Origin of the sequence: Bhargavaea beijingensis, from assembly GCF_900101985.1 — a bacterium.
Taxonomy (GTDB): domain Bacteria; phylum Bacillota; class Bacilli; order Bacillales_A; family Planococcaceae; genus Bhargavaea; species Bhargavaea beijingensis.
On the sequence record NZ_FNAR01000004.1, the window covers coordinates 115,344 to 173,014 of the forward strand.

Sequence of the window (57,671 nt, forward strand, 5' to 3'; positions counted from 1 at the left end):
TGCCGGCTACCGCATCGCCTTCCGCCCTGACCAGCCGGTGCTTGTTCTGCCAGCCGCCATCTTCGTATTTGTAAAGTGGCGCTGAAGAAATTTCCTTCAGCTGGCTGTTGTCCATTGCATACTTCAGCATAAGCGCCGTGTCGTAAGCCGTGGACAGGTGCCGGTCGTCATGGAGCCCGGAAGGATTGGTGAACTCCGTGTTGTCGAGTCCCGCCAGCTGAGCTTTTTCGTTCATCATGTCGACAAATCCCTCGACAGAACCCCCTGCATCCTCGGCTAGGGCCGTCGCCGCATCATTGCCGGATCGCAGCATCAGACCGTAAAGCAGCTTTTCAGCAGGAACTTCTTCCCCGGTACGCAAATAGATGGATGACCCTTCCTGGTTCGAAGCGTTTTCGGAAACCGTGACTGTGCCTTCTTTGCCGGCGGCATCGATGTAGGTGAGCGCCGTCCAGATCTTTGTCAGGCTCGCGATCGGCAGACGGGCGTCCTCATTCGCCCCTTTCAGGAGCCTGCCGCTTTCCGCATCGATTACGGCATAAGCCTGTGCGGCAGAAGCGGCAGACGGAAACACACAGACAAACAGGAAAACCGCCAGCATCGCGGATATCCGCTTTCTCAAAATCCACCGCCTTCCGTCAGATTAATCGTTAGTTTCTTCATCAAATACTTCTGTGAAGTTGGACATGAACAGGTCCATTTCTTCATCTGCCGTATCTTCGCCTGCGTCATTCAGAGGAGGGAGGTCGTTCAGGCTTGCGAGACCGAAATGATCGAGGAACGTGTCTGTCGTTCCGTACAGGATCGCACGCCCCGTTCCTTCGGCACGTCCTGCCTCCTTCACCAGCCCCCTCGACACGAGCGTCTGGATGGGCCTCTCCGACTTCACGCCCCTGATCTCTTCCACTTCGACGCGCGTGATCGGCTGGCGGTAGGCGATGATTGCGAGCACCTCAAGCGATGCCTGCGTCAGTGCCTGTGTGGTCGGGTTTTCAAGAAGAAGGCGGACCGCATCCGCATGCTCCTGCTTGGTCGCCAGCCGGAACGTGCCGGCCAGTTCCATGACACGGAGACCTCTGCCCTCCGGCCTGCACGCTTCTGCGATCTGAGCAATCGCGCGCTCGACGGCCTCTTGATCCGTGCCCGTCAGCCCGGCCAGCTGTTTTACCGTCAGACCATCATCGCCCGCTACGAACAGCAGGCTTTCAATCTGTCCGGCAAGATGATTACCATTTTCCAAAACTACAAAACTTCCTTCCTGAGGACGACGGTCAGGTCGTCAAAATTCCTTTCTTGCTCAACGGTGATCCGCTGCTGCTTCATCAGTTCCAGCAACGACAGGAAAGTTACCACCAATTCCGCCCGTTCGCCAGTTTCAAAGAGGTCGGAAAACATGGCTCTTCCGCCGGATTTCCCGAGTCGTCCGACTACATTTTCCATTGTCTCTGCAATCGAGATTTCCTGGCGGGTGACTCTTGTCCTGAGCGGTGCCTTCAGTTTTTTCCGCTCCATCATTTTTCGGAAAGCCGCAATCATGTCGTGGACATTCAGGCCTTCGTCTGGAAGGGCTGCCGCCAAACCGGATGCTGCGGGTTCCGCCGGAGACCTTGTAAAGCTTTTTCCCCGTTCCTCTCCGTATTCTTTCAGCGTTGCCGCTGCTTCCTTGTACCGCCGGTATTCGATAAGCCGCTCCACGAGCTCGTCCCGGGGATCGGGACCGTCTTCCGGCAAGTCGTCGATATCCGGTGTTTCCTCCTCATGGACCGGCAAAAGCATTTTGCTTTTGATGGCAAGGAGAGTGGCGGCCATGACAAGGTACTCGCTCATTTCGTTTAGTTCGAGTACCTTCATCGTGTGGATGTGATCGATATATTGGCGGGTGAGTTCCGCCATCGGGATGTCGTAGATATCGATTTCCATCCGGTTGATTAAGTGCAATAATAGGTCGAGAGGGCCTTCGAAGGCCTCCAACTTCACCAAATAAGACATGGATTCACCTGCAGTCGATTCGTTGCGGAAAGGAGGATGATTTTTGTGGATCCGCTCCGTCATCCGCTTTTCATCAAGTTTATTGCGTACTTCAATGAGAATCAAGATTATTTTGAGTGCCACGAAGTGCTTGAGGATTATTGGAACCTCGTTGCGCCGAGGGATCGCGCACATCCGCTGGTCGGCTATATCCAGTCAGCTGTCGCGCTTTACCACTGGAGACGCGGTAATTTCCGCGGTGCCGCCAAACTTTTTCCGAAGGCGGAGCGTCTTCTCAGGCTGACGTTTGAAGACGGTTCCCCCTTCTCGGATGGCGTGGACTTGCCCGCCTTTCTGCGGAATATCCGGAAAGCGGCGGATGCCGTGGAGGACGGACTGCCTTTTGTAGCGTTTCCCATCAGGGTGACCGACTCCGCAATCCGTGATGCCGTATCGGAACTGGTCCAAAATGGAGCGATTCCGGACCTTACCGGGGCCCGTCTCATTCATAAACATATGCTCCGGGACAGGGGCCATATTCTGTCCGGGAATGAAAAAAGGAGGAGCAGTCGTCATTGACGGTCTGCTCCTCCTTCGATGATTTCCTGGCACTTCTCAAGAAACGGGCGTGTGGCTTCTGTCGGGACGATGGTTTTGCCCGGCATGATCGCCGCCAGTTTCGCCACCATCTCTTTTCCGACACCTTCGCCCCGGTGGGACGGGTTGACAGACAGATGGCAGACAGTGACACGGTCCCCGTCTAGTTCGACGCCGACCAGGCCGATAAAGTCCTCCCCGGTCTTCCAGAGATAAAGCTGGCTCTGATCGTCTGTCTCGTATCGGGTGATTGTCTCCTTCAGTTTCTTCACATCTTTTTCGCCGGGCATGAAGGACAAGAGGCCCATCGCGATTTTTTCGAGTGACTTTTTATAGCGCAGTAACATGGTCGGCTCCCTCTCTTCCGTATTCTCCGCTCGCTGTCAGCTTGCCGGAGGCCCGAAATTCGGGGCTATGTATATCCAGTATACAGCCCCCCAGGCCAACGCCATGAGTATGATGGCGATGAACAGGATGATGTTCCTCTTCCTCAACGCACCTCTTCCTTTCCGATACCGGCCGCCTCGAGCTCCAGACGGATCAGATCATCATACGTCTCACGGCGGATGGCCGCACGGTGGCTCCCGCCTTCGACGAATACAACGGCCGGGCGCGGCATCCGGTTATAATTGCTCGCCATGGCATAGCCGTAGGCACCCGTGCAGAAAACTGCGATCAGGTCGCCCGGCTCCACATCCGGAAGATAGGCCTGATCGATCAGCTTGTCGCCGGATTCGCAGCATTTGCCGGCAATCGTATAGGCAGAGGTATGCGGCTCGTCCATTCGGAGTGCCGCGGCGGATGAGTAGGCCGCGCCATACAGTGCGGGACGGATATTGTCGCTCATCCCACCGTCAACAGACAGGTAGGTACGGACATCGGGAACTTCCTTTTCAGATCCTGCGGTATAAAGTGTCGTGCCTGCTTCTCCGACGAGGGAGCGGCCCGGCTCGATCCAGAGTTCAGGCACCGGATAGTCAGACTCCGCTGCGGCTTCCTTCACCGTCCGGATCATGGCGCGGACATACTCCTCCGGTTCAAGAGGGTGGTCTTCTTCCGTATAACGGATACCGAAACCGCCCCCCAGATTCAGGACAGGGCAAATGTACCCGTGCCGCCCCTTCCATTCGGCGACTTTCCTCATGAGCGAGCCGGCAGCAAGGTTGAATGCCGCCGTATCGAAAATCTGGGAGCCGATATGGCAGTGCAGGCCGAGAATCCGCACCCGTCCTGCGCCTGAGAGTAGCCGGAACGCCTCGTCAGCCTGCCCATTGTTCAAGTCAAAGCCGAACTTGGAATCTTCCTGGCCGGTGGTGATAAAATCATGCGTATGTGCTTCAATGCCGGGTGTGACACGGATCAACACATCCATCGGCAACGACAGCTCTTCGGAAATCCGCGTGATCATGCCGATTTCATGGAAATTGTCCACCACGATGCAGCCGACGCCTTCCCGGAATGCCATGCGGATTTCTTCTTCGCTCTTGTTGTTTCCGTGGAAATGGATCCGGTCTGCAGGGTAGCCGGAGCGGATGGCGGTATACAACTCTCCTCCGGAGACGACGTCGAGCGACAGTCCTTCGTCCCTGACGATCCGGAACATCGCGATGCTGGAGAATGCCTTGCTCGCATACGCAACCTGGCCGCTGACCCCTTCTTCCTCGAAGGCTTTCAGGAACGAACGGGCGCGGTCCCGGACGAGCGCGATATCATAGACAATCAGCGGGGTACCGTAGACGCGTGCAAGCTCTTCCGCGTCCACCCCGCCGATTTCAAGATGTCCATTGCTGCTGATCTTCTGTGTTCCGTATAGATGCACGGTGCCTCATCCTTCCGGCTTAGTCTATTAAAACTTTACCATGAAGGGGGCGAACGTGCAATCTGGCTTTAACTGCGCTGCCTTCTGGGAGAATCCGTGATATAAGGCCTCAGTTCGCTTCCGATCATCGGATACCTGATCACTACACGGGAAAGTGCCTTCGGGAAAAACGGCGCGACCGGCCAAAGATACGGTACGCCCATCGGCTTGATGGAACAGAGATACCAGAAAAGGATTGCTCCACCCGCGAAAAAGCCGGCCGGACCTGCCAGAGCCGTCAGGATGAGTAGCACTGTCCGGAAAATTTTGGCCGAGATGCTCAGCTCATAAGAAGGGATGGCGAAAGTCACGACCGCGGTAAGTGCGACATACAGGATCACTTCCGCGGTGAACAGTCCGACATCGACCGCCATCTGCCCGAGAATCACCGCTGCAATCAGGCCGAGCGCCGTTGACAGAGGGGTCGGGGTATGAATGGCGGCGAGACGCATGAATTCCACCCCGACGTCGGCTGCGATAATCTGAAAAAGCAGCGGGATTTCACCATGTTCTTTCGGCCCGATAAAATCCAGCGCTTTCGGAACAAACTCCGGATACTTGACGAGCAAATACCAGAACGGGAGAAGAAACACGGCCATCAGCATACCGGAAAAGCGGATGGCGCGGACACCGGTTCCGATAAGCGGTGCCTGCCTGAATTCCTCCGCATGCTGAAGATGGTGGAAAATGGTGACCGGGATGAGCAGCACAGAAGGAGATGTATCGACGACAATCGCGATGTGACCTTCCAGCAGGTGGGCCGCAGCAATGTCCGGCCGCTCCGTGAAGCGCACAAACGGCACGGGATGGAACTTCTGCTTGAATAGCAGTTCTTCCAGCTGCTTGTCCGACATCGTCAGCCCGTCGTGATCGATTTCAGCAAGCCGGTTTCTTAGCATGTCCAGATGCTTCTCGCTTGCGACCCCCTTCAGGTAACCGATCGCGATGTCCGTCCGGCCCCGTTCCGTCACCCGCTGGATTTCAAATCTCAGCTGCGGATCCCGCAGCCGCCTCCTGATCAGAGCTGTATTCAGGACAATGTTTTCCGTAAAGCCGTCCCTTGACCCCCGTATGACTTTTTCATTGTCCGGTTCTTCCGGCTGCCTTCCCGGATATTCCCTGACGTCAGCCTGGAAAACAGAGCCGTCCTCCATCACGAATATAAGCTGGCCACTCAGGATGGAGTCGATCATGGTGTTTTTGTCTTTGCACGGTTCCATTGAATGAAACGGGAAGTAGGTCAGGAAATTCTCCCGGGTGATTTTCTCTTCGAGCTCATCCCAGATGTCTGTCATCTGCAGCGATGTCAGGAGCTGCACGGTGACGTCCGAATTGATCAGGCCGTTCATGTAAACGATCGTGGCCGGTTCCTGGCGGATGTGGATGTCCAGCATGACAAAATCATAGGACTCTCCTTTGCCGAATAATCCGCCGAGCTCCTTTTTTGCCTCTTCTCTGTTGTCATATAGCCGTTCGATCGTCAACCTTCTCCCTTCGTCTCCACCGGCTCCTTTGCAAGATCCGGCCTCATGTATGCCTTCATCTTGGCAAGGATCTTCTTCTCGAGCCGGGACACCTGAACCTGCGAAATGCCGAGTCTTTCGGCAATGTCGCTTTGTGTGCAGTCCATGTAGAACCTCATGACGATGATGGTCCTGTCCCTCGGATCGAGCCTTGAAATGATGTCTTTCAGCGGGATATGCTCGAACCCCTTTTCGGATCGTTCATCCCGGACCTGGTCCATCAGGGTGACCGAATCTCCCTCTCCCTCATACAGCTGTTCCTGAAGGGAGGCCGGATCTTTCATCGCATCCATGGCAACAATGACATCGGAAATCGGCACATCCAGTATGGCCGAGATTTCGGAAATCGTCGGTGAACGCTCGTGATCTTTGAGGAAATCGTCGGTCGCATGCCGGATCTTGAAGTTCAGCTCCCTGATCGACCGGCTCACTTTCACCATTCCGTCATCCCGGAGAAAACGCTGAATTTCCCCGATGATCATCGGAACGGCATACGTGGAGAACTTCACTTCAAAGCTCAAGTCGAACTTGTCGACCGCCTTGAGAAGGCCAATACAGCCGATCTGGTACAGGTCATCGAGCTCAACGCCCCTTGAGGAAAAGCGCTGCACAATGGACCAGACAAGCCTAGTATTGCCTTCGACCATGACCCGCCTGGCTTCGGCGTCACCCGACTGGGCTTCCCGGATCAGTTCCCTCATCGTTTCCTGTGTCAATAGTGGCGGTTTGCGCTGCTCCACATGCTCCTGCATCCGTCATCCCACCGAAGAGCAGGTTTCCTGCACGGGAGAGAATTTCTTCTTGAATGTTACGGTTGTCCCGCCGCCTTGGCGTGAATCGACCGATAGGCTATCCGTGAAGCTCTCCATGATCGTGAATCCCATACCGGACCGCTCCCGTTCCGGCTTTGATGTGTACATCGGCTGCATCGCCTCTTCCACATTTTCAATTCCGCCGCCTTCGTCACTGATGATGACTGTGACTTCCCGGCCGTTCAGCGTTGCATGCACGGTGACCACGCCGGAGCGATCTTCATCGTATCCATGAATGATTGCATTCGTTACCGCTTCGGAGATGACTGTCTTGTATTCCGAAATTTCCTCAAGGGTCGGGTCGAGTGCTGCCACAAAGAAGGTGAGTGTCATGCGGGCAAGCGCTTCATTCTCACTGATTGCGGCAAACGATAATTTCATTTCATTTTCCATGCAGGATCCCTCCCAGCCGTTTTATCGCATCTTCTTCCGTGCCTTCCATCAGATGACTGCCCAGGCCGGACAGCTCGAACATCTTTTTCATGGTCGGGGACGGATTCAGGATAACCGTTCCGCCTTCGACTGCACCAAGGTCTCTCATCCTTCCCAGGATCAGCCCGATTCCCGCGCTGTCCATAAACTGCAGGCTGCCGAGATTCCAGATGACTGCGTTGGCTTTTCCTCCAAAGATGAGCCGGCTTACTTCCCGTTTGATGCTGTCCGCCGTGTGGTGATCCAATTCTCCTGCAGGGCGGACAATCACGATTCCGCCAGTTGTCAATTTAATCTGATTCATATGGATGCCCCCTTTCGGCTCGTAATTCAACGGCCGCTTTCCGGATTCCTTGTACTCGACGAAAGTAGTGGAAATCCGGCAAATTTCGGCCATGACGGCCTTCGCCGTCCAAGCCTGCCCTGAATGGGCACGGAATATACATGGAAATTACAGTTACCGGATTGGGGCATGGAAGCCGGCAGGTTGCAAAGAGCAGGGTGGTTTCTTGACACTCAGGGATGGTTTCTTAAAACTCACAAAAAAACACTCCGGAAGATGGAGTGTTTTTCATAGAATGCTTCAGATTACAAAAAGGACCCGGAGAAGGATGTCTTCCGGATCCGTTGTTCAAGATGAATTAACTATAAAACACTTATTTACCGGATGTCGCCGTGGATGAGCGGTGGTGCTCCGATTTTTTCGGGGCCAACAGTGATGTGCTCGCGGAGCATGGCGAGTGCGGTGTCAGTGCCTTTGCCATTTGTATGGACCTCGGCAAGCGGTTCTCCTTTTGAAACTTGGTCGCCGACTTTCTTTTTCAGGACGATGCCGACGCCCAGATCGATCTGCTCGTCCTTGGTCGAGCGCCCAGCTCCGAGGTGCATGGCGGCAAGGCCGATGTCATCTGCGCCGATGGACTGAACGTAGCCGTCCGATTCGGCCTTGAATTCGATGATTTCCGAGGCCGACGGAAGTTTTTCCGGGTCGTCGACGATTTCCGGATTGCCGCCCTGGGCTTCAACGAACTTGCGGAACAGTGCAAGTGCTGATCCATCATAGATCACGTTTCGGATCATGCCTTCCGCTTCTTCGATGCTGCCGGCTTTTCCTCCTGCGACGACCATCCGGCTGCCGAGCTCGATGCAGAGCCGTGTGAGGTCTTCCGGGCCTTCGCCTCTTAGTGTCTCAATCGCTTCTTTCACCTCAAGAGCATTGCCGATTGCATAGCCGAGCGGCTGGCTCATGTCGGAAATGACCGCCATCGTCCTGCGTCCGACGGCATTGCCGATGCCGACCATGGCCTCTGCAAGTTGCCGGGCTTCTTCTTCCGTCTTCATGAAAGCGCCTTCGCCGGTCTTCACATCAAGAACGATGGCATCTGCTCCTGCAGCAATCTTCTTGCTCATGATGGAACTTGCGATCAGCGGGATGCTATCGACGGTCGCTGTCACGTCACGCAGGGCGTACAGCTTTTTGTCAGCCGGGGTGAGGTTCCCGCTTTGGCCGATGACCGCAAGCTTCAGATTGTTCACCTGGTCGGCAAACTGTTTTTCCGTCAGCTCGATATGGAATCCGCCGATCGCCTCCAGCTTATCTAGCGTTCCCCCCGTGTGGCCGAGGCCTCGGCCGCTCATCTTGGCGACCGGCACGCCGCACGCCGCGACGATCGGTCCGAGAATCAGTGTCGTCGTGTCACCGACTCCGCCTGTGGAGTGCTTGTCTACGAGGGTGCCTTCGATGCCGGACAGGTCGATCCGGTCTCCCGAGTCGACCATGGCTTCGGTCAGCATCGCTTGTTCTTCCTTTTCCATCCCTTCGAAGTAGATGGCCATCAGAAGCGCGCTTGCCTGGTAATCCGGGACGGAATCATCCGTAATTCCATTGATGAAGAACCGGATTTCCTCTTCAGTCAGCCTGCCTCCATCCCGCTTTTTCGTGATGATGTCTACCATTCTCATGTCCATCAACCTACTTTCATTTTAAAAATGGAAGATAGCTTTCACCGAACTCCGGCATGCTGACGCCAAAATTATCCGCGATGGTGGCACCGACGGAAGCAAAGGTCTTCTGAAGCGGAAGTTCGCCGCCTTCTGTAAACCTCGGTGAAGCCATGATGACCGGGACGTACTCACGGGTGTGATCGGTCCCCGGCGCCGTCGGATCGTTGCCGTGGTCTGCCGTAATGATCAGCAGATCATCTTCCCTGAGAGCATTCATGATCTCAGGCATACGCGCGTCAAACTCGGCAAGGGCGTTGCCGTAGCCTTCCGGGTCGCGGCGGTGGCCGAAGAGCGCATCAAAGTCAACAAGATTTGTGAACGAGAGCCCCTTGAAATCCCGGTTCATCACTTCAAGCAGCTTGTCGACGCCGTCCATATTGGAAGAGGTGCGGACCGCATCCGTTACGCCTTCCCCGTTAAAGATATCGGAAATTTTCCCGACCGCAATCACGTCATGGCCGCTGTCTTCCAGTTCGTTCATGACGGTGCGTCCAAACGGTTTGAGCGCATAATCATGGCGGTTGGTTGTGCGTGTGAAGTTACCCGGCTCTCCGATGAATGGGCGGGCGATGACCCGGCCGACCAGATACTCCGGCTTCAGCGTGATCTCTCTTGCAATCTCGCAGATTTCGTAAAGCTCCTCTATCGGGATGACCCCTTCGTGCGCGGCAATCTGCAGTACCGGGTCGGCCGATGTATAGACGATCAGGTCGCCCGATTCCATATGGAGCGGTCCGAGCTCATCAATGATGACGGTTCCGCTGGCAGGCTTATTGCCGATCACCCGTCGTCCTGTCCGCTCCTCAAGTTCGCGGATCAGGCCATCAGGAAACCCCTCCGGATAAACCTTGAACGGTTTGTCGATGTTCAGGCCCATGATTTCCCAATGCCCTGTCATCGTATCCTTGCCGACTGAGGCTTCCTGCATGCGCCCATAATAGCCGGACGGTTTTTCTGCTGCCTCAAGCCCCTTTAGCGGGCGGATGTTGGCGAGGCCGAGCCCTGCCATGTTCGGCATGTTGATTCCGCCTGTCGCTTCTGCGATATGGCCGAGTGTGTCCGCTCCTTCATCACCGAAATCGGCAGCATCCGGAGCTTCGCCGATGCCGACCGAGTCGAGAACAATCAGATGGATTCGATTAAATGGTTGCGCTGTCATTGTCGCAAAACCTCCTTGGCACTTCTTATACCCATTACAGAATTACTGTACCACAAATCAGAGGTCTGACGTCACGTTTTGCCCGTTTTACGCACGGGGATGAAACTTGCTGTAGACATCCTTAAGCCGGGTCTTGCTGACATGGGTGTATATCTGTGTTGTCGAGATGTCGGCATGTCCGAGCATTTCCTGGATCGCACGAAGGTCCGCGCCATTCTCCACAAGATGCGTGGCAAATGAATGCCGCAGAGTGTGCGGAGTGAGCTCTTTCGTGATACCCGCTTTTTTCGCATGCTGATTCAACAGCTTCCAGACTCCCTGGCGTGTCAGGCGTCCGCCCCGTGAATTGACGAACAGCGCATCCTGTGACCGGTCCCCCTTCAGCATCAGTGGCCTTGCCTGCTCCACATATGCCGTGACCGCGTCGATCGCATTCCTGCCTAGCGGAACGATCCGTTCCTTGCCGCCCTTACCGAACACGCGGGCAAATCCCATGGACAGATGGACATCCCCGGTATTCATCCCGATGCACTCGCTGACACGCATGCCGGTCCCGTACAGCATTTCCAGCATGGCCCGGTCCCTTATACCCGCAGGTTTTGAACGGTCCGGAGCGGCGATGAGCGAGTCGACTTCCCCGACGGACAGCACCCGCGGCAGTTTCATCTCGAGTTTCGGAAGATCCAGCTGGATGGTCGGATCGGTCGTGGTGATCCGCTCCCTTACCAGGAACTGATGGAAAGAGCGGATTGAGGAGATATGCCGGGAAATCGTCCTGGGCGATTTCCCGCCTCGCTCCAAAACTTGCAGGTAGCCGAGGATATGCGCACGGGTGACGCCATCCAGGCTGCCGGGCTGCACCTCTTTTTCCAGATAGCGGATGTAGCCAAGAAGGTCCCTTTTGTAAGACCCGATCGTATTTTCCGCCAGCTGGCGCTCGACTCTCAAAAAATGAAGGTAGTCGTTCAGCGCGTCTTCCGCCTCTTTCATATTCTCTCCCCTTTCCGGACTGATCCATATGAAAAAAGGACAGCTTTCGCCATCCTGTCCGTTTCTGTTATTCTCATTCTTTCTCTTCATTTCCTTCACCGCAGCGGCTGCAGATGCCGTGGAATGTAAGCCTGTGGTCCTTGATGCGGAAATTCCAGCGGTCTTCGACAATCTGTTCGACGTCACCCAGCAGATCTTCCTGGATTTCATCCACCGCACCGCACTCGATGCACACTAGATGGTGATGGAAATGGGCGGCACCTTCCTGCCGCAGATCAAAGCGGGATACGCCGTCCCCAAAGTTGATCTTGTCGACGACTTTCAGTTCAGTCAGCAGCTCCAGTGTCCGATAGACAGTTGCAAGCCCGATTTCGGGCGATTTTTCTTTGACGAGCAGATAGACATCCTCTGCGCTGAGGTGGTCTTCCTCATGCTCCAGCAGTACAGAGACCGTGGCTTCGCGCTGGGGCGTCAGTTTGTATTTCGCATTGTGGAGCTGCTTTTTTATGCGTTCGATCCTGCTTTCCATGAGACGCCCCCCTCAAACTGTACTTATTATATCAACCTGGCCGGCTGGTTACAAGAGTTCCAGCACATTAACGACAATCATTACAATATGATTATCATTTTCAATTATCAAGGAAAATGAACAGGCCGATTTCCGATGCAAGGATGGCAGCGGAAAGTGCAGCGACCCGAATCACTGCTTCTTTCCGGTGTCTGCTGAAATATTTTTTCAGCATAAATGGAGGCGAGAGATTCATGCAGAACACGATGTACAGCATTGTGAGCAGAAGCTGGGCGGGAAACCACCAGGCGGCATAAAACGTGATTGCCCCATCCTGGCTGATCAGGTAGGTCGAAGCAAAGCCGAAAAACACGGTTCTCAGGCCGGCGACGAACATGACCGCGTGCCGCAGTGCAGCGTGGGATGCCAGGAACAGGGCCAGTCCATGAAACGCCAGAAAAGCAAGGATAGCCCGGTACGGTTTCGCCGGTGTCACAAGATCGAGGCGCGGATCAAGAAAGACGGTGACTGTTTCCGACATGCCCGCTTCTGCAAAGCGGAACAGGACAGTACCGCCCGTAAATCCGATAATAAGTAATGTAAGCAGGTAAAGAAAAGGGAGCGATCGCTGCATGGGCTGCACCTCCGGAGGATTTGTACAACCTATGCCTGTCCGCTCCCTGACATGTCATTTCCTTCTGCCGGACCGCTCCGCCCAAAGAATGGCGAAAGCCGTTTTTGCGTCACGGATTTGTCCTTCATCAAGCATCACGACCGCTTCTTCCAGAGGGATTTCCAGCAGCTCGACGAACTCATCTTCGTCGCCTTGCGCCGGATTGTCGACTTTATGGAGGCCGGTCGCGGCGAACAGATGAATCGTCTCATCGGCAAATCCCGGTGAAGTCGCAAATGTCATCACCGGCTCCAACTTGTCGCTTGAATAGCCGGTCTCCTCTTCCAGTTCCCTTCTGGCCGTCACTTCAGGCGCTTCCCCGGGCTCAAGCTTTCCGGCCGGCACTTCCAGAAGGGTCGTGCCCAGCGCCTTCCGGTATTGTTCAACCATGACAATCTTTCCATCATCGGTGATCGGAATCAGAGCCACTGCGCCCGGATGCCTGACAAGCTCCCTTTTCGAAGGCTTTCCGTCCGGCAGGATCACATCGTCGATTTCAAGGCGGATGATTTTCCCGTCGTAGACAGTCTCCGTATGTATTGTCCGTTCCTCAAACTTATCCATTGGACCATCCCTTTCTGTTGGTCGTCCTTGCGCATTCATTATACTATGGATTCGGGAGGAGATACGATGAAGACACGGAAACTTGGCAAGACCGGTCCGGTTATATCGGAAATCGGACTTGGATGCATGTCGCTTCCGGATGATGCCGGCAAAGCGGAGCGCATCGTTCAGGCGGCACTGGACGCCGGAATCAACTATTTCGACACTGCCGACCTGTATGGACGCGGCAGAAATGAGGAATTGCTCGGCAAGGCATTTGGCAACAGGCGGCAGGACATCATCCTTGCCACCAAGGTAGGCAACAGCTGGACCGATGGCAAGGAGGGATGGGAATGGGATCCGTCACCTGGCCATATCCGCAAATCCGTGCACAACAGCCTGAAACGCCTTGGCACCGACTATATTGATGTTTACCAACTGCACGGCGGGACTGCGGAAGATGACCTCGATGCCATCATCAGTGTGTTCGACGACCTGAAACGGGAAGGACTGATCCGCCATTACGGAATTTCATCCATCCGCCCGAATGTTTTTTTGCCATTTTTGAAGAACAGCTCCGCGGTTTCGAACATGATGCAGTATAGCCTGCTTGACCGAAGGCCGGAGGAATGGTTCGCCGACATCAGCGATGCAGGTGCTTCTGTCGTCGCGCGCGGGCCGCTGGCAAAAGGACTCCTGACATCCGAAGCGGAAAAACGGGTTGAGGCGGCGGACGGGTATCTCTCGTACTCGTCCGGTGAACTCCGTAAACTGATTGCCGGGTTCGGAAGGCTGACGGGCGCTCTTCATTCGGCGGCTCTCGCATTTGTCCTCGAAAACGGCGCGGTGGCTTCTGCCATCACGGGGGCGAGCAGTGAAGAACAGCTGCACGAGACTCTCAACGCTTATGACAGCATGCCCGACAGCGAAACCGTCCGGACTTATGCCGCCCTTACAGCCGAAGATCGATATGAAAAGCACCGGGAATGATGTCCCGGTGCTTTTTTGGCGGACGGTTTTTAATACTTGGAGCCCTTGTCGCCGTATTGATCAAGAAGTTCTCCGAACGACATGGTCTTTTCCCGTTCACGGCGCTCTTTCGCCTTCTGAGCGAGGCGTCTTTCCTCTTCTTCCTTCTCGGTTTTGAGGAGCGCCAGTTTGGCTTTCTTCAGTTGATCCAGTGTATCCCCGCCGAGTCCGTCAGCGAGTGTCGGCCGGCCGTCCTGCTTCTGGGCAGCCGCTTTCCGCTGCCGCGGTTTCTTTTTGGACACACAATCACCTTCTTTCCATCATTCACGGACGGCGCACGACTGTCGCGACCCCCTGGCCGCCACCGATGCACAGTGTGGCAAGCCCCGTCTTGGCATCACGCCGCTTCATCTCATGCAGCAGCGTCACGAGAATCCGCGCACCACTAGCACCGATCGGGTGGCCGAGCGCAATCGCGCCGCCATTGACATTCAGTTTATCATGGTCGAACTTCAGCTCACGGTCGACGGCAATCGATTGTGCCGCGAATGCTTCGTTCGCTTCGACAAGATCCATGTCCCCGAGCTCCAGTCCGGCTTTGTCCAATGCCTTTCTCACTGCCTGGACCGGGCCGATGCCCATCACGGCCGGGTCCACTCCGGCATTGCCATTTGCGGCAATAACCGCGAGCGGATCGATGCCAAGCTCATCGGCCTTTTCTTTGGACATGACGACAAATGCCGCCGCACCGTCATTGATGCCGGAAGCATTCCCTGCAGTGACGCTTCCCTCTTTTTTAAATGCCGGGCGGAGCTTCGCCAGCTTTTCCGCCGTAGAGCCCGCCTTCACGTGCTCGTCGTTTTTAAAGAGGATCGGATCTCCCTTGCGTTGCGGGATTTCAACAGGAACAATCTCCTCCTCGAAGCGTCCTGCTTCGATGGCAGCCGCCGCCCGCTCTTGTGAACGCGCCGCGAACCTATCCTGTTCCTCACGGCTGATACCATACCGATCACACAGGTTCTCTGCCGTGATGCCCATATGATAGTCGTTGAAAGCGCACCAGAGGCCGTCCGAAAGCATGCTGTCGATCAATTTCTGGTCACCCATCTTGAAGCCGTCACGTGCCCCTTTAAGGAGGTGCGGTGCCTGGCTCATATTTTCCATGCCTCCTGCAACAACGATGTCGGCTTCCCCCGCCTTGATCGCCTGTGCAGCCAGATGAACCGCTTTCAATCCGGAACCGCACACTTTGTTGATTGTCAGAGACGGAACCGCTTCCGGAAGTCCGGCCTTGATGGATGCCTGGCGGGCCGGGTTTTGTCCGAGTCCTGCCTGGAGCACATTGCCCATGATCACTTCATCTACTTGCTCCCCGTCCACGCCGGCGCGGGAAAGCGCTTCCCGGATTGCGATGCCCCCCAGTTCAGTTGCCGGAATGTCCTTCAGCGATCCCAGAAATGTGCCGATTGCCGTACGTACAGCGCTTGCGATAACCACTTCTTTTGCCATTTCCCCATCTCCCCTTTACATTCATCCTCTTATTGCCTTGCCCCGCTCCGTCCGCATCCTTACAATTGGATACAAGGAGGGGGTTTGTCATGTTAAGTCTACCAAAAAAAGTGTCGATTATCGAGGTAGGGCCGAGAGACGGTCTGCAGAATGAGAAAAACCAGGTCCCGACGGATGTGAAGCTTCACTTTATCCGCGCGCTGCAGGATGCGGGTGTCGGCGAAATGGAGCTTACATCTTTCGTATCGCCTAAATGGGTGCCGCAGATGGGGGATGCGGCAGACATCATGGCCGGGGCAAAGCGGATCGGCAGACAGTTCGTTCTTGCACCAAACGAGCGGGGAATTGCCAATGCAAGAGCTGCGGGGGCAGATAGCATCGCCGTGTTTGTGGGTGTGACGGATGCATTTAATAAGAAAAACATTAATAGGACGACAGATGAAAGCATGGAGCAGCTGACTCCGCTCATTCAAAAGATGAAAGAGGACGGCCTGTTCGTGCGCGCCTGCATTTCGACTGCATTTCACTGCCCGTTCGAAGGCCCGGTTGATCCCGAACGCACAGTGAATCTGTGCAAACGCTTCGCAAGACTGGGCGTGGATGAATTAAGCGTGGCCGATACGATCGGGATGGCGACGCCTCAAGAAAGTGAGCTCCTGTTCAGCCGCCTGAAGGAAGAACTCCCGGATATTTTGATGACAGCGCACTTCCACGACACTCGCAAAATGGCGCTCGCCAATATCTTTGCGTCACTTCAGGCAGGCGTCGACCGGTTTGATGCATCGGCCGGCGGACTGGGCGGCTGCCCGTTCGCCCCGGGTGCCACTGGCAACGTCGCGACCGAGGATGTGGTCAATATGCTGGAGCGGATGGACATCGATACAGGCATTTCGGTTGAAGGCATTTGCCGTGCGGTCGACGTAGTGGCGTCTCACGTTTCACGCCCAATTTCCACGGGCATGTATACACTGTATAAGAACGCACATCGTATAGGATAAGAACGAATCTTAACTTGGAAGGAGGCCATTTAATTCTATGGGAAATCGCACGAAGCGCTGGCTGACGGCTACCGGTATCGTGACGGGCATCTCGGCTGCTGTCGGATCGGCCATCGGCCTCCTTGCCACAAACCGGCTGATGTACATGAAAAAGAAAGAGGACGACGTGATTCTCCAGCGGGAAATTTCCGCAAAACGCTTTGATGAGGGCTGGTACAACGCCGTCCGCAAATCCGAGCGCTGGGTGGATTCGCCAAATGGATACCGGCTTAAAGCAGTGCTGCTCGAGCCGCTGGATACGAACCATTATGTCGTCATTTCCCACGGCGTCACGGAAAACAAAATCAACTCGGTCAAATACGCCCGGGTGTTTGAGCGGCTCGGATTCAACTCCGTGATCTATGACCACCGCCGCCACGGGGATTCGGAGGGCCGGACGACAAGCTTCGGCCATTATGAAAAGACCGATCTTGGCGCAATCATGGATGAGCTCCGGGGGTACGCCGGGAAACATGCCATCATTGGCGTACACGGGGAATCGATGGGCGCTGCGACAGCTCTGCTGTATGCCGGGAGTGTCGGGGACGAAGCCGACTTCTACATAGCCGACTGCCCGTTCTCGGACTTTACCGAGCAGGTTCTTCATATTCTGAGGCGATCGACGCCACTCCGGACAGGTTTTGCAATCCGGCTCGCCAACGTTTTTCTTAAAGTGCGGGACGGTTATACGCTCGATCTCGTCTCCCCGAGACAGTCGGTCGTCAATATCAGGAGGCCGGTGCTTTTCATCCACAGCCTGGAAGACGACTTTATCCTGCCGGCGATGACGAAGGAACTTTATGAGCTGAAGCCGGAGCCCAAATCAATCCGGCTGTTCGAAAAGGGCGCACATGCCCAGTCCTATAATGAAAACGCCGAGGAATATGAACAGGCGATCAGGTCTTTCCTGCACGAACACGGATTGCTCCCCAATGATGCCGAGGACAGGCCGGGAATCGCCTGATCGAGCCGGAAGCCCTCCCTTTACTTTTTGCAGGGGAGGGCTTTTGCATGCTCATTTTTTTACTTTTCGAATGAGACGCCGCACAAGCGAGAGGCTTGGTAACCATTCGGTCATCCGTAGTGGCGGTTGAAACGGGAGGATGAATACGGATTCGCGGAGGAACAGAACCAGCGGCGGCTAAGATCAGGAATCGCTTTCATGGACTCCTGATAGGTGCCCCTTGCTCCATTTCTTGCCCGGGCAGTTTAATTCTTTAATTCCCTGCTATTCCGGTTTTGCGGAAACAAATAAAACGCCCTTCCGGAGGAAGGACGCCGCCATTATTTATCGTTCATTTTGTTCATCTGTGCCAGCATCTGATTGATTTTCTTCTGGGAAGGTTTCATCCCCATCTGCATCATCAGCATACGCAGCATCTGTTCATTGATCGGCGGGTTCTCTTTCAGGTAATTCATCATATATCTTCGCGCGATGAAAAAGCCGAGAGCCGTCCCGGCAAGCAACGCGACGATGAGCAGAATGATCCACCAAACGGTCGCCATTGTGGTTCCTCCTTCGTGCCATCAGTTTCACGGTATGTGCACCAAGGAGAAGTATACAACATTCTGAAGTCAGATACTACTATTTCCGCATAATTGGCGGCTTGGCCCGACTCCGTTTTCCCAGAATCTCACCGGCTTCAGCCAGCCGCATTCTCCGCTTTTCCCGCGGACCGCAAAGTAGCCCCCGCTGATGCCGGAAAGACCCGCGAACAGATCCAGATCAAGCATTCTGGTGCCATCGCATCGCGCAGTGAGGCTGTAGTCGCCGAAGCCGATCCGGATTGTGCCCTTCACAGGATGGTGGAGACGGAGCAGCCCCCCCTCCCGCCCCACCTCCGGAAACCGCCTGTCCATCCTCCGCCTCAGCTGGAACATGATCCGGTCCGGGTCGACCTCATGGCAGAGAAACCGCACTTCCGAGCTTTCTTCCCCCTCCACCGCAAGCAGCTCTTCCAGCAGCCGTTCCCGCCCAAGGATAAACGGCTGGTGGTCGTTTTTCACTTCGTAAATGATATATTCGCGCATGACTGCCACCCCTTTTTCAACATCATATCCCGTGATGCAAAAAAAAGATGTCAGAGTGCGGAGAAGAACCCCTCTAGTTTTGTCGAATTGTCCGGAGGCGGGTTGGGTCTGCATCGACGCACAAAAAAGGAAGGCCTCCCGGAGGGCGCCTTCCTTTTTGAACATTAAAGTTGCTTAAATCGTGCTGCCACATTTTCCGGTGTAAAGCCGTACTCTTTCATGACAGTGCCGCCCGGTGCGCTTGCGCCAAATGTATCGATGGCGAGGACATCGCCTTCGAAGCCGGTGTACTTGTGCCACCCGAGGGAAGCGCCCATTTCGATTGCAAGACGTTTTGTCACGGTCTTCGGAAGAATTTCTTCCTTGTATGCCGCATCCTGCTCCTCGAAGCGGTCCCATGATGGCATCGATACGACGCGGACACGGATGCCTTCCCCAAGAAGCTGCTTTTGGGCTTCAATGGCAAGGCTGACCTCCGACCCGGTTGCGAGAAGGATTCCATCAGGCTTGCCGCTATCGGCATCGGAAACAATGTAAGCTCCCTTTTCGACGCCAGCCATCGCACGTTGCGCGGAGTGCTCGAGCACCGGCAGGTTCTGACGGGAAAGCACGAGTACCGTCGGCTTGTTTTCCGATGAAACTGCCAGTTTCCAGGCAGCAGCCGTTTCATTCCCGTCAGCCGGGCGGATGACCGAAAGACCCGGCATTGCGCGGAGGGAAGCCAGATGTTCGACCGGTTCGTGAGTCGGGCCGTCTTCACCGACCGCGATGCTGTCGTGAGTGAACACATAAGTGACCGGCACACCCATGAGTGCTGACAGACGGACTGCAGGGCGCACATAATCGCTGAAGACGAAGAACGTGCCGCCGAACACCCGGAGCCCGCCGTGGAGCGCCATGCCATTGAGTGCTGCCCCCATCGCGAATTCACGGACCCCGAACCAGATGTTGCGGCCGCCGTAGTTGTCGGGAAGGAAGTCGCCGGCCCCCTTGATCGTTGTCTTGTTCGATCCTGCAAGGTCGGCACTGCCGCCGAACAGAGAAGGAACAGATTCCGCCAGGGCATTGATCATATCGCCGGACGCACTGCGTGTCGCGACGGACTTGCCGGTTTCGTAGGTCGGCAGGTTTTCTGCGAAGTCTTCGGGCAGCTTTCCTTCAAGTGCTGCTTTAAGCTGGGCCGCTTGTTCAGGGAAAGCTTCCTCGTATGCCGCAAACCGCTCGTTCCATTGCTTTTCGGCCTGCTTGCCGTTTTCTTCCGCAGCCTTGCGGAATGTCTCGTATACTTCTTCAGGTACATGGAAGTCTTCCTCGAATGTCCAGTTGTAGTACTCTTTGGCGAGTTTCATCTCGTCTTCACCCAGAGGAGCGCCATGAACATCCGCTTTGCCTGATTTGTTCGGCGAACCGTAGCCGATGATCGTTTTCACTTCAATCAGGGTAGGGCCGCCCGTGTTTCCTTTCGCCTCTTCGATCGCCAGTGAAACCGCATCGATATCATTCCCGTCTTCGACACGGAGATAGTTCCAGCCGTAGGATTCAAAGCGCTTCCGGATGTCTTCCGTAAAGCTCATGTCGAGTTCCCCGTCAAGGGAGATGTCATTGCTGTCATAAAGGACGATCAGCTTGTCCAGCTTCAGGTGGCCTGCAAGCGAGATTGCCTCAGAAGCGACTCCTTCCATCAGGTCGCCGTCGCCGCATAGTGCGTACGTATAATGGTCGACAACCTCATGGCCGTCCTTGTTGTAGGTTGCAGCAAGATGGCGTTCTGCCATCGCCATGCCCACTGCCATGCCAATTCCCTGGCCAAGCGGTCCCGTAGTCGCTTCCACGCCGTCAGTATGGCCGTATTCCGGGTGGCCTGGTGTCTTGGAACCCCACTGGCGGAAGTTTTTGATCTCATCCATCGGCAGATCGTAGCCCCCAAGATGGAGCAGGGAATAAAGGAGCATCGACCCGTGTCCCGCGGAGAGGACAAAGCGGTCCCTGTTGAACCACTGAGGATTCGACGGGTTGTGCTTCATATGTTTTGTCCAAAGAGTGTAAGCCATCGGAGCGGCGCCCATCGGAAGACCCGGGTGGCCGGAGTTGGCTTTCTCGATTGCATCGATGGACAGAGTCCGGATCGTGGTGATTGCAAGTGCATCGGCATGATTCGCCATCTTTCGACATCCTTTCACGAACAAATAGTTAAACCTTTTTAAGTGTAGACGAGCCCGGCATTCTTTACAACCGGATTACGTCTTCATCGGGCTCAGTTCGGGAATTTGTTGGATCTGAGCCGTTTCACTTTGTCCGGAGTAATATCATTGCCCTCCGGGTCGATGACCGTGACGTTCTCGATCGTCTTCTTCATATTGGAGCGGAAAGTCTCCAAGTATTCCTTGCGGAGTGAGGTTTGTTCTTTCGCTTCTTCCAACGTCAGTCCGACCGTTTTCTTCTTTTTCGCCAGTTCATTGATCCGGGCGAGCTTTTCGGGTGAAAGCATGAAATCTCCCCTTTCCATTTCACCTAAAGATAAGAAAAAAAAGAGACGAGCGCAACTCATTCGCTCGTCTTTGGGGTTTCTGCATATTCTCTGTAACGCCGGTGCACCGTCGCTTTGCTGACGTCATGGCCCAGTCCTCTCAGCGTCGAAGCAATTTCCTCGAAAGTCAGCCCTTTCTGCCGGAGGCTTACGATCTCCGCAAGCGGAACATCAATCCGCTCGCGGCCTTCGGGATTACCCCGTTTTTTCAGGTTCCGTTCAGGCCGGTACCCTTTCTCCACCGCACGGCGCATGCCACGCCGGATTTTTGCGTTATGCATCTTCCTTTGATATTCCTCGACGATCGCAAGAATATCCAGAAGCATCGTATCCATCTCGTTCAGGGCAACAGGTCCCTTGTCTGTATAGGTATAGGTGGAGGCTCCTGCTTTCTGAAGGAGATGAAGTACTGCCACGCGGGCGTTTCCCCGGCCGAGACGGGTTTCATCTTGGACGAGGACGATATCTGCCGACCCTTCCCTGACGTAGTCGATCAGGTCCAGCAGGCCGTCTCGATCCATGTCATAGCCGCTGTGCCGGTCCGAGAAGACGCCTGTCACGGAAAGGCCCAGCTCATCGGCGAATGCGCTCAGCTCTTCCTCCTGCCGCTCCAGCGACATGTCCTGGGTCTCTTTTTCTGTGCTTACCCGGCAGTAGATGGCACATGTGCGCGCAGGCTTCACTCTTCCTCACCGGCCAGCTGGATATCATCCGAATAGTTGACTTTTGAGGGGATGAGCAGCGTCTCCCCTGCCAGGATGGTAGAGTCTTTTTTGTTGTTCAGTTTAATCACTTCTTCTATCCATAAGTCGGCCGGAAGTGTAGTGCCGGCTCCCTGATGGAGGGCGAACAAGGTGTCCCCATGATTCACCCGGATTTCAGCGGTATGCAACGGCTCGGTTTCCTCCTGTCCCGGAAGCATTGCTACTGATACAACAGCGATTACAAAGAGAAATATAATGTAGGAATAATTACGGATGATGATCATGCCAGGCCCTCCTCAAAAATTCGAATGTCTGTTCGCATGTTATTCACATCATAAGGCGAACAAACGTTTTTGTCAAGACATTTTCTCGAACCTATGTTTGCATTTCATTGAGACGGCTGATATACTTGAACCAATCAGAAAACGTGAAAAGAAGAGGTGAATCCGTTTGAAGAAAATGTCGAAGAGGCAGGAAGCGATTCTGACTTTCATCAAGGAAGAGGTCAGGGCAAAAGGCTATCCGCCTTCTGTCCGGGAGATTGGTGAAGCAGTCGGGCTCGCTTCCAGCTCGACGGTCCACGGCCACCTGGCACGCTTGGAAAACAAGGGGCTCATCCGCAGGGATCCGACCAAGCCGCGCGCGATCGAGATTTTGGAGGCCGGCGACACCATTCCGAAAGCAAGTGTCCTCCAAGTGCCGATTGTCGGAAAGGTCACGGCCGGTCAACCGATCACGGCTGTCGAAAATATCGAAGAGTACTTTCCTCTCCCCGACCAGTACGGCAGCTCGGATGACCAGCTCTTCATGCTGGAGATCATGGGTGAATCCATGATCGAAGCCGGCATCCTGAACGGCGACTACGTCGTCGTCCGCCAGCAGAGCACCGCCAACAACGGCGAAATCGTCGTCGCGATGACAGAAGAGGATGAAGCGACCGTCAAGCGCTTCTTCAAGGAGGACGGACATTTCCGTCTCCAGCCGGAGAACGCCTCGATGGACCCGATTATTGTCGACCAGGTGTCCATCCTCGGAAAAGTGGTCGGTGTATATCGCCACGTCCAGTAAACAGCATTAAAATACACAGCCTGCAGGGAAAATCACTGCAGGCTGTGTCTGTTTTTTTGGCAAGCGTTTTTTCTTTTTTGCTCCCTGAGATTCATATAAAACGGCAACGGCAGGCCGGAAAACAGATGGTGAATCTGTTGAGTGCGGAAACACACCGACCGCCATCACCTTTGCAGAAAGGACAAAGCGTGATTTTTAGAACTGAGCCGGGAACAGTCATGGTGGCATTGGAAAATCTATCAATCGGAAAGGGAGCGCAGCATCGCCTGCTGCGCTCCCTTTGCCTGATCGTCAGTACATTTTCATGTACTGCTCCCGTTCCCATGGATGGACAGTCGTGCGGAACATATTCCACTCCGCCTCTTTCGTGTCCATGAAGTTTTTATAAATATGCTTTCCTAGGGCGCGCTGGATCACTTCGTCATCCGCAAGTGCGTCAAGCGCTTCCTTCAGACTCGCCGGCAAATCCTCGATGCCCATGCTCCTGCGTTCCCGGAGGCTCATCTCATAGATGTTCTGGTCGACCGACTCCGGCGGTTCCATGCCGCTCCGGATGCCTTCGAGACCAGCTCCGAGCAGGACCGCCATCGCCATATACGGATTCGCCGCGGGATCGACCGAACGCACTTCAATGCGCGTGCTCAGCCCACGGGAAGTCGGGATGCGGATCAGCGGGCTCCGGTTTGTCCCCGACCAGGCGACGTAGACCGGTGCCTCATAGCCCGGCACCAGGCGCTTGTAGGAGTTGACAGTCGGGTTGGCAATGGCCGTGAATCCGTGCGCGTGCTGAAGCAGGCCTGCCATGAACTGATAAGCGACACGGCTCAGTCCCTCTTCTCCGTCCGGATCTTCGAAGACGTTTTCGCTTTCCTTGAAGAGCGACATATTGACGTGCATGCCCGAACCGGCCACTCCGAACAGCGGCTTTGGCATGAAGGTAGCATGAAGGCCATGCTTGCGGGCGATTGTCTTGACGACAAGCTTGAATGTCTGGATATTGTCGCACGCACGGATGGCATCCGCGTACTTGAAATCAATTTCGTGCTGGCCCGGGGCGTTCTCGTGATGGGAAGCCTCGATTTCAAAGCCGAGCGCTTCCAATTCGAGAACGATGTCCCTGCGGCAGTTCTCGCCAAGATCGGTCGGTGCGAGGTCGAAGTAACCGCCATAATCGTTCAGCTCAAGGCTCGGCTCGCCGTTCATATCGAGCTTAAAAAGAAAGAATTCCGGCTCCGGCCCGATATTGAACTTGGTAAATCCGAGCTCCTCCATCTCTTTGAGCACACGTTTTAAGTTGCTTCGCGGATCCCCTTCAAAAGGCGTGCCGTCCGCACGGTGGACATCGCAGATCAGCCGGGCGACTTTTCCGGAGCCTGTGTCCCACTGGAAAACTGTCCAAGTGTCCATGTCCGGCACGAGATACATGTCAGACTCCTCGATCCGGACAAACCCTTCGATCGACGATCCGTCAAACATCATTTTGTTGTCCAGCGCCTTGTCAATCTGGGACACCGGGATTTCAACGTTCTTCACTGTCCCGAGGATGTCCGTAAATTGCAGTCGGATAAAATTCACATTCTGTTTTTGTATGTCGTTTTTAATGTCTTCCTTTGTTATTTTGGCCACGTTACCATCCTTTCAATTTTTGAGAAGGCCTTCCCTCATCAGCGAGCCGAGCGCACCAAGAATCGCGATCTGTACATGTTCGTATGTAAGACCTCCCTGGATATAAGCGGTATACGGCGGACGGATCGGACCGTCGGCCGTCAGTTCAATACTTGAACCTTGCACAAAGGTGCCGGCCGCCATAATGACGTCATCCTCATAACCCGGCATATAAGACGGCTCGGGCGCAAAATGCGCGTTAACCGGTGAATTCGCCTGGATTTCCCCGCAGAACCGGATCATCTGTGCCGCGTCATTAAATGACACCGATTGGATCAGGTCTGTGCGGTCTTCGGAATAATGCGGTGAAGTCGTCATGCCTGCAGCCTCAAGGATCGCCGATGTGAAAATCGCACCTTTTACAGCCTGGGCCGTCACATGAGGTGCCAGGAAAAAGCCTTGATACATATCTGGGAGCGTCCCGAGAGAAGCACCCGCTTCTGCTCCTATACCCGGTGAAGTCATCCGGTAAGCACATTTTTCGATCAGGTCTGCCCGTCCGGCCAGATATCCGCCTGTTTTGGCAAGGCCGCCGCCCGGGTTTTTGATGAGGGAGCCCGCCATCAGGTCGACCCCCACCTCGGTCGGTTCGGTTGTTTCGACGAATTCCCCGTAGCAGTTGTCGGTGAAGATGACGGCATGGGGAGCGAATTCCCTCACCTTCCGGACCATTTCACCGATCTGCCCGACGGTAAAGCTTGGGCGGAGCGAATACCCTTTCGAGCGCTGGATTCCGATCATCTTCGTCTTTTCTGTCACGGCCGCGCGCACAGCCTTGAAATCGACCGTGCCGTCATCATTCAGATTGATGTGGCGGTATGAGATCCCGAAATCGCTCAAGGCTCCCGTGTCTTTGCCTTCAGGGCCTGAAACAATGGATGCAAGTGTGTCGTACGGTTCACCCGTGATATAAAGCAATTCGTCACCCGGACGGAGCACACCGAAGAGTGCGGTGGAAATGGCATGGGTCCCGGAAATGATCTGATTCCGGACCAATGCCGCTTCTGCACCGAACGCCGTCGCATAGACCCGCTCCAAAACATCCCTGCCTTCATCGTCGTATCCATATCCCGTCGACGGATTCATATGGTGGTCAGATACCCGGTTCTCCTTGAACGCAGCGAGCACCTTCGCCTGGTTGGCGAGCGCCACTTCGTCAATGTGCTTCAGGAAAGGGGCAATTTTATTTTCTGCCTCCTTTCTCCAAATCGCGATCTGTTCTGTGTGATTCATGGTGTCAGCCATAAAACCCTGTCCTCTCTGTTGCATAGTCATCTACAAGTATACCGCAATGTCGGCATCCTGCATCCCGGACACTCCCGAAGCATTCAGGTGCAACAAAACAACAGACGGGTTGCCGGGAAGCACGAACTGTCTGCTTCCCGGCAACCCGTCTGTATTCACACTGTTTCTTCTGCCTGTTCTTCCTTTGGGGCGAGGTTCACCGGCCGTGCGGGGACAAACGTGGAAATCGCATGCTTATAGATCAGTTGCTGCTTCCCGTCCGTTTCAAGCAGCACAGTGAAATTGTCATACGATTTCACCTGTCCCTTCAGCTGGAAACCATTGGTCAGGAACACGGTTACATAAACTCCGTTTTTACGGATCTGGTTCAGGAATGTATCCTGAATGTTTGCCGTCTTCATCGCACCTATTCCTCCGCTCTCTCTTTATATTGCCCAACGCTTGCGCTTTTTGGGCACAGTCGCCGTTGTCACGGCGTTGTTGCCGCGGTGTCGGCATGGGCCCTATGTTATGTATTCCGTTCCGGCGGCCCAAAATCCTTCATGAATCCGAGTATTTTTTGCGTATTCTGACGGGTCCCTTCCAGAGCATCCAGCCAGTGCACGTCCAGCTTGTTCCGGAAATAGGTGAACTGCCGCTTGGCAAAGCGCCTGGTGTTTCGCTTGATCAGCTCCAGGGCCTGTTCCAAGTCCACCCCGCCTCCCAAATAGGCCTCAATCTCACGGTAACCGATTGCCTTCATGGATTGGTTCTCGCCGAAACCGGCATCCACCAGGCTGCGGACTTCCTCGATCCATCCGGCTTCCACCATCAGGTCCACCCTGCGGTTGATCCGTTCATAGAGAACGCTCCGGTCAAGTTCAAGACCGACCAGAAGATGGTTGTAAAGCGGTGCGGCACCGTCCTTTCCCTCTGTTTCCTTTTTCGTTTTTCCGGTCAATGCCGCGATCTCGAGCGCCCGCATCACCCTGCGTGTGTTATTCGGATGAATCTCCGCAGCCGATACCGGGTCGCGCTTTTTCAGCAAGTCATGGAGATTTTCCGGTCCCTTTTCCCGCAGCATCCGCTCAAGGCTCCGCCTGAGTTCGGGGTCTTCCTTTTGCTCAGTAAAACGGTAATCATACAGGACCGACTGCACATACAGCCCCGTGCCTCCTGTGATGATCGGCAACCTTCCCCTGGAGCGGATCTCTGCTATCTTCTCCCTGACGAGCCGCTGGTAGTCGGCAACCGAGAACTCATCCCCCGGCCCGAGAATATCAAACAAATGGTGCGGCACACCCCGCATCTCATCCGGCGCAATCTTTGCGGTACCGATATCCAGGCCGCGGTATACTTGGAACGCATCGCCATTGATGACTTCCCCGCCAGTTGCTTCGGCGAGACTGACGCTCAAGTCGGTCTTGCCCGACGCAGTCGGTCCGACAATTGCGACCACTTCAGGTCCATTTCCGCTCATGACTCCAGCCACTCCGTGATGAACCCGGTGATACGGCCCTTTTTCGGGGAAAAGAGAATTTCATGCCGGCCACCTTCCACCAAGTAAACGGTGATATTACTGACCCCATTTTCCGCGTACTGTCGGGCGACAGTCCAAATTCCAGCTCCGTTCTTTCCTACAGGATCCTCAGAACCTGAGATCATAAGAATCGGAAGATCGGCGGGTGTCCTGCGGATTTCACGGTCGTCGTGGATCAGGTCAAGGCCATCGAACAGGTCGGCGAAAAAACCGGTGGTTGAGACGAATCCCGAGTCTTCGTCATCCAGATACTCCTTGATTGCATCCTGGTCTTCATTCAGCCAGTCAAACGGTGTCACTGCGTCCGGAAATTGAAGATTGAAGCGGCCGAATGTCAGGGAGTTCAGCAGCTGATTCGGCTCTTTTTTCATCCCTGCGGCAGCATATCGGGAGGCGATGATGCGGCCTGCCCTGATGGCAGGTCCGGGATGGTCTCCCGACCCCATGAAGATTGCCCGGTCCAAGAGATGCCCATAGCGCTGGGAGTATCGTCTTGCTACAAATGACCCCATGCTGTGGCCGAAGATTGTGAACGAGGGGGAGGGATGGCTGGCCCGCAGGAGGGAAGTCACTTCATGGACGTCCTGCACCACCCGCTCAAACCCGTCTTCATCGGCGAAGTAACCCCTGGTCCCATTCAGCCTGACCGTATTACCATGACCTCTGTGATCATGTCCGCTTACGATAAAGCCTGCCTGATTAAGCGCCCCGGCAAACTCTTCGTAGCGGCCGATGTGTTCCGCCATCCCATGAAGCAAATGAACATGACCTTTCGGCGGCCCTTCCGGCTCTGCCAGAAAAGCGCTGACCATGTGGCCGTCGGTCATATGCATGGTTATCCTTTCCAACCGATCACCCTCCTTACTGACCCGCCGCCTCACTGATGGCATGGTCGAGTTCTTCTGACATCCTTGCTTTTTCTTCCGGTGACAAGAAAAGCAGTTCCGTCATATAATCCGTGATTTTCTTTCCTTCTTCGCGCACCCTCCCGGCATCAAAAAACAACCAGCCGGTTCTCCTGACTAGAAAATCGGCAGGAGTGGCCGCCATTTCCTCGTGTATGGCGTAAAGGACTCTGCCCCTGACAGCAGCCGAGAGTCCGGCGCCATCGCCCGCTGTGTGTGCAAACCGGAACACCAAATCGGCATTTGTTCCGTAGAAAGCGGCAATTTCCCGTCCTTCCTTGCGTGTAAGGCCATATAATTCCGCTTCTTTTGCCTTGCCTTCGATAAAGGCATCCAGCTCGCCGGGATCGCCAAACTCACCACCCGACAAACGGAGCGCTTTAGTGACGCAGGGGCCGTACGCGCGATTTTTCGAACGCCGGACAATCCGGTCTACGGCATCTTCGGCCATTTTCCGGTAACCGGTCAGCTTGCCGCCGGCCATTGTGAGAAGGCCTGATTCAGATTCCCAGATTTCATCCTTTCGGGAAATTTCTGAAGGATCTTTGCCTTCTTCATGGATCAGCGGCCGGACACCTGCCCAGGTGGACTCCACATCTGCCCTGGACAGAAGGAGTCCCGGGAACATGCCGTTCGCCGCGTTCAGCAAGTACTCCACATCTTCGTCCGTTGCCGCAACATCTTCCGGATCTCCATCATAAAACGTATCGGTCGTGCCGACATAGGCTTTACCGTCTCTCGGAATGGCAAAAATCATCCTGCCGTCAGGGCTGTCAAAATAGACGGCCTGCCTTAATGGGAAACGGGATTGGCTGATGACGATATGGCTTCCCTTTGAAAGCTTGAGATGCTTGTCGTTATCGAAGGCATCCAGGCTTCTTACTTCATCCACCCACGGACCGGCGGCATTGATGACGTGGTCAGCGTCCACGCGGATCCGGCTGCCATCCAGCCGATCCCGGAGGAAGGCACCGGCGACTTTGCCTTCCTTGTCATAAAGCAGTTCCTCCGCCCGGCAGTGGTTCAGGCAGAGCGCACCTTTCTCCGCAGCTTTTTTAAGTACTTCGATGGTCAGTCGGGCATCATCCGTACGGTATTCCACATAGTGGCCACCCCCCAGAAGACCATCCCGCTTGAGAAGCGGTTCCAGCCGGAGGGTTTCTTCCGGTGACAGCATCGTCCGGCGCTCGACTTTTTCGACGCCGGCCAGCCGGTCATACACCGCAAGCCCTGCGGATGTCATAAACGGTCCGAACGTGCCGCCCTTATGGAACGGCAGAAGCATCCTTTCCGGCTCCGTCACATGGGGAGCGTTCTCATACACAACTTTCCGTTCGCGTCCGGTCTCCGCCACAATCTTCAGGTCCATCTGCTTCAGATAGCGGAGACCTCCGTGGATCAGTTTTGTCGATCTGCTTGATGTTCCTTCAGCGAAATCCTGCATGTCAACGAGCAGGACGGACATCCCCCGGGTGACGGCGTCCAGCGCGATGCCCGCACCGGTGATGCCGCCGCCGATGACGAGAAGTTCAAAACGGAACCTGGAGGCATGCTGTTTCATTTTCGGTCTGAGCAATGTCGAAAACATGGTTGCCACTCCCTTCACATTCTAAACGAACGCGTCGCTTCCACCGCTTTTTTCCACCCCGCATACAAACGGTCTCGCTCTGATGGGTCCATCTCCGGAGAATACCGTTTCCTGGACCTCCACATGGAAGAAATCTCATTACAGTCCTTGTAAAATCCGGTCGATAGTCCTGCCAGATAGGCGGCGCCGAGCGCGGTCGTTTCGCTGAGTTCTGAAAGTTCCACTTCCGACTGAAGAATATCACTCTGGAATTGCATAAGGAAGCTGTTTTCCACGGCACCGCCGTCTGCGCGGAGGTGCTTGACCGGAATGCCCGCATCTTTCTCCATGGCATCCAGGACGTCCTTTGTCTGGTAAGCGAGCGATTCCAAAGTCGCGCGGATAAAATGCTCCTTCTCCGTCCCTCTTGTCAGGCCGAAGATGGCTCCGCGAGCGTCGGGGTCCCAGTACGGTGTCCCGAGCCCGACAAACGCAGGAACCACATAGACGCCGTCCGTAGAATTTACCCGCACGGCATACTGCTCGCTGTCTTTTGCCTTCCGGAGCATCCGTAAGCCATCACGCAGCCATTGGATGGCGGAGCCTGCTACAAACACGCTGCCTTCCAGGGCGTAGACCGGACCCTCCCCGATGTCCCAGGCGACGGTTGTCAGGAGGCCGTGTCGGGAATCGGTCGGCCGGTTGCCTGTATTGATCAACATAAAGCAACCGGTGCCATATGTGTTTTTCGCCATGCCTACTTCAAAGCAGGCCTGTCCGAACAGGGCGGCCTGCTGGTCGCCGGCCGCTCCGCCGACCGGCACCTTCCCTCCGAAAAAGACGGACGGGTCCGTATGGGCATATACTTCAGATGAGGGCCTCACTTCCGGAAGCATTTTCAGGGGGATTTCGAGGATACCGCACAGTTCCTCATCCCACTTCATGTCATGAATATTGAAGAGAAGCGTTCTGGAGGCATTCGTCACATCGGTCACATGGACTTTGCCGCCGGAAAGCTTGTAGATCAGAAAGCTGTCGATCGTGCCGAAAAGCAATTCCCCCGACTCCGCCTTTTCTCTGGCACCCTCGACCCGATCCAGGATCCACTTGACTTTTGTCCCGGAAAAGTAGGGATCCAGCACCAGCCCGGTCTTTTTCCTGAACAGCTCTTCATGCCCCGATTCCTTCAGTCCATTGATGATCGGTTGCGTCTGGCGGGATTGCCAGACGATGGCATGGTGGACCGGACGGCCGGTTTTCCGGTCCCAGACAACAGTGGTTTCCCGCTGGTTCGTGATGCCGATTGCCCCGATTTGTTCATGGCTCGTCCCGCTTTCGGTCAACACTGCAGCAATGCAGGAAAGGACCGATCCCCAGATTTCATTGGCATCGTGTTCCACCCAGCCCGGCTTCGGAAAATACTGCCTGAACTCTTGCTGGGCGGAATGGACCACCCGCCCTTCCCGGTCAAACAGAATGGCACGTGAACTGGTCGTTCCCTGGTCGATTGAAAGAATGTAAGTTTCCAAGTGGCTCTCCCCTTTCGAGTTACATCACGCGTTTGAACATTTTCTCGATTTCATATGTGGAGAAGTGGATGATGACCGGCCGGCCATGAGGGCAGGTGTACGGACTCTCCGCTTTTCCGAGGTCATGCAGAAGCCGCTCCATGTCCGCCCGTGTCAGGTAATGGTTAGCCTTGATCGACCGCTTGCAGCTCATGAGAATCGCCGTCTCTTCAAGCAACTTGCCGATATCCGCCCTTCTTTCTGTCAGCGCCTGTTCCACAAGCGCATCGATGATTTCCTCTTCAGAGCCTGCGGGGAACCAGGCGGGATGTTCACGGACGACGAACGTCCGGCTTCCGAACTCCTCCATTTCCACACCGACGGACGCCAGGGTGCCGCGCAGCTCCCGGATCCTTTCCATGTCGTCGGGCGGATAGTGGAACGTCAACGGAATCATGAGTGTCTGCCGTTCATTGGCGTCCGCCCGCTTGACTTTCTCACGGAAATATTCATATTTGATCCGTTCCTGGGCGGCATGCTGGTCCACCAGGTAAAATCCGTCTGTGCTTTGGGCGACGATATATGTCCCGTGGATCTGTCCGACAATCTCCAGCTCTCCGAACGGAACTTTTCTGGCTGATGCTTCCTCCGGATGCTGTTCCCCCGTTGAAGGAACGCGAACGGTGCCCCGGGGGTCCATTTCTTCTTCACGGGAAGGAGGGTCGGCGACCAACTGGGCAGCATGGTGCACACGTGGCATATCATCGTGAATTCCGCCCTCTGCTGCAGATAGCGGCAAACCGCTCCAAGCCTCTCCCTCCGCTTCCGGGGTCTTCCCGTGCACCGGGCGGGCTTCCAGAATATGCGAAGCCGGACGGTAAACGGTGTTGGCGGCTTCCGGCACAATCCTGCGTTCCCTTTCCTGCTGGTGCCAAAGCGAAGTCTGTTCCGTTTCCGGCCGCATTTCTTTCGGGGGTTTGGCGGCCGGTGCCCCGATCGCACCGGAAACCGCCCTGCGGACCGCGTCCCGGATCAGGGCGCATAGCTCCGCCTCCTTGCTCAGCCGGATTTGCTGTTTGGCAGGATGGACATTCACATCCGTCAAGTAAGGATCGCCCTTGATATCGATCACCGCGATCGGATACCGCCCGATCGGCAGATAAGTGTGATAGGCGTCAATAACCGCTTGTGTAATCGCATAGTTTTTGACCCAGCGGCCGTTTACAAGTACGGTCATATAGTTTTTCGAAGCACGGGTGATTTCCGGGAGCGCGCAATAGCCGGCCACTGCATAGTCTGCAGACTCGCCGCTGAATGGGAGCATTTTCCGGGCGGTCCCCGGCCCATAAATATCCGAAATGACTTTGAGAAGATTTCCGCTTCCGGAGGTGCGCAGATGCTCCTGGCCGTTATGGATCAGACGGAACGCGATATCCGGGTGGCTGAGTGCTGCGCGGTTCATGTAGTCGATGGAATGGCCCAGTTCGGTCTGGATCGTTTTCATGTACTTTAGCCTGGCCGGTGTATTGAAAAACAGCTGTGACACGGTGATGTCCGTCCCTTTCCTGTAGGCGGCCGGCTCCTGCGTGACAAGGCGTGTTCCTTCGATGCGGATCCTGCATCCGCCGGATACACCGTCGGATGTCTGCATATCCACTTTCGAAACTGCAGCAATACTGGCGAGCGCCTCCCCCCGGAAGCCAAGCGTCCGGATTCGGAACAGATCGTGTTCGTTGCCAATCTTGCTTGTCGCATGGCGTGAAAAACAGAGCAGGGCATCATCCGTATCCATGCCCTTGCCGTTGTCGGTCACGCGTATAGAAGAAAGCCCGGCTTCCTCCAGCCTCACCTCGACGGATGTCCCCCCGGCATCAATTGCATTTTCCACCAATTCCTTCACAACGGATGCCGGACGCTCCACCACCTCGCCGGCTGCAATTTTGTTGGACAGCGGTTCATCCATCAGAACGATTTGTCCCATCCGATCACCTTCCGTTCCGTTTAAGTCGTTCCTGCATACCGTGGATCCACTGGAAGACATCCATCGGCGTCATGCGGAGAAGATCCAGCTCTTCGATTTCACTTGCAAGACTGGAATGGGCCCTGCCCGCCGTGGTCGGGTCCACTTCTTCCCCTACTTCATCAAACAACGACAGTTGCCCTTCCGGTTCCGTGAGAGGTTCAGCGGCCGGCCGCTCCGCTTCGAATTCACCGAGCAGCTCATCCGCACGGCGGATGACGCTTTCCGGGAGCCCGGCGAGCTCCGCCACCTGAATTCCGTAGCTTTTGTCTGCCGCCCCGTCCTTTACTTTGTGAAGAAAAATGACACGGCCATTTTGCTCGGCTGCAGCCACGTGAACGTTTTTCAGCCGGCCGAGCGTATCGGAAAGCTCTGTCAGTTCATGGTAATGCGTGGAGAACAGCGTATTGGCCCCAATATTATCATGAATATGTTCCATCATGGCCTGTGCGAGCGCCATCCCATCGTAAGTTGACGTTCCCCTGCCGATCTCGTCAAAGAGAAGCAGGCTGTCCGGCGTCGCATTCGCGAGCGCAAGCCGCGATTCCATCATCTCGACCATGAATGTGCTTTGTCCTCCGGCCAGATCGTCCGCCGCGCCGATGCGCGTGAAGATCTGATCGGTCACAGGAAGTTCTGCCCTGTCCGCCGGAACAAAACAGCCGATCTGCGCCATAATGACTGTCAGTGCGACCTGCCTCATGTATGTACTTTTTCCTGACATGTTCGGTCCCGTGATCAGCAACATGTTCGATCCTTCATCCAGAACACAATCGTTCGGAACGTAAGTGCCGTCATCCAGCATCTTTTCCACGACCGGATGCCTGCCTCCGATGATGTTCATCCCACGTCCCTCGTTAAATACAGGCTTCACAAACCGGTATTTCTCCGATACTTCCGCAAACGCGGTCAGAACGTCCAACGTGCTGAGCCGGTCAGCCAAGGACTGGATCTCAGGGATATGGCGTTTCACCTCATCCCTCACCGCCTGGAACAGTTCCGTTTCGAGAAGAAGCGCCTCTTCGTCGGCATTCAGGATGATGGCTTCCTTTTCCTTCAGTTCCGGTGTAATGTACCGCTCCGCATTGGCAAGCGTCTGCTTCCGTTCGTAGCGTTCCTGGTCCACCAGGTGCACATTCGACTTGGTCACCTCGATATAGTATCCGAATACCCTGTTGTATCCGACTTTAAGCGATTTGATGCCGGATTTACGGCGTTCTTCAGCTTCCAGCGCGGCGATCCAGTCCTTGCCGTTCCTGGATGCATCCCGAAGTTCGTCCAGCCGGGCATGATACCCTTCCCGGATCACTCCGCCTTCCTTGTTGCTGATCGGAGGATCATCCGTAATTGCCCGTTCGAGAATGGCGAGGACATCGGCGCACGGATTGATCGCCTCCGCCATTCCGTTCAGCTTTTCTCCCCCGGAAGCCCCAAGTGAACCGCGGATCGGCGCTGCCTGGGAAAGGGACCGGCGCAGTTGAGCCAGTTCGCGGCCGGTTGCATTGCCGAGCGCCACCTTTCCCGCAAGCCGTTCGATATCATAGACACCCTTAAGCAGTTCCCGGACTTCTCCGCGCACGAAAAAGTCCTCGATCAGTTCTTCGACCGCTTCGGTCCGTTCCAGAATGGCGGCCCTGTCGGCCAGCGGTTCATGGATCCACTGCTTGAGTTTCCTGCCGCCCATGGCCGTGACCGTTTCATCCAGCAGCCAGAAAAGCGAGCCTTTTTCACCCCCGCCCCGGATTGATTGGACCAGCTCCAGGTTCCTCCTGGAATTGGGATCGATCAAGAGAACAGAGTTCCGCTCCCGGTAGACGATGGGCTGAAGATGGGTCAGCGCCCGCTTTTGAGTGCGCTCGAGATAACGGAGCAGCCGGGCGGCGGAAGGTCGGATCGGCGCAGGACAAGAACCGGTGAGTGACGCCTCCCAGTCCTGATCCGCTTCCTCGTTTTCGATGGAGAGCAGAATGGACCGGGCCTGCGCCTGCTCGTGCAGGTCCAGATACAGCTCATCCGGAACGACGATCTCCCGGATCTGGAGAGCTTCCGCTTCCGATATGAGCGATTTCGGATCGCGCCCCCCATAGGTCGCCGTCCCCTCTCCGGTCGACAGGTCGATGCGCACAAGGGCGTAATCTCCGTCACCCGTCCTTCCCGCAGAGCCAATGTAGACATTCGACTTTTCTCCGATTGTCCGGCCCTCAGTCAGCGTTCCCGGCGTGATCAGCTGTATGACCTCCCGCCTGACAATGCCCTTGGCCAGCGCAGGATCTTCCGTCTGCTCGCAAATCGCGACCTTATATCCTTTCCGGACAAGTGTCTCGATATATCCCGCGGATGAATGGTACGGAACCCCGCACATCGGAATCTTTCCATTCTGGCCTCCATCCCTGGAAGTCAGGGTGATTTCGAGAATCTGTGACGCGTTGAGCGCATCCTCGAAAAACATCTCGTAAAAATCCCCGAGCCTGAAAAACAGGAAGGCGTCCTTATAGTCTTCTTTGATCTCCAAATATTGTCTCATCATAGGTGTCAATGTTTTCACTGCCATCGTTGCCACAACTCCCGTAAACCTCAGTATTCCTTCAATTATATCAGACACCGCGCACAACAGAAAAAGCCGGGGAAGCTCCCCGGCCTCTTAAAGCGAACTGGAATCCTTGTCTGACCCGCCTTTGTGGTCACCAAAGTCTTTTTTATAACCTTTGCCGTCCCCATGCCCACTTGAAGAAGAAGAAGAAGAAGAAGAACTCTCATCGTCAAAACGCCATTCTTCCTCGAAATCATGCGGATGGACCTGCACGCACACCTTCGTCTCCCCAACCACCTCGGCAAGGAGTTCACGCTCGACCGAAACGCTGAATTTTTCTCCGCACTTGGTGATGACCGCTTCGGTGCAGTTCGGCTGCTGGATGACCTTGATGTACACATCTTCCGGGCCGCCGGTCGCGCCGTCACGATAGTGGAGGCGGACACGGTCCTTGTAGCTGATCGTTTCCGTGTAAACTGACGTCTTGGAATGATCGTGATGGGAATACCAGACGTTGATGTCGAACTTGCCGTACACCTCTACATACTTCCCATACTTTTTGGACTGATGGGTGTGGTTGATGATCCAGCAGCCCAGGATGCCCGACGGCTTATTCGGCGGCCGGAGCACCTCCGTCGACTCCGATCTCTTCTTTCCTTTGGCAACTACCGCTTTCGTGACAATTTGCCGTAAGTTTTTCAGGGTCAACCCTCCTTCTTCGGTTCACTTCCATCCTATGCAACATACGCCCAGGAAGTGAAAAAAGCCCAAAGGAATTTCTTCCTTCGGACTTTCGGTCATTTTTTGCCGCCGGGAGCATTGCGGACCATGGAGCCGGTCTCGCCGCGGAGCAAGTCGCCCCCGGTCGATTCGATGATCTGGTTGGTCACATTGTTGGCGATCGTATTGGAGACGAGCTGGAGCAATTGGTTCACTTCGATCTGAGATTGTTTGAACTCCTGGACAATCGGCACTTCGTCGATTTCTTTCTCGATCTGCTCGATTTTATTTTCAACGAGCCCGAATGCTCGTTCCTTGCCGTATTGCTGGAAGTTGACAGCCTGTTTCTGGAGGCTCTTCAGGCTTGCAATCTTCTCCCGGATTTTCTGATTGTCGTTGATCTGTGCTTCAGCGCGCTTGAAGAAGTCCACTTCCTCAGTGCGGGCGATCATATCGGCTAGCTCTTTCGCCTTTTCAATGATCTCGTGTTTCGTGTATGTCTTTTCCATCATATCCACCTTTTCTGCCGTCCGCTGGTTTGCCGGGGCGGCAATCGGACAATTTTTAGCCGGCCGGAGCCGGGTGATTTCCCTCATTATACGAAACTTGGATGCGGCCAGACAAGCCGGGCGCCCGAATGTCGGCACATTGACACATCTCGGCGGCCCTGACAGCCGCCTCCCAAAACCGAACGGCCTCCCGCAACGGGAGGCCGACAACTCATCGTTTTCTTTTTTCCACGAGCAGCTTCATCGCGGTCCGTTCCTCTCCCGCGATCAGGATATCGGTAAAGGCCGGCGAGCAGGTCAGGTCATTGCCGCTTGGTGCGACAAATCCTCTTGCGATGGCGACGGCCTTGACGGCCTGGTTGAGCGCTCCGGCCCCGACAGCCTGCATTTCCGCATATCCTTTCTCCCGGATGACCGCGACGAGTGCTCCTGCGACAGAATTCGGATTGGAGCGTGAAGATACTTTCAATGAGTCCATGCCTATCCCTCCTGTTTTTCCGCTTTCATGGAACCGGACTCTTCCATGCCTTATTGTATGCGGGGCGCAGATGGCGCATGAACACAGAGCCGGGATGGCCGGATCATCCCTTTAGCGGATGGTCGTCATTGATCAGTATACGTTCGCACCGGATTGCTTTCCCGGAGCCCGCATCCGCTTCCACAAAAAATCCGCCGAGTTGCGTTCGGCCTTTTTTCGGCACCTCAAATCGGGCCGGCAGGTTGGTGCGGAAGCGGTACAGCACTTCTTCTTTTCTCATGCCGAGAATCCCGTCGTAAGGCCCGGTCATTCCGGCGTCCGTCAGATAAGCGGTCCCGCCCGGAAGAATCCTCTCATCCGCCGTCTGGACATGCGTATGGGTCCCGACCACGGCCGTCGCACGGCCATCCAGGTGCCAACCCATGGCAATTTTCTCACTGGTCGCTTCTGCATGGAAGTCGACAAATACAAGAGGCGACTCGGCCTTGGCCTGGGCGATCAGCTGGTCTGCCGCTTCAAACGGATCGTCATGGGGAGGCATGAATGCCCGGCCATGAAGATTGATGACCGTCAGCAGGCCCGCCTCCTTTGAGATGGTTGTCATGCCGCGCCCAGGGGCTTCCGGCGAGAAATTTGCCGGCCTGATCAGCGCGTCAGCCCCGTCGATAAAGTCGAAAATTTCTTTTTTGTCCCAGGTGTGGTTTCCCATTGTGATGATGTCCACTCCCCCGAAGATGAGGTCATCATAATCCTGGCGCCTCAGCCCCTTGCCCGATGCGGCGTTTTCACCGTTGGCGATGACCACATCCGGTGCATATTTTCTACGCAGTCCGGGCAGCGTCCGCCGGACCATTTCCATGCCCGGCTCGCCGACAATATCTCCGATAAACAGAATTTTCACTTGTTATTCTCTCCGTCCTGTTGCAGCAATGGAAAAGGCTTCCCGGACATTTCCCCAGGAAGCCTGTGCATGCTGTTATTTTGCGTATTCGACCGCCCGGGTCTCCCGGATGACAGTCACTTTGATGTGGCCCGGATAATCGAGTTCGCTTTCGATCCGTTTCCGGATATCCCGCGCAAGCCGGTGGGCCGTGATGTCGTCCACCTGATCCGGACGTACGATGATGCGGACTTCCCGTCCCGCCTGGATGGCGAAGGACTTCTCGACACCATCGTAGTCTTCAGCGATTTCCTCGAGCTTTTCAAGACGGCGGATATAGTTCTCCAGCGTCTCGCTCCTGGCACCCGGACGGGCTGCCGACAGAGCGTCGGCGGCGGCCACAAGAATGGCGATGACCGATGTCGGCTCCGTGTCCCCGTGGTGGGAAGCGATGCTGTTGATAACGACCGGATGCTCTTTGTACTTGGTGGCAAGCTCTACACCGATCTCGACGTGGCTGCCTTCCACCTCGTGGTCGATTGCCTTTCCGATGTCATGCATCAGCCCCGCGCGCCGCGCAAGCGCGATGTCAGAATCCTTGAACCCGAGCTCGGCCGCGAGAAGTCCCGACAGATAAGCCACTTCTTTCGAATGCTTCAGGACGTTCTGGCCATAGCTTGTCCGGTACTTGAGGCGTCCGATGATCTTGATGAGATCCGGGTGGAGATTGTGGATCCCGAGATCGAATGTCGTCTGCTCGCCCGCTTCGCGGATCTGCTCGTCGACTTCCTTGCGGGACTTCTCCACCATCTCTTCGATACGGGCCGGGTGGATCCGGCCGTCCTGGACCAGCTTCTCAAGAGCCAGCCGTGCGATTTCGCGGCGGATCGGATCAAAGCCTGACAGGATCACCGCTTCCGGTGTATCGTCGATGATCAGGTCGATTCCGGTCAGGGTCTCCAAGGTGCGGATATTCCGTCCCTCTCTTCCGATGATCCGGCCCTTCATCTCATCGTTTGGCAGATTGACCACCGATACGGTCGTTTCCGCCACATGGTCGGCAGCAAACCGCTGCAGCGCCAGTGACAGGATTTCACGGGCCTTTTTGTCTGAGTCCTCTTTCGCCCGCAGTTCGGCCTCCCTGGTCATGACGGCGATGTCCGTCGAAAGCTCTGTTTCCACTTCCGAAAGGATCAGCTTCCGTGCTTCTTCCCGGGTAAGTGCCGATATGCGTTCCAGCTCAGTCTGCTGTTCGCTCATGAGCTGTTCCGCCTTGCTCTCCATCTGTGCGATATGCTGTTGTCGTTCGGCCAAAGCGTCTTCCTTGCGCTCCAGACCCGCTTCACGTTTGTTCAGCGCATCCTCCTTGCGGTCAAGATTCTCTTCCTTCTGCAACAGCCGGCTTTCCTGCCGCTGGAGTTCCGCGCGGCGGTCCCGGATGTCCGATTCGGCTTCTGTCCGTAGTTTGTGAGTTTCATCTTTCGCTTCAAGTAGCGCTTCTTTTTTCAGTGCCTCCGCTTCGCGCCTGCCTTCTTCCACGATGGATTCGGCAGACTGCTTCGCACCGGTCACTTTGGAATCGTTCACTTGTTTTAAGGCAAAAAAGCCAACAACTGCACCGACGATGAGTCCGAGCAAAGCGGAGATGATCACTTCAACCATTGAGGTCACCTCCCCCTGCTTTCATTCGTCTGTTAAACCATTCCGGCTTCAGGCCGGACATTCATGCTGTTCATGCCGTGCTTGCATAAAATCTATCATGATGGCCATTGGATAAATCTATCCATCTTTAATTGTACCGGCGGCAAAAAGCGCTGTCAAGGTGGGAAGAAGGACGGTTTCCAACATTTCCCCCCTCTCTTTCCGCAAGTGAAAACAGCCGGCAGCGCCACCGCTTTTCTCCGGGGAGAAGAGGGAGCCACTGCCGGCCGGGACCGGTCCAAAACCGGGTGTATTCTTACTTTTCTTCGTCGATGAGCAGGTCGAAGATTTCGTCCTCGGACTCTTCTTCTTCCTCCATTGCAACCTGGGGACCGTCCAGACCATAGGCTTCACGAATTTTTCCTGCGATTTCCTGGCGGATATCGGGGTTTTCCTTCAGGAACTGTTTTGCATTTTCCCGGCCCTGGCCAAGTCGTTCGCCGTTGTATGAGTACCAGGAACCGCTTTTCTGGACAACATCGTTTTCTGCACCAAGGTCGATGATCTCACCTTCCTTGGAAATTCCTTCTCCGTACATGATGTCGACTTCCGCCGTACGGAACGGAGGGGCCACCTTGTTCTTGACGACCTTGATTCTTGTGCGGTTACCTACGAAGTCATTGCCTTGCTTGATCGACTCCGCACGGCGGACTTCAAGGCGCACGGAACTGTAGAACTTCAGCGCGCGGCCGCCCGGCGTGGTTTCCGGGTTTCCGAACATGACGCCCACTTTCTCACGGATCTGGTTGATGAAGATTGCGATTGTTTTCGATTTATTGATCGCGCCGGAAAGCTTCCGGAGCGCCTGGGACATGAGGCGGGCCTGGAGACCGACATGGGAATCTCCCATTTCGCCTTCGATTTCCGCTTTCGGCACAAGTGCCGCGACGGAGTCAATGACGATAATATCGATCGCGCCGCTGCGTACAAGCGCTTCTGCGATTTCGAGCGCCTGTTCCCCCGTGTCCGGCTGGGAAAGGAGGAGTTCATCGATGTTGACGCCGAGCTTCTGTGCGTAGACAGGGTCGAGAGCGTGCTCGGCATCGATGAATGCCGCTTGTCCGCCCGCCGCCTGCGCTTCCGCGATGGCATGGAGCGCAACCGTCGTCTTGCCCGAACTTTCCGGTCCGTAAATTTCAATTACCCGGCCGCGCGGGTATCCGCCTACGCCGAGCGCGGCATCGAGCGTGAGTGAACCGCTCGAAGACGTCGAAATCTCACGATCTGTCTTTTCGCCCAGTTTCATGACGGACCCTTTCCCGAATTGTTTTTCAATCTGTTTCAATGCCATATCCAATGCAGCTTTGCGATCGCTCAAACTTGTTCCTCCTCATGGGTATATACTGGTTTTCTTTCTGTCTCTACTATACTCGGTTATTGAGAAAAACACAAGAAAAAAGCGAACATCCATTCGATTTTCATGCAGGACATATTTGAAATTTGAGCAGTATTTAAAACCCGTTTTTGGATTTTGGCATGACAAAAGGCGCCGACATTCAAATTCGCGGCGCCTCTGTATCTCAATTATCCCGGACCGATGTGTCCCCGATCATCCGGATCAGCATATGCATCGCCGATTTCACGGCCCTGATCCGATTGGTGTTCCGCATGCCCGAAAGCAGCAGTTCCCGTGTCCTCATTTCTTCTCCGGAGGCGATGGCGACCCAGACAGTGCCGCCCGGCTTGCCGTCATGCGGATCCGGACCGGCAGCCCCGGTCAGTCCGACCCCGTAATCGGTGCCGAACTTTTCGCGGACAGCTTTCGCCATCGCGGAAGCCGTCTCTTCGCTGACGACCCCCTTTTCTTCAAGGAGTGCAGCCGGGATCCCCAGCTGTTCTTTTTTTGAGTCGGCTGTATAAGTCACAACACCGCCGGTAAGGGCGGCGCTGATGCCGGGCTGTTCGGCGAGTTCCGACATGAATAGGCCGGCTGTAAGACTTTCCGCGGCGGAGATGGTCAGGCCGTTCCCGATCAGCAGTGAGGCGGCTTTTGAAACGAGCGTCTCTTCATCATAACCATACAGATACTGGCCGGCAATTTTGCGGATCTCCGCTTCCGCACCGTCCAGCAGCCCGGCCGCTTCCTCTACGGTTTTCGCCTTCGCAGTCGCGCGGATCGTCACTTCGCCGTCGGAAGCGAGCGGGGCAAGCGTCGGATTCGTCTGGTTGTCCAACAGATCTGACATCCGGTGCTCCAGCTCCGCTTCCCCGATTCCGTAGAAACGGAAAACCCTTGAAGCGATCGGGCCCGAGAAGCCGGCGAGTCGCGCAAGATTCGGTTTCGCCTGAACAGTGAACATGGGTTCCATTTCCTTCGGGGGTCCCGGCAAAAGGAGATAGTGGCGGCTGCCCGAAGCAAACAGCATGCCCGGCGCCATGCCGTGATGATTTTGCAGCACCGTCGCCCCTTCGAGAATGAGTGCCTGCTTTTTGTTGTTATCCGTCATTTCGCGGCCCATGCGGTCAAACCAGGCACGGATTGATACGAGCGCCTCATCATCATAGACGAGTCGGGCGCCGGCATGGCGGGCGATCGTTTCCTTCGTCAGATCATCCTTTGTCGGGCCGAGCCCCCCTGTAAAGATCAGCAGGTCAGCCCGTGACTCTGCAATCCGGATTGCTTCCTCCAGCCGCCCGGGATTGTCCCCGACCACAGTATGGAAGTGGACGCTGATGCCGAGTTCGGCAAGCCCTGCCGAAAGATAGCGGGCGTTTGTGTTATTGATCTGCCCAAGAAGCAGTTCGGATCCCACGGCAATGATTTCGGCTTTCAAGTTGATTCCCCCTTACATAGAATCCAGCAGGACACGCCGGTTTTTATAGAAGTAGTCCAAACCGGACCAGACCGTGAAGAGAAGCGCGATGTAGAGCATGATCGTACCGAACGGGATGCCGGCAGCTTCAAAGAAGATGTTGTGGAACAGCAGGAAGATGGTGGCAAGAAGCTGTGTGGTCGTTTTGATTTTCCCCAGCATGTTCGCCGCCACGACTTCCCCACCGCCGGCCAGGATCAGGCGCAGGCCGGTCACCGCGAATTCGCGGCTGATGATGATGATGACGACCCATGAAGGCGCAAACCCCATCTCCACAAGGATGATCAGGGCCGAGGATACGAGCAGCTTGTCGGCCAAAGGATCAAGGAATTTGCCCATGTTCGTGACCAGATTGTATTTGCGGGCCAAGTGGCCGTCGAACCAGTCGGTCAGCGCCGCTACCACAAAAATAAGCCCGCCGATCAGGTGCTCGACCGGTAGTTCCACACCGCCTGCACGGATGGTGCCCATGCCGAAATCAACAAGCATGAAGAGGATGAACACCGGGATGAGCAGGACTCTTGCCACGGTGATCTTATTAGGTAAATTCATGAATTACTCCGCCTTTCAAAAAAAATAAGTCATCCCTAGAGATGACTATTGAGCAGTACCAAACTGGATAATAATGTTCTGGGTCACCCGCTCCGACCCCGGAATCGCGTATTCGAGCTGATTTCCGTTCACGCTGATTTCAACACCCGGTACATAGCCGATCCGGAAACGCAGCCATTGTATGCCTTCCGCCTCGATGGTCTCTTTCTGTCCGTCCTCCAGGCTCTTGCTCAAGTACTGTTTCCCGGAATTATCGGTCACGGAAACCCAGGAGCGCCCTTTTCCGGTCAGTGTGATGCTCGCCTTGTCGGTGCCTGTAAGGTTATAGAAGGTGTTTTCGCCCTCGGATCTGTCAACTGTAAGCGCAGCTTCAGGCTCCTCGGATTCTTCCTCTTCCTCCGAGGCATCCGATTTCCCGGCGGATTCGTCCTTTCCGGAGGATTCATCGTCTTCGGCAGGGGCTGCTTTTTCGGCATCTTCAGGACCGATCTGTTCCACCTGGACGGTGCTTTCGGTTTCGTTGACTTCTTCGGCCGGGTCCGTGTCTGCGGCCTGATTCGCCTTCAAGAACCAGACGATGCCGACGGCCATCACGATGAAAAGCGCGAGGATAATCTTCGGCATCATTTCTGCCGCCTTGCCCGCGCGCCTCATGGACGTGCGCCTCATCACCGGGGCCGACATGCCCGGCGAACCTTCCGTAACGAGCGGCTCGGGTGCCTCCGCTTTGTACATGGCCAGCATTTCGTCCGCTTCCAGGCCGACCGCTTCCGCGTATTGCTTGATAAACGCCCGAACGTAGAAAGTGCCGGGCATGATGCCGAACTTGCCCTCCTCGATTGCGGCAAGATAACGCTTCTGTATTTTAGTGATTTCCTGCAAATCTTCAAGCGAGTAACCTTTTTCCATTCTCGCCTGTTTTAGCCGAGCGCCCAATTCGGACAACCAAAACACCTTCCTATCAAATATTGAATCCGAAATCCATCCCGCTCCGGCTCGACATCCTGTCGTTTTCTTCCAGTATCTCGTAAGTGATTTCTTCATTTTCATCACGGCGGATTTCGATGATGTAGTCGAAGTCATCCATCGTGTACTCAGAAAGACGCACGAACATGTCCGGATGTTCCACAACCTTGATCGCGGGCAGACGCATGATCTCCCGGACGAGCTGCATATGCCGCTCGTCACTCGCCTTCCTGGTCACGATGCCGTCCAGGATAAAGACGTTATTCGGTGAAAATTCGTCACCGGCAAGCTGGCTGCGGACCGTCTGGCGGAGCATCGTAGAAGAAAGGAAGATCCATTTCTTGTTCGCACTCACACTGGCTGCTACGACAGACTCTGTCTTCCCCACTCGGGGCATGCCGCGAATGCCGATCAGTTTGTGGCCTTCCTGTTTGAAGATTTCGGCCATGAAATCGACGAGGATACCGAGCTCGTCCCGCACGAAGCGGAATGTTTTTTTGTCGTCGGCATCGCGCTGGATGTATCGTCCGTGCCGGACTGCCAAAATATCCCGGAGCTTCGGATGCCTCAGTTTCCTGACATTGATCATGTCCATTGTTGAGGCGATCAGTTCAAACCGCTCGATGGCATCATCGTTCTCGGTCCGGAGCAGCATGCCTCTCCTGCCCTGGTCAACACCGTTGATTGTCACGATGTTGACGCGCAGCAGACCGAGAAGGGAAGAGATTTCCCCCAGAAGCCCAGGCCGGTTCACTTCGATTTCATACTCCATATACCACTCACTCAATTTGGGTCGCCTCCATCGGCGCCGGATGCGCAATGTATTTCTATCATATCGGATTTGTCATTTGAAGAAAAGAGATAGCCCGAGGGATTTGAGACATATTAGAAGTCTCAGACTCGTAAATGCCATGGATAGGAGCATGATACCAATTGCATGAATTCCCCTAGATCAGCCCCCGTGTTTTTGCTTACCGCGGGTTTCGTAACGTAAAACAAGATCCGGGCCTGCAGATGTTTTTTCAACCAAACAGCGGACCGGGCTTGTGGGCACCGGTCCGCCTTTTGTTCAGATATACCATCCGCCATTGACTTTGATGATCTCGCCGGTGATGTAGCGGGATTGTTCACTGAGCAGGAAGTCCACCGTTCCTGCCACTTCTTCAGGGGAACCCGGGCGCATCAGCGGAATCTCTCCGAACGCCATCCGGCGCTCTTCCTCATCCAGATGGCTGTTCATTGATGTCTCGATCCAACCGGGGGAGACGGCGTTCACCAGTACATTCGAGGCGGCAGCTTCCTTGGCGTAGGCCTTGACGAATGCATGGACCGCTCCCTTGACCGCGGAATAGGCCACTTCCCCGGCAGCTCCCGTGTCCCCCCAGATCGAGCCGATCATAACTACGCGGGAAACGGGATGGCGGCGCAGTTTTTCTGAAACCAAGCCGATATACCGCATCGGATTGGCGACATGGACTCGCCAAAGGGCGTCTAGGTCATCCATATCCGTGTCCGACAGCAGTTTGGTCATTCCCTGACCGGCGCACGAAACGACCGCCTGTATGTCGCCGGTTGCGGCTGCCAGGCGATCTCCTCCGTCCGGAGCAGCGAAATCCGACTTCACCGCCATGAACCGTTGGTCTGGATACGTCTCTGTCAGCCGCTTTTCAAGTGTGGATGCGGAATCACAGGAAGAGTTGTAATGAAGGTACAGGGACCAACCGGAGGCAGCCAGCCGCTCGGCAACAGCGGTTCCGATTCCGCCGGATGCCCCGAGCACCGCCGCTGTCTTGGACAGGGTCACTTTCCGTTCGCCGGAGGCTTTACTGTAAAGACGGTGCGCGCCTTCTCATCCGTGAGCGGCACGAGAACATCCTGTAGATCCTTCACTTCCAGCGCCTCCAATGCGGTGACGGTATCGAACAGGTTCATGCCATTGAATGCATAGCGGGTGAACTGGTTCGCGATATATTCGACCGAGTTCAAAGCGCGCATAAAGAAGCCGATCCTTCTTCTCCGCTGGCGATCCAGATCGTCCTGGCCGAACGGGAATTTCTCGGAAGCCCACTCCAAGGTATCCCGGATCTTCTGTGCCAGCTTTTCCGGCTCGGCACTGTCGGAGCCGATCACCGAAAAAGCAAAGCCTTCTTCGGCGGTAAAGTCAGTGGAAAACGATTCGTCGATCAGGCCTTCCTCATAGGCTTCGGTGTAGAACTTGGAAGTCTTCCCGTACAGGAGATCAATCATGATCTGGTAAGCCAGCTCCTGTTTCAGGCCTTCCAGCCCCTCGTCTGCCAGTGCAGGCAATTTGATGCCGACATGGACCTTCGGTTTGGATACATCCATCTCCAGACTGCCTTCCTTCACGGCCGCTTCCATCTTCTCCTGCGGGAATTGACGGACGATCCGTTCCGGCTGATCGAATGTCTTCGCGGCCTGGTTGTCTCGGATGAATGACATCATCTCTTCAGGATCAACCGCTCCCACTGCAAATACCAACATGTTCGAAGGGTGGTAGAACGTGTGGTAGCACTCGTACAGATGGTCTGCAGTGATTCGTGAAATCGATTCGACCGTTCCGGCGATATCGATCTTCACCGGATGCTCCCTGTACAGGTTCTCGATCGTTCCGAAATACGCGCGCCAGTCAGGCAGGTCGTCGTACATCGTGATCTCCTGGCCGATGATGCCTTTTTCCTTTTCGACGGTCTCCTCCGTGAAATAGGGAGCCTGGACAAAATCCAGAAGAAGTTCGGTATTCGGATAAAGATTCTCTGTAGCGGAAAACAGGTAGGCCGTCCGTGTAAAGGATGTAAAGGCGTTAGCGGACGCCCCGTTCATCCCGAACTTCTGGAAGACATCCCCGTCTTCCTTTTCGAACATTTTGTGCTCCAGGAAATGGGCGATGCCGTCAGGAACGCGGACCATTTCCTGCTTGCCCAGCGGGATGAAAATGTTGTCAATGGACCCGTACCGGGTCGTGAACGAGACATAGGTTTTCGAAAAGCCGGATTTAGGCAGGATAAACACCTGCAGCCCGTTCGGCAGGGTCTCATGGTAAAGCGTTTCATTGACTCGGCTATATTCAAGCTTTTTCATCAGCCGATTCCTCCTTTCCAGAAAGCAGGTAGACAAGCTGGCGATCGATCTTTCCGGCCATTTCCCGGATATCATCGGCCGTCACAGGCTCCCACTTTGCAATCCATCCTTCCGGCGTGAAGCCGCCCGGCAGGTCCTTGTACTGGTCAAAGATCTCGATCTGGCCCCTTGAAGAATCAAGCGCTTCGCGAAGCTGGTTGGCCAGCATGGCCTTTGTCTGGCTCAGCTCGGTGTCCGTGATCTCTCCGGCTCTCATCGCTGCAAGCTGTTCATCGATCAGCTTCGTCGCCTTATCTGCTAGATCGGCATCGATCCCGGCCGAAACGGTGATGAGCCCATATCGGGACAGGTAGGAGCTGGCCGCATAGTACGCCATGCTTTCCTTTTCCCGGACGTTCATGAACAGCTTGGAATGAGGGAATCCTCCGAAGATGCCGTTTGCCAGCTGCATTTTCGGGAAGTCTGCCGTGCCGAACATGACAGGCGTGCTGAATCCGATGTGGAGCTTGCCCTGTTTCATGTTCTGCTTTTCCGACACACGGCCTTCCCTGCCGGTTCCCCGGTCCGCTTTTTCAGGCTGCACGGCCGGTACACGCCCTTCGAAACGGAAGGCTTCTTTTAGTGAGGCGGTAATGGCTTCCTCATCCACTGCTCCGACGACATAGATTTCAATCTCGTCTTCACTGGTCATCCGCCGATAGGCTTCCATGACTTTTTCGGGAGTCAATGCTTCCAGAAAAACTTCTTCACCGGTGGCCCTGATGGACTCGGGACCGTCAGGACGCATGAGCGTCAGCAACCGCTGTTGCGCATAACGGGTTTTATCGTCGTAGATGGAGCGGACTCGTTCAAGTACGGTCTGTTTTTCCCGCTCGAAAATCTGCTGCTTGAAGACCCCGTCCTCAAGATTTGGCCGGAGCACGGCATCAGCCAAAAGCCGGACCGTCCAGTCTGTAATATCTTCATCTCGGATCAGCCGGTCGTCCACGCACTCGGCGTTCACTGACAGATAATGATAACCGCCGCGTTTGCCGACATCTGTATAGTAGAGAGTTCCGTACATCCCCTCCAGCGCCTGCCGGAGTGCCGAGCGGCTCGGATATGCCTCCGTGCTGTCTTCCAGGATATTGGCCAGGACAGCGCGCTCGGAAGCCCCTTCCGCGGTCAGCGGCTGCTTAAACCTGATGGAGAACGTCAATGTCTTAAATTGTTCGGTTCGGCGCACGTACAGGCGGACGCCCTGTGTCAGTCGAGTTTCCGTAAACATGGGACACCTCGTTTTCATTCAAATTTGTATCAAGTATTCACCAATTCCACTATACCCAACCCGGCGGAGGCATGGCAAACTTTGGAGCGGATTTCACGGCTGCAAATCAAAGAGCAGGCCCATGAAGGACCTGCTCCTGCCGGATTTACCGGCTTCCTTTGATATATGGCTTTCCGTTTGCCTTCGGCCCGGTCGCTTTGCCGATAAAACCGGCGAGGGCGAGGATTGTGACTACGTATGGCAACGCATGAAGATAGCCCGTCGGGATTTCCTTGATGATCGGAATACTCGGCCCGACAACTGCCAGCGCTTGGGCGAAACCGAAGAAGATGGCCGCCCCCATGGCACCGATCGGATGCCATTTACCGAAAATCATCGCGGCGAGGGCCATGAAGCCCTGGCCATTGATGGTCGCATGACCAAAGTCTCGCGTCATGGTCTGTGAATAGATCGCTCCGCCGATTCCGGCAAGTGCGCCGGAGATGATGACGGCAATGTAGCGGATCTTGTTGACATTGACGCCCATCGTGTCCGCCGCCATCGGGTGTTCCCCCACAGCACGGAGCCGAAGGCCGAACGGGGTTTTATAGATGACATACCAGGTGACGATTGCGACCGCGATTGCGAGAATGCTCGAACCGTAGACACCTTTAAAGAACATCGGCCCGATAACAGGAATGTCCGACAGGAACGGCACATCAAAGTTCGGAATCGCTTTTTTGATGAAGTCGGTCTGGCCCTTATCAAAAATCATTTTTGTCAGGAACAGGGCGATCGCCAGTCCGAGCATGTTGATGGCAACACCCGAAACGACCTGGTCGGCCCGGAATGAAATGGATGCGACCGCGTGGAGGATGGCAAACACACCCGAGACGACCATCGCGGCGATCAGGGCGATCCATGGCGTCCACGAACCGAATGTATCATAGAAAAACAGGTTAAACAGGATACCGATAAATGCGCCCATGACCATAAGGCCCTCCAGGGCGATGTTGACGACACCGGACCTCTCGGAAAAGACGCCGCCAAGCGCGGTGAAAATCAGCGGTGCTGCATAGGCGATGGACACCGGCACCATGAAGTAAAGGATATCGAGGAAGCCCATGTCACTTCTCCCCCTTTTTCTTGGACATCTTGGTCAGGAAGAGACGGATGGCATAGCCGCACGCCACGAAGAAGATGACGAGCGCGATGACAATCTGGACAACCTCTTCCGGAATCTGCGCGGCGTTCGGCATGTTGAGTGCACCGTATTTCAGCGACCCGAACAGGACCGCACCGAAAATGACACCAAGCGGGGTGTTGGCTCCGAGGAGGGCAACCGCAATCCCATCAAAACCGATGCCGGTGAAACCGCCGCGCGTGTACATATTGCCGAACGTTCCGAGCCCTTCCATCGCGCCTGCCAAACCGGCGAAAGCACCGGAAATGACCATAGACAAGATAATGTTCTTGCCGATCTTCATACCTGCATATTGCGATGCATGCTCATTGAATCCGACGGCCTTCAGTTCAAAGCCGGTTGTTGTCTTTTCAAGGATGAACCACATAACGACAACCATCAGCAACGCCACGATGATTCCGTAATGCAGCCTTGAATAATCAGTTAGGGAAGACAGGAATTCCGAACGCAATGATGCCGATTCCAGAATCCGCTCGGTCTTGTCCCCGCCGCCCGACCACGTTTTGATGAGTGCGTTGACTACGTGGAGTGCGATGTAGTTCATCATAATCGTCACGATGACTTCGTGGATTTTCATCTTCGCCTTTAAAAGTCCCGGCAGGAAGGCCCAGAGCGCGCCTGCTGCCGCTCCCGCCAAGATAGATAACGGAAGATGGATGACTTTCGGCAAGTCGAAGGCGGCGCCGACATAGACCGCTGCAAACCAGCCGACAATCAGCTGTCCCTCGACCCCGATATTGAAGAGGCCGGTGCGGAAAGCAAATGCCACCGCCAGGCCGGCGAGAATGTACGGCGTGATTTGGCGGATGGTTTCCCCGATGGCGTAGGAATCACCGAAAATCCCTTGCCAGAGTGCGATATACCCCGCGACCGGATCGTAGCCGCTCACCAGCATGACGATCGCCCCGACCAGCAGGCCGAGGATGACGGCGATGGCCGGCACGAGGAGGTTGATCATTCTATTCGACATGTTTGTTGACACCTTCTTCCGCCTGCCTGGCAGCCGCTTGTCTTGAATGGCCGGCCATGAGCAGGCCGAGTTCCTGTTCATCCGTCTCCGACGGGTACACCGTGTCAATGATTGAACCATCATAGATGACGGCGATCCGGTCGGATACATTCATGACTTCATCCAGTTCGAACGAGACGAGGAGCACTGCTTTGCCGCTGTCCCGCTGCTCAATCAGCCGGCGGTGGATGAATTCGATGGCCCCGACATCAAGACCGCGGGTCGGCAGAGCCGCGATCAGTAGATCCGGATCCCGCTCGACTTCCCGGCCGATGATCGCTTTTTGCTGGTTTCCTCCGGAAAGGGCGCGTGCAGGTTCATGCGGCCCTTGCGTACGGACATCGTATTGGGCGATGATATCTTTCGCTTTTTTTTCGATTGCGGAATAATCCATGATTCCGCCTTTGGAATAAGGCGGACGGTAGTATGTCTGAAGACCGATATTGTGGCCGATGGGAAAATCCAGGACAAGGCCATGCTTGTGCCGGTCCTGCGGAATATGGCCGATCCCGCTTTCCGTAATTTCACGCGGCTTGCGGTTGGTGATGTCTTTTCCGTTGATCAGGATCTTTCCCGATTGCGCCTTGCGAAGTCCGGTGATTGCTTCAATCAGCTCCGACTGGCCGTTGCCGTCAATACCGGCGATGCCGACAATCTCACCTTTGCGGATGGTCAGGCTGAGATTCTTGACCTTGGAGATACCGCGCGAATCCTCAACAGTGAGACCATCAATCTTCAGCACTTCCTCTTTAGGATGGGCCGGTCCTTTTTCGGTCTTGAAGGTGACCTGGCGGCCGACCATCATCGAAGCCAACTGCTCAGGGTTCGTATCGGCTGTCTCGACGGTTCCGATCCCCTTTCCTTTCCGGATGACGGTCACCCGGTCGGACACGTCCATGATTTCCTGAAGTTTGTGGGTGATCAGGATAATGGACTTGCCTTCGGCGATCAGCTTTTTCATGATTCCGATCAATTCGCTGATTTCCTGAGGAGTCAGTGAAGCCGTCGGCTCATCGAAAATCAGGATATCCGCACCCCGGTAAAGCGTCTTCAGGATTTCAACACGTTGCTGCATTCCGACCGAAATATCTTCGATCTTGGCGTTCGGGTCAACATTCAGGCCGTATTGTTTCGACAGTTCCGCCACTTTCTTGGCGGCACCGGCTACATTGACCGTGCCGTTCTTTTTCGGCTCATTGCCAAGGATAATGTTTTCGGTTACGGTGAAGTTTTCTACCAGCATAAAGTGCTGGTGGACCATCCCGATTCCAAGCTTATTTGCGACATTCGGGTCGGTGATGTCCGCTTTATTGCCGCGGACCCTGATTTCCCCTCCGTCCGGCTGGTAAAGGCCGAAAAGCACGTTCATGAGTGTGGATTTTCCGGCGCCGTTCTCACCGAGAAGCGCGTGGATTTCACCCTTGCGGAGCTGGAGGGTGATGTTATCGTTAGCTACGAAATTGCCGAACTCCTTGCGGATGTTGAGCATTTCGATCACGTATTCCAATGGTTTCACTCCTTTATCCTAAAACCTGCCTATCGCCTGTAAACTGATACAGGAAAGACTTCCTGTCAGGAAATCTTTCATCTATCATTTACATTCATCATTTAGTACATAAGGAAGCATGAAGACCGGACGTCCCGGCCCCCATGCTCAACACATCCATTTCTTACTTGGGTTCTTTACCTTCCGGGTATTCCTTGACTTCGATTTCGCCGGAAGCGATTTTTTCGTTGTACTCTTCGATTTTGGCCATGACATCTTCAGGAATCGCGCCGCGGGAATCAGCAAGTGCGACACCGTCATCCGCAATTCCGTATGTGATCACTTCGCCGCCAGGGAATTCGCCGTTCATCGCTTTTTCGGAGATGTCCTTGACCGCCACGTCAACACGCTTCAGCATCGAAGTGAGCGTGACGTTCGTGTCGCCGACCGCTCCTTCGTCGTACTGGTCGGAGTCAACGCCGATTACCCATACGTTTGCATCCGGGTCGTTTGCCTTGCGCTCTTTCGCCTCGGAGAAGACGCCGTTGCCCGTACCGCCCGCTGCGTGGAAGATTACGTCAACGCCGCTGGAGTACATGCGGTTGGCAGTTGTTTTTCCGAGCTCTGCCTTGTCGAATGCGCCAGTGTATTGGACATCAACTTCGATGGACGGGTCGACCGCCTTAACGCCCTGTACGAAACCGGACTCGAAGCGGTAGATGACTTCGTTTTCCATGCCGCCGACAAAGCCGACTTTCTTGCTTTCTGACATAAGCCCCGCTGCGACGCCGGCGAGGAAGGAACCTTCATGCTCTTTGAAAAGGAGGCTGACCGTGTTTGGCTGCTCGACAACTGCATCGATGATTGCAAACTCGGTGTCTTTCTGCTGGGAAGCGATCTCATCAAGCGCGTCCTGCATCATGAAGCCGACACCGAAGACCAGGTTAAAGTCGCGGCGCGCCAAAGCGTTCAGGTTCGGGATGTAATCTTCTTCACCTGCGGACTGGAGATAGTCAAAGCCGCCGTCGCCTTTTTCAAGGCCCTTGTCTTTTCCGAATTCCTGAATCCCTTTCCAGGCAGCCTGGTTGAACGACTTATCGTCAACGCCGCCGACATCAGTGACCATTGCTACGGAGAACTCGGAGGAGGACTCTCCGCCTGAGTTATTGCCTTCGTTCTTTGCTTCTTCACCGTTGTCGGAGCCGCATGCGCCGAGGAGCGTGCCCGCAGCCAAAAGAACCGACAGCGCAAGACCAAACTTGCGTTTTGCCATTTGTGGTACCCCCTAAAATTGTTGTGAAAATATGCTTGTTTGATAGCAGGAAGGTTGTCTGTCTTACAATCGTTTCCGCAAAACGTGGAAGTTGAATTTATCGCCTTTAAAGTAATTGCGGGAGTAGAGAATGACCTCTTCGCCCTCCGCGTAATGGGATTGCCGCAGCATCAGCAGCGCGGTCTCCGGTTCACATTCGAGGATCGGAGATGCCTCCTCGTCGTACCCGACCGGTTCAATCTGGGCCACCGCCTGTGTAATCCTCAGGTTTCCTGTCCGCTCGATCGCCTCGAAGATGGATTCGTCTTCCTGTTTCAGGAATTCTTCTCCGACGTACCGGGACGGAAAGGTATCGATGCAGTAGACAACCGGTTCGCCGTCCGCTGTCCGGACACGCTTGATTGTCATGACCTTCTCATCCGGACCGCATGCGAAGCGCTCCATGTCTTCCTCCGTTGCAGGTTCCTCGGAAGAGCTGATGAAGTTGGTCCCCGGCGTCATGCCCACTTGGCGGATCATGTCCGATACGCTGGCCAGCTCTTCGATGCCTGCTGTAAACAGCGGCCTCGGATTGACGAAAGTCCCGACACCGTGCCTTCGGACAATATAGTGCTCTTCCTCCAGCAGGCGGAGCGCCTCGCGAAGAGTCGCTCTTGACACGCCCATGATCTTTGCGAGTTCGAACTCGGAAGGGAGTTTTTCTTTTTCTTTGAACACCCCCGACGCAATGTCCCGTTTGAGCTGCTCGATCACCTGAAGATACAAGTGCCGGTGGTCCGCTTTTACCGTCATGAAATCACCACCAAATCAAAGAGATCAGACATCTGATGTAAAACCTTCCTCCTAATCAGACATACTATATCATTTTTGCTACCCCAAAGAAATACCTTTCTTTCTAAATTCGAAGACAAATTCATACTTACGCCCCATCTTTGTAAACAAAACGACATGATTAAACGCTTTCTTTTTTGATAAAGCGCTTTCTTTATTTCAAAGTTATTTCGAAAAAGGTCCTCCTAATTCCACTTAAGGTCCTCCCAATTTACTGAAACAGCCCAGAAACCTCAGCTAAGCAAACTGACCATCGGTTTTAACAAATGAAAAACTGCAGGCAAAGAGAGGACGCTCGCTTTGCCTGCAGTTCAGAACGGCCATCATTGCGTAATGGCCTGTATGAGATTTAATGTTCATCCGGATGGTCCTGGATAAGTACCTGTCGCGGTTTGCTTCCTTCGTGCGGGCCGACCACTCCGCGCATTTCCATCTGGTCGACGATGCGGGCGGCTCTGGAGTACCCGATCCGGAATCTGCGCTGGAGCATCGACACCGAAGCCTGCCGCATGCTGCGTACAAGGTCGACCGCTTCATCATACAGTTCATCCGTCTCTTCTTCAGGTGCGGTTTCTTCCACCTCGGTCGGGATCATCGATTCCTCATACTGTGCCTTTTGCTGGCTGATGACGAAATCGACGACTTCCTCGACTTCCTGGTCGGACAGGAACGCCCCCTGAATCCGGGTCGGCTTGGATGCCCCCGCCGGAAGGTAAAGCATATCCCCGCGGCCGAGCAGTTTCTCTGCTCCGCCGGAATCCAGGATCGTCCGCGAATCCACAGCCGACGAGACGGCAAATGCGATCCGGGACGGGATGTTCGCCTTGATGATGCCCGTGATGACATCCACGCTCGGGCGCTGTGTCGCAATGATGAGATGGATGCCCGCTGCACGGGCCATCTGGGCGATCCGGGTGATCGAGTCTTCCACGTCGCTGGATGCGACCATCATGAGGTCAGCGAGCTCATCGACAATGACGACAATGTAGGGGAGCCGGGGATGCTTCTCTTCGTTTTCCTCATTCCATTCATCGATATGGTTGTTGTAGCCCTCTATATTCCTTGTCCCGGTATGAGAAAAGAGGTCATACCGCCGCTCCATCTCCGCAACCACTTTTTTAAGTGCCTGCGAAGCTTTCCGGGGATCGGTGACGACCGGCGCAAGTAGATGCGGCACGCCATTGTACACATTGAGCTCAACCATTTTCGGGTCGATCATCATGAGCTTGACTTCATGCGGTTTGGCTCTCATGAGGATACTGATGATGATTCCGTTGATGCACACACTCTTCCCGCTGCCTGTCGCCCCGGCAACGAGCATATGCGGCATTTTATTCAGTTCGGCCATGACGGCGTCACCGGAAATGTCCCTCCCGAGTGCGACCATCAGTTTGGAATCCGGCCGGTTGTTGTTCCGGGACTCCAGTACTTCACGAAGAGAGACCATCGCCACTTCGGTGTTCGGAACCTCGATGCCGACTGCGGATTTCCCCGGAATCGGCGCTTCGATCCGGATATCGCGTGCCGCAAGGGCAAGAGCGATGTCGTCCGCAAGACTGACAATCCGGCTGACCTTCACGCCCGTGGCCGGCATCACTTCATACTTGGTGACGGCAGGTCCGAGATGGACTTCCGTGACGCTCGCCTTCACGCCGAAACTGTGGAATGTTTTTTCAAGTTTTTCGGCATTATGCTGAATCATATTGTATTCGCCGCTCTGGTCATTTTCAGGAGGCGGATTTAACAGAGAAACAGGCGGCAGCACGAAATCCTCGTTTACAGGCTGCGCATCGCCGATGTCCCGGATTTCCGCACCAACATCCTGTTCTCCTCCTTTTTGATTGGCGGCTGCAGCCGTTTTTTCTGCACCAGGCTCTTTCTTCACCCGCTCGGTAAAGGAAGAAATGATCGGCTGCACACGGACCGGCTCAGGCTGGGCAACAGGAGCGCCGGAACGGTCATCCGGGGACTGCAATTCCGATGAAGTGCCCCCGGCGGATGCCGCTTCTTCGTCTGCGGCGGCACGGCGGGATTTCCGCGGCTCTTTCGGCGCCCTCGTTTTCTTCTCCGGCTCCGGCCGGTCGGGCTTGCGTTCTCTTGAAAACCATTCCCGTACCGAATCCAGCATTTCCGGAATCTTTTCGGCCAAATAAGGAACGAGTGCCTTTCCGGTAAGCAGAATCAGACCCATCGAAAGCATAATGATCCCTGCAATCGTTGCGCCTGCAGAATCGAACAGGACATGGAACATGGCAAACAAAAGTCCGCCGATCATACCGCCTCCGAGCGAAACGGAAGGATCCGTGATACCCCCGTCAGTGACAAGGATGAGCCAAGTTTCTTTTAATGCCGAAGTATTCTGCAGCCGGCCGCTTTCATACCGCTCCGTGAAGAGAAGCACGTGGCTGAAAAGCGTCAGGCTTCCCAGAACGAGGAGCAGCCCACCGACAATCCGGTTCCTCAGATCTGGGATTTCACGCTTCACCATCAAAAGAAGCGCAAATATGAGGAAAAGAAACGGAAGTGCCGCATGCCAGTTTCCGAAAAGGAACCGGGCAGCGTTGCCAAGTGCCCTCCCGACAAACCCGAGATCAAAAAATGTAATGATGGCAAGCCCGGTCATGACGAGGCCCGACAGCTCATATCCAAGTGGATAGAGTCCGGTTTTCTTCTTTTTTGCGGATGTTCTGCGTTTTTTCTTTTTATTGCGTTTGGTTGCCATCTGGTTCACCCCCATCGATGAAAACGGGATTTCCCGCCAGTGACGGCGAAGAAATCCCGTTTTGTTCTATCTCTGTCGCCCCGCTCAGTATTCCATGATGATCGGGATGATCATCGGGCGGCGCTTCGTCTTCTGGTAGAGGTATGAATTGAGTGTATCGCGGATTTCCTGCTTGATGCTCGTCCATTCGAACGATTCTTTGTTGGAATATTTACCGACGATCTTCTTCACAAGTTCTCCTGCCTCGCCGATCAGCTCGCGTGAATCCCGCACGTAAACAAACCCGCGGGAAAGGATTTCCGGACCGGCCG

57 protein-coding genes (2 of these 57 cut by a window edge) are annotated in these 57,671 nt (G+C 55.0%); 5 read left to right on the forward strand and 52 right to left on the reverse strand.

The window, feature by feature from the left end; genetic code table 11:
- The 3 genes in view from BLT01_RS04975 to BLT01_RS04985 are tightly spaced (at most 21 nt apart) and all read right to left on the reverse strand, a layout consistent with a single transcriptional unit that may run on beyond the window.
- Window positions 1-622, reverse strand: partial view of a D-alanyl-D-alanine carboxypeptidase family protein gene (locus BLT01_RS04975; RefSeq protein ID WP_092095248.1) — the 5' portion only. The gene continues 359 nt to the left of window position 1, outside the view; only the first 622 of its 981 coding nucleotides appear in the window; the start codon lies at window positions 620-622; its stop codon lies off the left edge, out of view.
- 21 nt (window positions 623-643) lie between these two features.
- A complete protein-coding gene (gene scpB / locus BLT01_RS04980; protein WP_092095250.1) occupies window positions 644-1,240 on the reverse strand; it encodes an SMC-Scp complex subunit ScpB in 597 nt (198 codons plus the stop codon).
- A gap of 2 nt (window positions 1,241-1,242) precedes the next feature.
- On the reverse strand, window positions 1,243-1,989 hold the full coding sequence (locus tag BLT01_RS04985) for a segregation/condensation protein A (RefSeq protein ID WP_092095423.1): 747 nt from the start codon (window positions 1,987-1,989) through the stop codon (window positions 1,243-1,245).
- Between the two features lie 45 nt (window positions 1,990-2,034).
- On the opposite strand from BLT01_RS04985, the gene BLT01_RS04990 reads away from it, so the two are divergent.
- Entirely contained in the window at window positions 2,035-2,547 is a 513-nt protein-coding gene (locus tag BLT01_RS04990; protein WP_176765049.1) for a DUF309 domain-containing protein, read from the forward strand.
- Here the strand turns inward: BLT01_RS04990 and BLT01_RS04995 are convergent.
- From BLT01_RS04995 to BLT01_RS05050, 12 genes are all read right to left on the reverse strand, one after another.
- Window positions 2,541-2,912: a GNAT family N-acetyltransferase gene (locus tag BLT01_RS04995; RefSeq protein WP_092095255.1), complete on the reverse strand. Its 372-nt coding sequence runs from the start codon at window positions 2,910-2,912 to the stop codon at window positions 2,541-2,543. The two genes, BLT01_RS04990 and BLT01_RS04995, sit on opposite strands and share 7 nt — an antisense overlap.
- Before the next feature lie 143 nt (window positions 2,913-3,055).
- A complete protein-coding gene (gene lysA, locus BLT01_RS05000; RefSeq protein WP_092095257.1) occupies window positions 3,056-4,384 on the reverse strand; it encodes a diaminopimelate decarboxylase in 1,329 nt (442 codons plus the stop codon).
- A 68-nt stretch (window positions 4,385-4,452) separates the two neighbouring features.
- Window positions 4,453-5,907 carry a spore germination protein gene (locus tag BLT01_RS05005; protein ID WP_092095260.1) on the reverse strand — a complete coding sequence of 485 codons (1,455 nt, stop codon included), beginning with the start codon at window positions 5,905-5,907 and terminating at the stop codon, window positions 4,453-4,455.
- Complete coding sequence (locus BLT01_RS05010) at window positions 5,904-6,698, reverse strand: SigF/SigG family RNA polymerase sporulation sigma factor (RefSeq protein WP_092095262.1); 795 nt, start codon at window positions 6,696-6,698, stop codon at window positions 5,904-5,906. The genes BLT01_RS05005 and BLT01_RS05010 overlap by 4 nt, the downstream gene beginning before the upstream one ends.
- Before the next feature lie 3 nt (window positions 6,699-6,701).
- A complete protein-coding gene (spoIIAB, locus tag BLT01_RS05015) occupies window positions 6,702-7,151 on the reverse strand; it encodes an anti-sigma F factor (RefSeq protein WP_092095264.1) in 450 nt (149 codons plus the stop codon).
- Complete coding sequence (locus BLT01_RS05020; RefSeq protein ID WP_092095426.1) at window positions 7,141-7,494, reverse strand: STAS domain-containing protein; 354 nt, start codon at window positions 7,492-7,494, stop codon at window positions 7,141-7,143. The genes spoIIAB and BLT01_RS05020 overlap by 11 nt, the downstream gene beginning before the upstream one ends.
- Before the next feature lie 356 nt (window positions 7,495-7,850).
- Entirely contained in the window at window positions 7,851-9,152 is a 1,302-nt protein-coding gene (locus BLT01_RS05025) for a pyrimidine-nucleoside phosphorylase (protein ID WP_092095429.1), read from the reverse strand.
- Between the two features lie 16 nt (window positions 9,153-9,168).
- On the reverse strand, window positions 9,169-10,353 hold the full coding sequence (deoB, locus tag BLT01_RS05030) for a phosphopentomutase (protein ID WP_092095266.1): 1,185 nt from the start codon (window positions 10,351-10,353) through the stop codon (window positions 9,169-9,171).
- A gap of 87 nt (window positions 10,354-10,440) precedes the next feature.
- On the reverse strand, window positions 10,441-11,343 hold the full coding sequence (gene xerD, locus BLT01_RS05035) for a site-specific tyrosine recombinase XerD (protein WP_092095269.1): 903 nt from the start codon (window positions 11,341-11,343) through the stop codon (window positions 10,441-10,443).
- Window positions 11,344-11,416: 73 nt separating this feature from the next.
- Window positions 11,417-11,872 (reverse strand): ferric iron uptake transcriptional regulator, encoded by a 456-nt coding sequence (gene fur / locus BLT01_RS05040; protein ID WP_092095272.1) that lies wholly within the window; start codon window positions 11,870-11,872, stop codon window positions 11,417-11,419.
- Between the two features lie 100 nt (window positions 11,873-11,972).
- Window positions 11,973-12,485, reverse strand: coding sequence for a hypothetical protein (locus tag BLT01_RS05045; RefSeq protein ID WP_092095275.1), 513 nt, complete (start codon window positions 12,483-12,485; stop codon window positions 11,973-11,975).
- Window positions 12,486-12,539: 54 nt separating this feature from the next.
- Window positions 12,540-13,088, reverse strand: a complete 549-nt coding sequence (locus BLT01_RS05050; RefSeq protein ID WP_092095277.1) for an NUDIX hydrolase — start codon at window positions 13,086-13,088, stop codon at window positions 12,540-12,542.
- A gap of 66 nt (window positions 13,089-13,154) precedes the next feature.
- Here BLT01_RS05050 and BLT01_RS05055 point away from each other — a divergent pair, with 66 nt between their 5' ends.
- Complete coding sequence (locus BLT01_RS05055; protein ID WP_092095279.1) at window positions 13,155-14,057, forward strand: aldo/keto reductase; 903 nt, start codon at window positions 13,155-13,157, stop codon at window positions 14,055-14,057.
- Between the two features lie 29 nt (window positions 14,058-14,086).
- On the opposite strand, the gene BLT01_RS05060 is transcribed toward BLT01_RS05055, so the two are convergent.
- Complete coding sequence (locus tag BLT01_RS05060; RefSeq protein ID WP_092095281.1) at window positions 14,087-14,338, reverse strand: DUF3886 domain-containing protein; 252 nt, start codon at window positions 14,336-14,338, stop codon at window positions 14,087-14,089.
- 22 nt (window positions 14,339-14,360) lie between these two features.
- Complete coding sequence (locus BLT01_RS05065; RefSeq protein WP_092095283.1) at window positions 14,361-15,545, reverse strand: acetyl-CoA C-acetyltransferase; 1,185 nt, start codon at window positions 15,543-15,545, stop codon at window positions 14,361-14,363.
- Between the two features lie 89 nt (window positions 15,546-15,634).
- On the opposite strand from BLT01_RS05065, the gene BLT01_RS05070 reads away from it, so the two are divergent.
- A complete protein-coding gene (locus BLT01_RS05070) occupies window positions 15,635-16,543 on the forward strand; it encodes a hydroxymethylglutaryl-CoA lyase (protein WP_092095285.1) in 909 nt (302 codons plus the stop codon).
- Window positions 16,544-16,580: 37 nt separating this feature from the next.
- Window positions 16,581-17,546 (forward strand): alpha/beta hydrolase, encoded by a 966-nt coding sequence (locus tag BLT01_RS05075; RefSeq protein WP_092095287.1) that lies wholly within the window; start codon window positions 16,581-16,583, stop codon window positions 17,544-17,546.
- Between the two features lie 320 nt (window positions 17,547-17,866).
- On the opposite strand, the gene BLT01_RS05080 is transcribed toward BLT01_RS05075, so the two are convergent.
- The 6 genes from BLT01_RS05080 to BLT01_RS05105 all read right to left on the reverse strand — a co-directional run bounded on the left by BLT01_RS05080 (window position 17,867) and on the right by BLT01_RS05105 (window position 22,128).
- Window positions 17,867-18,088 carry a YneF family protein gene (locus BLT01_RS05080; RefSeq protein ID WP_092095289.1) on the reverse strand — a complete coding sequence of 74 codons (222 nt, stop codon included), beginning with the start codon at window positions 18,086-18,088 and terminating at the stop codon, window positions 17,867-17,869.
- 69 nt (window positions 18,089-18,157) lie between these two features.
- Window positions 18,158-18,613: a sporulation inhibitor of replication protein SirA gene (locus BLT01_RS05085; RefSeq protein ID WP_143020580.1), complete on the reverse strand. Its 456-nt coding sequence runs from the start codon at window positions 18,611-18,613 to the stop codon at window positions 18,158-18,160.
- Between the two features lie 164 nt (window positions 18,614-18,777).
- The gene (gene tkt / locus BLT01_RS05090) at window positions 18,778-20,775 is read right to left on the reverse strand and encodes a transketolase (RefSeq protein ID WP_092095295.1); all 1,998 of its coding nucleotides are present in this window, start codon (window positions 20,773-20,775) and stop codon (window positions 18,778-18,780) included.
- Window positions 20,776-20,867: 92 nt separating this feature from the next.
- Window positions 20,868-21,101 carry a DUF896 domain-containing protein gene (locus BLT01_RS05095; RefSeq protein ID WP_092095297.1) on the reverse strand — a complete coding sequence of 78 codons (234 nt, stop codon included), beginning with the start codon at window positions 21,099-21,101 and terminating at the stop codon, window positions 20,868-20,870.
- A 56-nt stretch (window positions 21,102-21,157) separates the two neighbouring features.
- Window positions 21,158-21,823: a YneB family resolvase-like protein gene (locus BLT01_RS05100; RefSeq protein WP_092095299.1), complete on the reverse strand. Its 666-nt coding sequence runs from the start codon at window positions 21,821-21,823 to the stop codon at window positions 21,158-21,160.
- A complete protein-coding gene (locus tag BLT01_RS05105) occupies window positions 21,820-22,128 on the reverse strand; it encodes a hypothetical protein (protein ID WP_092095301.1) in 309 nt (102 codons plus the stop codon). Before BLT01_RS05105 ends, BLT01_RS05100 begins: the two co-directional genes overlap by 4 nt.
- A gap of 166 nt (window positions 22,129-22,294) precedes the next feature.
- Between BLT01_RS05105 and lexA the strand changes: the two genes are divergently transcribed.
- On the forward strand, window positions 22,295-22,912 hold the full coding sequence (gene lexA, locus BLT01_RS05110) for a transcriptional repressor LexA (protein ID WP_092095303.1): 618 nt from the start codon (window positions 22,295-22,297) through the stop codon (window positions 22,910-22,912).
- Between the two features lie 291 nt (window positions 22,913-23,203).
- Here lexA and glnA read toward each other — a convergent pair whose 3' ends face one another.
- From glnA to BLT01_RS05255, 29 genes are all read right to left on the reverse strand, one after another.
- The gene (gene glnA, locus BLT01_RS05115) at window positions 23,204-24,538 is read right to left on the reverse strand and encodes a type I glutamate--ammonia ligase (RefSeq protein ID WP_092095305.1); all 1,335 of its coding nucleotides are present in this window, start codon (window positions 24,536-24,538) and stop codon (window positions 23,204-23,206) included.
- A 12-nt stretch (window positions 24,539-24,550) separates the two neighbouring features.
- Complete coding sequence (locus BLT01_RS05120) at window positions 24,551-25,822, reverse strand: methionine gamma-lyase family protein (protein ID WP_092095306.1); 1,272 nt, start codon at window positions 25,820-25,822, stop codon at window positions 24,551-24,553.
- 155 nt (window positions 25,823-25,977) lie between these two features.
- Window positions 25,978-26,223: an RNA chaperone Hfq gene (gene hfq / locus BLT01_RS05125; protein ID WP_092095308.1), complete on the reverse strand. Its 246-nt coding sequence runs from the start codon at window positions 26,221-26,223 to the stop codon at window positions 25,978-25,980.
- A 107-nt stretch (window positions 26,224-26,330) separates the two neighbouring features.
- On the reverse strand, window positions 26,331-27,281 hold the full coding sequence (miaA, locus tag BLT01_RS05130; RefSeq protein WP_092095310.1) for a tRNA (adenosine(37)-N6)-dimethylallyltransferase MiaA: 951 nt from the start codon (window positions 27,279-27,281) through the stop codon (window positions 26,331-26,333).
- Window positions 27,278-28,189, reverse strand: a complete 912-nt coding sequence (locus BLT01_RS05135; RefSeq protein ID WP_176765051.1) for an alpha/beta fold hydrolase — start codon at window positions 28,187-28,189, stop codon at window positions 27,278-27,280. The genes miaA and BLT01_RS05135 overlap by 4 nt, the downstream gene beginning before the upstream one ends.
- Before the next feature lie 13 nt (window positions 28,190-28,202).
- Window positions 28,203-29,834, reverse strand: coding sequence for a glycerol-3-phosphate dehydrogenase/oxidase (locus BLT01_RS05140; RefSeq protein WP_092095316.1), 1,632 nt, complete (start codon window positions 29,832-29,834; stop codon window positions 28,203-28,205).
- Between the two features lie 14 nt (window positions 29,835-29,848).
- Window positions 29,849-31,342 (reverse strand): glycerol kinase GlpK, encoded by a 1,494-nt coding sequence (glpK, locus tag BLT01_RS05145; RefSeq protein ID WP_092095319.1) that lies wholly within the window; start codon window positions 31,340-31,342, stop codon window positions 29,849-29,851.
- Window positions 31,343-31,361: 19 nt separating this feature from the next.
- Window positions 31,362-33,302 (reverse strand): DNA mismatch repair endonuclease MutL, encoded by a 1,941-nt coding sequence (gene mutL, locus BLT01_RS05150; RefSeq protein ID WP_092095322.1) that lies wholly within the window; start codon window positions 33,300-33,302, stop codon window positions 31,362-31,364.
- Between the two features lie 4 nt (window positions 33,303-33,306).
- On the reverse strand, window positions 33,307-35,892 hold the full coding sequence (gene mutS / locus BLT01_RS05155) for a DNA mismatch repair protein MutS (protein WP_176765052.1): 2,586 nt from the start codon (window positions 35,890-35,892) through the stop codon (window positions 33,307-33,309).
- Between the two features lie 90 nt (window positions 35,893-35,982).
- Window positions 35,983-36,573, reverse strand: a complete 591-nt coding sequence (gene cotE, locus BLT01_RS05160) for an outer spore coat protein CotE (protein WP_245696877.1) — start codon at window positions 36,571-36,573, stop codon at window positions 35,983-35,985.
- 95 nt (window positions 36,574-36,668) lie between these two features.
- Window positions 36,669-37,100: a RicAFT regulatory complex protein RicA family protein gene (locus tag BLT01_RS05165; RefSeq protein WP_176765053.1), complete on the reverse strand. Its 432-nt coding sequence runs from the start codon at window positions 37,098-37,100 to the stop codon at window positions 36,669-36,671.
- Window positions 37,101-37,311: 211 nt separating this feature from the next.
- Window positions 37,312-37,578, reverse strand: coding sequence for a stage V sporulation protein S (locus tag BLT01_RS05170; RefSeq protein WP_008297102.1), 267 nt, complete (start codon window positions 37,576-37,578; stop codon window positions 37,312-37,314).
- Between the two features lie 103 nt (window positions 37,579-37,681).
- Complete coding sequence (locus tag BLT01_RS05175; protein WP_092095328.1) at window positions 37,682-38,479, reverse strand: TIGR00282 family metallophosphoesterase; 798 nt, start codon at window positions 38,477-38,479, stop codon at window positions 37,682-37,684.
- A gap of 75 nt (window positions 38,480-38,554) precedes the next feature.
- Window positions 38,555-40,120 (reverse strand): ribonuclease Y, encoded by a 1,566-nt coding sequence (rny, locus tag BLT01_RS05180; protein WP_092095330.1) that lies wholly within the window; start codon window positions 40,118-40,120, stop codon window positions 38,555-38,557.
- Window positions 40,121-40,415: 295 nt separating this feature from the next.
- The gene (gene recA / locus BLT01_RS05185) at window positions 40,416-41,477 is read right to left on the reverse strand and encodes a recombinase RecA (RefSeq protein WP_092095333.1); all 1,062 of its coding nucleotides are present in this window, start codon (window positions 41,475-41,477) and stop codon (window positions 40,416-40,418) included.
- 202 nt (window positions 41,478-41,679) lie between these two features.
- Entirely contained in the window at window positions 41,680-42,933 is a 1,254-nt protein-coding gene (locus BLT01_RS05190; protein ID WP_092095336.1) for a competence/damage-inducible protein A, read from the reverse strand.
- A 12-nt stretch (window positions 42,934-42,945) separates the two neighbouring features.
- Window positions 42,946-43,524 (reverse strand): CDP-diacylglycerol--glycerol-3-phosphate 3-phosphatidyltransferase, encoded by a 579-nt coding sequence (gene pgsA, locus BLT01_RS05195; protein ID WP_092095339.1) that lies wholly within the window; start codon window positions 43,522-43,524, stop codon window positions 42,946-42,948.
- A 45-nt stretch (window positions 43,525-43,569) separates the two neighbouring features.
- Complete coding sequence (locus BLT01_RS05200; protein WP_176765054.1) at window positions 43,570-44,469, reverse strand: helix-turn-helix domain-containing protein; 900 nt, start codon at window positions 44,467-44,469, stop codon at window positions 43,570-43,572.
- A 16-nt stretch (window positions 44,470-44,485) separates the two neighbouring features.
- On the reverse strand, window positions 44,486-45,277 hold the full coding sequence (locus BLT01_RS05205; protein WP_092095345.1) for a DUF3388 domain-containing protein: 792 nt from the start codon (window positions 45,275-45,277) through the stop codon (window positions 44,486-44,488).
- 282 nt (window positions 45,278-45,559) lie between these two features.
- Window positions 45,560-46,294 (reverse strand): elongation factor P 5-aminopentanone reductase, encoded by a 735-nt coding sequence (gene ymfI / locus BLT01_RS05210; protein ID WP_245696874.1) that lies wholly within the window; start codon window positions 46,292-46,294, stop codon window positions 45,560-45,562.
- Window positions 46,291-47,589 (reverse strand): EF-P 5-aminopentanol modification-associated protein YfmH, encoded by a 1,299-nt coding sequence (gene yfmH / locus BLT01_RS05215; protein WP_092095348.1) that lies wholly within the window; start codon window positions 47,587-47,589, stop codon window positions 46,291-46,293. Before yfmH ends, ymfI begins: the two co-directional genes overlap by 4 nt.
- Window positions 47,576-48,856: an EF-P 5-aminopentanol modification-associated protein YfmF gene (gene yfmF / locus BLT01_RS05220; protein ID WP_092095351.1), complete on the reverse strand. Its 1,281-nt coding sequence runs from the start codon at window positions 48,854-48,856 to the stop codon at window positions 47,576-47,578. The genes yfmH and yfmF overlap by 14 nt, the downstream gene beginning before the upstream one ends.
- 145 nt (window positions 48,857-49,001) lie before the next feature.
- Window positions 49,002-49,961 carry an ABC transporter permease gene (locus BLT01_RS05225; protein ID WP_092095354.1) on the reverse strand — a complete coding sequence of 320 codons (960 nt, stop codon included), beginning with the start codon at window positions 49,959-49,961 and terminating at the stop codon, window positions 49,002-49,004.
- A 1-nt stretch (window position 49,962) separates the two neighbouring features.
- Window positions 49,963-51,009, reverse strand: a complete 1,047-nt coding sequence (locus BLT01_RS05230; protein ID WP_092095357.1) for an ABC transporter permease — start codon at window positions 51,007-51,009, stop codon at window positions 49,963-49,965.
- Window positions 50,999-52,555, reverse strand: coding sequence for an ABC transporter ATP-binding protein (locus tag BLT01_RS05235; protein WP_092095360.1), 1,557 nt, complete (start codon window positions 52,553-52,555; stop codon window positions 50,999-51,001). Before BLT01_RS05235 ends, BLT01_RS05230 begins: the two co-directional genes overlap by 11 nt.
- A 163-nt stretch (window positions 52,556-52,718) precedes the next feature.
- A complete protein-coding gene (locus tag BLT01_RS05240; protein ID WP_092095362.1) occupies window positions 52,719-53,807 on the reverse strand; it encodes a BMP family lipoprotein in 1,089 nt (362 codons plus the stop codon).
- Window positions 53,808-53,870: 63 nt separating this feature from the next.
- Window positions 53,871-54,599 carry a GntR family transcriptional regulator gene (locus BLT01_RS05245; protein ID WP_092095365.1) on the reverse strand — a complete coding sequence of 243 codons (729 nt, stop codon included), beginning with the start codon at window positions 54,597-54,599 and terminating at the stop codon, window positions 53,871-53,873.
- 388 nt (window positions 54,600-54,987) lie between these two features.
- The gene (locus BLT01_RS05250; RefSeq protein ID WP_092095368.1) at window positions 54,988-57,360 is read right to left on the reverse strand and encodes a DNA translocase FtsK; all 2,373 of its coding nucleotides are present in this window, start codon (window positions 57,358-57,360) and stop codon (window positions 54,988-54,990) included.
- An 84-nt stretch (window positions 57,361-57,444) separates the two neighbouring features.
- Window positions 57,445-57,671: the final stretch of a ribonuclease J gene (locus BLT01_RS05255; RefSeq protein ID WP_092095371.1), read on the reverse strand. 1,441 nt of this gene lie beyond the right edge of the window; the window shows 227 of its 1,668 coding nt (coding positions 1,442-1,668); the start codon falls outside the window, past its right edge — the gene reads right to left on this strand; its stop codon occupies window positions 57,445-57,447.

Coding starts and splice junctions, on each gene's coding strand:
- yfmF (WP_092095351.1), bottom strand. CDS start 48,856: ATGTTTACGGAAACTCGACTGACACAGGGCGTCCGCCTGTACGTGCGC.
- BLT01_RS05075 (WP_092095287.1), top strand. CDS start 16,581: ATGGGAAATCGCACGAAGCGCTGGCTGACGGCTACCGGTATCGTGACG.
- BLT01_RS04995 (WP_092095255.1), bottom strand. CDS start 2,912: ATGTTACTGCGCTATAAAAAGTCACTCGAAAAAATCGCGATGGGCCTC.
- BLT01_RS05095 (WP_092095297.1), bottom strand. CDS start 21,101: ATGCTTTCACCCGAAAAGCTCGCCCGGATCAATGAACTGGCGAAAAAG.
- mutS (WP_176765052.1), bottom strand. CDS start 35,892: ATGGCAGTGAAAACATTGACACCTATGATGAGACAATATTTGGAGATC.
- BLT01_RS05065 (WP_092095283.1), bottom strand. CDS start 15,545: ATGGCAAAAGAAGTGGTTATCGCAAGCGCTGTACGTACGGCAATCGGC.
- miaA (WP_092095310.1), bottom strand. CDS start 27,281: ATGAGCGGAAATGGACCTGAAGTGGTCGCAATTGTCGGACCGACTGCG.
- BLT01_RS05120 (WP_092095306.1), bottom strand. CDS start 25,822: ATGGCTGACACCATGAATCACACAGAACAGATCGCGATTTGGAGAAAG.
- BLT01_RS05020 (WP_092095426.1), bottom strand. CDS start 7,494: ATGAATCAGATTAAATTGACAACTGGCGGAATCGTGATTGTCCGCCCT.
- hfq (WP_092095308.1), bottom strand. CDS start 26,223: ATGAAGACGGCAAACATTCAGGATACATTCCTGAACCAGATCCGTAAA.
- BLT01_RS05225 (WP_092095354.1), bottom strand. CDS start 49,961: ATGGGCTTCCTCGATATCCTTTACTTCATGGTGCCGGTGTCCATCGCC.
- BLT01_RS05045 (WP_092095275.1), bottom strand. CDS start 12,485: ATGCAGCGATCGCTCCCTTTTCTTTACCTGCTTACATTACTTATTATC.
- BLT01_RS05070 (WP_092095285.1), top strand. CDS start 15,635: ATGTTAAGTCTACCAAAAAAAGTGTCGATTATCGAGGTAGGGCCGAGA.
- spoIIAB (WP_092095264.1), bottom strand. CDS start 7,151: ATGGAAAATGAAATGAAATTATCGTTTGCCGCAATCAGTGAGAATGAA.
- rny (WP_092095330.1), bottom strand. CDS start 40,120: ATGGTTGAAGTGATCATCTCCGCTTTGCTCGGACTCATCGTCGGTGCA.
- deoB (WP_092095266.1), bottom strand. CDS start 10,353: ATGACAGCGCAACCATTTAATCGAATCCATCTGATTGTTCTCGACTCG.
- BLT01_RS05230 (WP_092095357.1), bottom strand. CDS start 51,009: ATGTCGAATAGAATGATCAACCTCCTCGTGCCGGCCATCGCCGTCATC.
- pgsA (WP_092095339.1), bottom strand. CDS start 43,524: ATGAATTTACCTAATAAGATCACCGTGGCAAGAGTCCTGCTCATCCCG.
- BLT01_RS04985 (WP_092095423.1), bottom strand. CDS start 1,989: ATGTCTTATTTGGTGAAGTTGGAGGCCTTCGAAGGCCCTCTCGACCTA.
- xerD (WP_092095269.1), bottom strand. CDS start 11,343: ATGAAAGAGGCGGAAGACGCGCTGAACGACTACCTTCATTTTTTGAGA.
- BLT01_RS05170 (WP_008297102.1), bottom strand. CDS start 37,578: ATGGACTCATTGAAAGTATCTTCACGCTCCAATCCGAATTCTGTCGCA.
- BLT01_RS05055 (WP_092095279.1), top strand. CDS start 13,155: ATGAAGACACGGAAACTTGGCAAGACCGGTCCGGTTATATCGGAAATC.
- BLT01_RS05245 (WP_092095365.1), bottom strand. CDS start 54,599: ATGACGGTAAAAGCGGACCACCGGCACTTGTATCTTCAGGTGATCGAG.
- BLT01_RS05165 (WP_176765053.1), bottom strand. CDS start 37,100: ATGGAAAAGACATACACGAAACACGAGATCATTGAAAAGGCGAAAGAG.
- BLT01_RS05140 (WP_092095316.1), bottom strand. CDS start 29,834: ATGTTTTCGACATTGCTCAGACCGAAAATGAAACAGCATGCCTCCAGG.
- BLT01_RS05050 (WP_092095277.1), bottom strand. CDS start 13,088: ATGGATAAGTTTGAGGAACGGACAATACATACGGAGACTGTCTACGAC.
- fur (WP_092095272.1), bottom strand. CDS start 11,872: ATGGAAAGCAGGATCGAACGCATAAAAAAGCAGCTCCACAATGCGAAA.
- BLT01_RS05105 (WP_092095301.1), bottom strand. CDS start 22,128: ATGATCATCATCCGTAATTATTCCTACATTATATTTCTCTTTGTAATC.
- BLT01_RS05025 (WP_092095429.1), bottom strand. CDS start 9,152: ATGAGAATGGTAGACATCATCACGAAAAAGCGGGATGGAGGCAGGCTG.
- BLT01_RS05010 (WP_092095262.1), bottom strand. CDS start 6,698: ATGCAGGAGCATGTGGAGCAGCGCAAACCGCCACTATTGACACAGGAA.
- BLT01_RS05240 (WP_092095362.1), bottom strand. CDS start 53,807: ATGGCAAAACGCAAGTTTGGTCTTGCGCTGTCGGTTCTTTTGGCTGCG.
- tkt (WP_092095295.1), bottom strand. CDS start 20,775: ATGGCGAATCATGCCGATGCACTTGCAATCACCACGATCCGGACTCTG.
- mutL (WP_092095322.1), bottom strand. CDS start 33,302: ATGGGACAAATCGTTCTGATGGATGAACCGCTGTCCAACAAAATTGCA.
- yfmH (WP_092095348.1), bottom strand. CDS start 47,589: ATGAAAAAGCTTGAATATAGCCGAGTCAATGAAACGCTTTACCATGAG.
- BLT01_RS05250 (WP_092095368.1), bottom strand. CDS start 57,360: ATGGCAACCAAACGCAATAAAAAGAAAAAACGCAGAACATCCGCAAAA.
- BLT01_RS05085 (WP_143020580.1), bottom strand. CDS start 18,613: ATGCGCGAATATATCATTTACGAAGTGAAAAACGACCACCAGCCGTTT.
- BLT01_RS05080 (WP_092095289.1), bottom strand. CDS start 18,088: ATGGCGACCGTTTGGTGGATCATTCTGCTCATCGTCGCGTTGCTTGCC.